We start from the raw sequence: 57,671 nt of genomic DNA, 5'->3' as shown, positions 1-57,671 counted from the left end.
TGCGCCGAGCGCACCGCCGAGAAGGAAGGTCAACAGCGCGGGGAGCAGCGGAATATCAGGCATCGGTCAGGGCTTGGAGGATCGCGCGCTGCCACCACGGCAGCCCGCGCAAAAGTATCGATCATAAAACATGGCGGCAGCGCGCACACGGTGGACGTCAGGGCATTCCCTCGGAATCGCGCGCTGCAAGCTAATCGTCAAGATCTTGAAAGCCGATTGAAATCCGACTTCGCTCCAATGCCGCCGGAGATCGTGCCGGGCCCGCTGATACAGCGCCAACAGCGCCAACAGCGGCGGCCGCACGGTCGCGTCGCGCCGGCGTTACCGGCGCGCTTCGTGTCTGCGTTGCCTGGATCGAGCCTGTCATCGTGCATGTCCGTCGTCATCGCCTTGCCCACCTCCGCCTGCTGCTCGCATCGATTGCCGCATCGATGCTGCTCGGCGCGCCGGCCCGCTTCGCCGCCGCAGCTCCGCCGCCCGCTGCCGTCGCCCAGCAGCCGGATGGCGAATGCCGTGCGCCAACCGCCGGCGCAACGCTGACGCTGTCCGAGGCGCGCTCGCTGGCGCTGCGCTGCAATCCGGACCTGATCGCGGCACGCCGCGCCGTGCAGGCCAGCGAGGCCGATATCCGGATCGCCGGGCAGCGTCCGAACCCGGTGCTCAGTCTCGGTGTGGAGAACATCAACCCGCATGCCGGCGTCGGCGCCGGCAGCTGGCGCAACAAGACCGTCGATTCGACGGTGCGCATCGACCAGGTAATCGAGACCGCCAACAAGGCGGGCCTGCGCGTCAAGACAGCGCAGGCGGCCAACGTGGCGGCGGGCCGGCAGGTGCAGGCGAGCACCGTGCAGCAGATCGCCGCGCTCGAGCAGGCCTTTATCGATGCGGCGGTCAGCCAGCAGCGCGTCGACGTGCTGACGCAGACGCTGGCGCTCTACGAGCGCACCGAGCAGGCCAACCAGACCCGCTACAAGGCCGGCGACCTGTCGCGCGCCGACCTGACGCGGCTCGAACTCGATGCGCTGCGCGCCCGCGCCGACTGGCGCGACGCGCGCGCGGATCATCAGCGCGACCTGGCCGAACTGGCGCAGCGCATCGGCATCCCGGGCACGCTGCAGGACATCGTGCTGTCGCCGCAATGGCCGGGCCTTGCCGAACCGGTGCCGACACCGGACGAGCAGGCCTTGCAGGCACGGCCCGATGTGGCCGCGGCGCAGGCGCGGCTGGAGGCCGCCGCGGCCGCGCGCGAACTGGCGCGTGCCGGACGCGTGCCCGACGTGACCGTCGGCGCGCAGGCCGAGCGCTATCCGGCCTCGGCTACCAATCAGCAGGGCAGCGGCAACAGCTTCGGCGTGTTCGTCAGCATCCCGCTGTATGTCCGCCACAGCTATGGCGGCGAGGCCCAGCGTGCCGAGGTCGATTACTACGCGGCGCTGGACGAGCGCAACCGCGTGCTGCTGGCCGCGGGCAACGAGGTCGGCCGGCTGCGAACGGCGCTCGATGCCGCGCGCGAATCGCTGCGCCAGATGGACGAGGCGGTGCTGCCCGCGGCCGAACGCGTTGCCGCCGATGCCGAGTTCGCCTTCGGCAAGGGCGCCATCGGCGTGCTCGAACTGCTCGATGCCCGCCGCGCGCTGCGGCAGATTCGTCTCGATGCCGCGCAGGCGCGGGGCGCCTATGCCAAGGCACTGTCCGCCTATCTGGCCGCCACGCGCACGGACGATGCCTCGGCGAGCGGTGCGGCGGCGGGCGCTGCCGATCTGCCGCTGCAGGACGTCGCGCCCTACCTTTCCGTCCACTAGCCGGCCGCGTCCGGCTTTCCCGATCTCCTGATCCCTGATCTCCCCGACGCCATGTCCCTCCGTTCCCTGTTGACGATCGTCCTGCTCGGCGCGCTGCTGAGCCTGACTGCATGCGGCCGCAAGGCCGAACCGGAGTCCGCGTCGCCGCGCGTCGAAGGCACGGCCATCGTGTTTCCCGAATCGATCCGGTCGTTGCCCGGCATCAGCACCGAGCCGGTGCGGCGCGGCGCCGAGCGCGTGCTGACGCTGCCCGGGCGGCTGGTCTGGAACGAGGACCGTACCGTGCGCGTGACAAGCCCGTTCGCCGGCCGCGTCGCCGAGATCCTGGTGCAGCCCGGTACCACCGTCGCCGCGGGCCAGCCGCTCGCGCTGCTGTCCTCGCCCGACTTCGGCGCGGCACAGGCCGACGCGCGCAAGGCGGCCGCTGATGCGGCGCTCGCCGCCAAGGGTCTGGCCCGGCAACGCGAGCTGTATGGCGCCGGCATCGTCGCGCAGAAGGATCTGGAACAGGCGCAGGCCGAGGCGGCGCGCGCCAGTGCCGAATTGCAGCGCGCGCAGGCGGCGCTGCGGCAGGTCGGCGGCGAACTCGGCAAGCCGGGCGCGGTGGGCGTTGGTGCGCCGGATCGCTTCGCGCTGCGCGCGCCGATCGCCGGCCTGGTGGTCGAACGCAATCTGAATCCCGGCATGCAGCTGCGGCCGGACCAGCCGCCGGCCGCGCCGCTGTTCCTGCTGACCGATCCCGCCGATCTGTGGGCGCAGCTCGACGCGGCGGAGGCCGACCTGGCGCTGTTCCGCCCGGGCGGCAGCGTGACGCTGACCTCGGCCGCCTATCCGGGCGAGTCCTTCCCGGCCAAGGTCGTCAAGATCGCCGACTATGTCGATCCGGCCGCGCGCAGCATCAAGGTACGTCTGTCGGTGCCGAACCCCGAGCGCAAGCTCAAGGCCGAGATGTTCGTCACCGCGCGGATCGAGGCCGCCGGCTTCGACGGCATCGCGGTGCCCGCCAAGGCGGTGTTTCTGGCCGACAACCATCACTATGTGTTCGTGCGCGTCGACGCGCACCGCTTCGAGCGGCACGAGGTCAAGGTCGGTGCCAGCCTGCCGGGCGTCACCGAAGTGGTGGCCGGGCTGGAATCCGGCATGCAGGTGGTGACCGACGGCAATCTCTATCTGCAGGACATCCTGCGCGACGCGAGCGCGACGCAGGCCGCGCTGCGCCAACAAGCTCAATGAGGCCGGCCGCGTCATGATCTCGCGCATCGTCCATTTCGCGCTGCACCAGAAGCTGTTCGTCTGGATGGGGCTGGCGCTGTTCGTCGCCGGCGGCCTGGCGGCCTTCAAGAACCTGCCGATCGAGGCCTTCCCCGACGTCTCGGACGTGCAGGTCAACGTGATCACGCTGTATCCGGGGCGCGCGGCCGAGGAGGTCGAGCGCCAGGTCACGATTCCGATCGAGACCGCGCTGGCCGGCACGCCGAACTCGGTACGGGTGTTCTCGCACACGCAGTTCGGGCTGTCCTATCTGATGGTGACCTTCAACGACAAGGCCACCGATGTCACCGCGCGCCAGCAGGTGATCGAGCGCCTGCGCGGCGTCGATCTGCCCGATGGCGTGCAGCCGGACCTCGCGCCGCTGTCGACCGCAATCGGCGAGATCTACCGGTTCCGGCTGACCGGCAAGGGCTACACGCCGCAACAGCTGCGCACGCTGCAGGACTGGGTGGTCGAGAAGAATATGCGGCAGGTGCCCGGCGTGGCGGACCTCGTGACGATCGGCGGCACCATCAAGCAGTACGAGGTCAACCCGAATCTGGCGCGGATGCGCGACGCCAATATCTCGCTGGCGCAGCTGTTCGCAGCCCTGCAGCGCGGCAACTCGAACGCCGGCGGCGGCGCGGTCGCGCAGGGGCGGCAGCAGTTTCTGCTGCGCTCGCTGGGGAGCTTTCGCAGCTCGGCCGATATCGCCAACGTGGTGGTGTCCGAGGTCAACGGCACGCCGATCCTGGTCAAGGACATCGCCGAGGTGCGCGTCGGCGCCGCGCCGCGCCAGGGTTTGATGGCGCAGGACGACGAGGAGGACATCGTGTCGGGCATCGTGGTGATGCGCAAGGGCGAGAACCCGTCGGAGGTGCTGACCGCGCTGAAGGCGAAGATCGCGCAGCTGAACGAGCAGATTCTGCCGCGCGGCGTCGAGATCGTGCCGTACTACGACCGCGCCGACCTGATCGACAAGACGCTGCACACGGTGTTCGGCAATCTGGTCGAGGGCGCACTGCTGGTGATGGCGGTGCTGTATCTGTTCCTGGCGAACGTGCGCGCCGCGGCCATCGTCGCGCTGGTGATTCCGCTGGCGCTGCTGTCGACCTTCATCGGCCTGACCTGGGTCGGCATTCCGGCCAATCTGCTATCGCTCGGGGCGATGGACTTCGGCATCATCGTCGACGGTGCCGTGATCGTGGTCGAGAACATCTTCAAGCGGCTCGGCGAACTGAAGGAGCAGAAGATCCGCGACAGCCGCGCGCGGCTGCAGGCGATCGCGCGCGCGGTCACCGAGGTCGGCCGGCCCACGGTGTTCTCGATGGTGATCATCATCGCCGCGCACCTGCCGATCTTCACGCTGCAGCGGCACGAGGGAAAGATCTTCGCGCCGATGGCCTACACGGTGACCGGTGCGCTGGTCGGCTCGCTGATCGTCTCGCTGACGCTGGTGCCGCTGCTGTGCTATCTGCTGCTGAAGAAGGACATCGCGCACCACGACAACACGGTGGTGCGGCTGTGCAAGCGCGCCTACGCGCCGATGCTCGCGTGGGCGCTGGACCACAAGCGCGCAGTCGTGGCCAGCGCGGTCGCGCTGCTGGTCGTCACTGCCGGTGTCGGCAAGCTGCTCGGCAGCGAATTCCTGCCCGAGCTCGACGAGGGCGCGATGTGGGTCAGCTTCGACCTGCCGGCCTCGGTGTCAACCGACGAGGCGCGCGAGCAGGCGGCCCGGCTGCGCCGCACGATCCGGCTGACGCCGGAGGTCAAGTCGACGATCTCCAAGGTCGGCCGGCCGGACGACGGCACCGATCCGAAGCTGATCAATACGGTCGAGATCCTGGTCGACCTGAAGCCCGAGGCGCAGTGGCGGCGCGGCTTCGACAAGCGCCGCATCATCGGCGAGATCAACACCAATCTGCGCAAGCTGCCCGGCATCGAGCCGAACTTCTCGCAGCCGGTGCGCGACAACATCCTCGAGAGCATCTCGCAGATCAAGGGCCAGATCGTCATCAAGGTGCAGAGCGACAGCCTCGAGCAGAACAAGCGCGTCGCCGATCAGATTCTTGCCAACGTGCAGACCGTGCCGGGCGTGATGCGCGCCTTCATCGATCGCGACGGCGAGCTGCCGCAGTATGTGCTGGACTTCGACCGGGCGCAGGCGGCGCGCTACGGCATCAACGTCGCCGACGTGCAGGACCTGATGGAGACCGCGCTGGCGGGCAAGGCCGCCACCGAGCTGTGGGAGGGCGAGAAGCACTTCAGCGTGGTGGTGCGGCTGGCGCCGAACGAGCGCGAGCTGCCCAACCTGCCCAACATCCTGATGCAGACCGCCGAGGGCGCGCAGGTGCCGCTGTCGCAGCTGGTGCATTTCCATGCGGCCTCCGGGGCGATGAACATCAGCCGCGAGAACGGGCAGCGCACCACCTCGATCGGCGTCTTCATCCACGATCGCGACATGGGCAGCGTGGTCAAGGACATGCAGGCGCTGGTGGCGAAGAACGTGCGCGCCGACGACGTCAAGATCGGCTGGTCCGGCGAGTTCGAGAACCAGCAGCGCGCGATGGCGCGGCTGTCGATCGTGGTGCCGCTGTCGGTGCTGCTGATCTTCCTGCTGCTGTTCCAGGCCTTCAAGTCGTTCAAGAGCGCGACGCTGATCCTGTCGAACATCCCGTTCGCACTGGTGGGCGGCGTGTTCGCGCTGTTCCTGACCGGCATTCCGCTGTCGGTGTCGGCGGCGATCGGCTTTATCGCGCTGTTCGGCCAGGCGGTGCTCAATGGGGTGGTGATGGTGACCTACTTCAACCAGCTGCGCGACCAGGGCCTGCCGCTGCGACAGGCGGTACTGGTCGGTTCAATGGATCGGCTGCGCACGGTGCTGATGACCGCGCTGCTGGCGATGCTGGGCTTGTTCCCGATGGCCGTCTCGCGCGCGATCGGTTCGGAGACGCAGCGCCCGCTGGCGATCGTGATCATCGGCGGGCTGATTACCGCCACGGTGCTGACGCTGATCGTGCTGCCGACGCTGTACGAATGGATGGTCAGCCGGAGCTGGCCGGATGAGGCGGCGGAGGAGGATGAGCCCCTGACAGGCGAGGGAGGGGCGCGGCGGGAGGATGAGGCGGTGGTTTGAGGGGGCGTTGGAAGCTAAACCACCTCCCTCTCCCCAACCCTCTCCCCCTGAGGGGGAGAGGGAGAACACCCTGAGCGCGTCCTGCCGCGCGGGCTTTCTCCCCTCTCCCGCTTGCGGGAGAGGGGCGGGGGAGAGGGCAAACAGCGCCCGCTATCCCTCTGCCGCCGTAACGTCCCGCACCACGCCCGCTCCGAGCATCCGGGCAATCTCCGCCTCCCCATACCCGCACTCCGCCAGCAACGCCCGCGTATCCTCCCCCAGCCGCGGCGAAGGCCGTACGTACTGCGCTGGCGTCTCCGACAGCTTGATCGGCAGCCCGATGCTCTTCACCGGCCCGGCCTCGGGATGCTGCTGCTCGACGACCATCTCCCGCGCCAGCGTCTGCGGATGCGACAGCGCCTCGCCGATCGAATGCACCGGGCCGGCCGGCACGCCCGCCGCGTCGAACGCCGCCAGCCACTCGGCCGAGCGCTTCGTGCGCAGGATCTGCGCCATGGCCGGCAGCAGCGTGTCGCGGTGGCGCATGCGGTCCGAATTCCGCCGATAGCGCGGATCGGTCAGCCACTCGGGTTTGCCCAGCACCTGCGCGATCCGTTCCCAGTTCTTTTCGTTGGCGCCGCCGACGATGATGTGCCCGTCCTGCGTCGGAAACGCCTGGTACGGTGTGGCCAACACATGCGCCGAGCCGCTCGGCCCCGGCGATTCGCCGGTAGCGAAATGGATCGCCGCATGCCAGTACAGCTGCTGCAGCCCGGCCTCGATCAGCGAGGTCTCGACGATCTGCCCGCGCCCGGTCTTCTGCTTGTGCTGATAGGCGGCCAGGATGCCGACCGCGGCCAGGATGCCGGCATTGATGTCGGCGATCGAGTTGCCGGTGCGCAGCGGCGGTCCGCCTTCCTCGCCGGTGATGCGCATCAGCCCGGTATAGCCCTGCGCGATCAGATCGAAGCCGCCCTTGTCGGCGGCCGGGCCGGTGCGGCCATAGCCCGAGATCGCGCAATAGATCAGGCCGGGATTGATGTCCGACAGCACGTCGTAGCCGAGCCCCAGCTTCTCCATCGTGCCCTTGCGGAAGTTCTCGATCAGCACGTCGGCATCGCGCACCATCCGCAGCAGCACTTCCCTGCCTTCGGGCGTCTTCAGATCGAGCGCGATGGCGCGCTTGTTGCGGTTCAGAATCAGGAAGGGCGCCGACACGCCGTTGATGCGCGGATCCTGATAGCCGCGCGCATCGTCGCCGCCGTCGGTCTTTTCGATCTTGATCACGTCGGCGCCGAGGTCGGCCAGCATCATGCCGCAGGTTGGGCCGGCCATGATCTGCGCCAGTTCGAGCACGCGCATGCCGGACAGCGCGCCGGCCTGAGGAGAGCGATCGGATTGCATGGGAGATGCCATCACCGTCCTTCGAAAGAATGCCGCTCAGCGGCCGTGGAACTGGGGCGTCTGCTTGGCGAGGAAGGCGCGGTAGCCGGTGCGGAAATCCTCGGTGTCGAAGCAGTCGAAGGCCTCGTCGCGCTCGCGCTCGCCCAGCGGCGTGCCGGCCGCCAGCTGGCGCGCGAACTTCTTGTGCCAGCGCGCGACCAGCGGCGCGCCGCTGGCGATGCGCTGCGCGGTCGCGGCCGCTTCGGCGGCGACCTGATCGTCGGGCACCACGCGCGACACCAGACCGATGCCATGCGCCTCGTCCGCGCCGATGATCCTGCCTTCGAACAGCAGCTCGAGCGTCCGCGATTCGCCGATCAGCCGGATCAGCGGCGCCATCTCGGCATGGGCCATCACCAGCCCCAGATTCTTGATCGGCGCACCGAAACGGCTGCCCTGGCCGCAGATGCGGATATCCGCCATCGCCGCGATCTCGAGTCCGCCGCCGACGCAGATGCCATGGATCTGCGCGACCACCGGATGCCGGCAGTCCTGCAGCGCCTGCGCGGTGTCGTGCATCACCTTGCCGTAGGCGGTGGCCTGCGCCTTGTTCGAGCGCGCCTGCGCGAACTCGCCGATATCGTTGCCGGGCGAGAAGGCGCGCTCGCCGGCGCCGCGCACGATCACGCAACGCACGCTGTCGTCGGCGGAGAGGGTGCGGAAGGTCTCGCCCAGTTGCTGCCACATCGACAGCGTCATGGCATTGAGCTTGGCGGGGCGATTGAGCACGACGGTGGCGATCGAGCCGTCGCGGATCGTCAGCACCGGGCTGTCGTCGACGCTGTCTTGTCGGGGATCGGGGGAGTCGGGGGAAGCGGAGGCGGGCATCACGGTCATCGAAGGCGCTCCTGGCGGGTTGACTGGGGAGTCGGCAAGCCGTTTGTCTTGCCGCATCGTTTATTTGGTATACCATATCCCAAATCAACGCCCGTCACAAAGGACGCATCGCCCATGGTTTACCCGGAACATCCGGCGGAAGAAGCCCCGGCAACGCTGGCACCGGGCCTGCCGCAGGCCCGCGCCGGCGGCGAACGCGGCCGCCGCACCGGTCCCGCAACAGCGGCCGCCGGCCTCTCGACCGAGGGCGCCGATCCGCTCGCCATCGCCCATCCGACGCTGGCCGCGGTGGTCGCCGAGCGGCTGCGGCAATTGATCATCGACGGCACGCTGGTGCCCGGCGTCTGGCTCAACGAGCGCGATCTGTGCGAGCGGTTGCGCGTCTCGCGTACGCCGCTGCGCGAGGCCTATCGCATCCTGGCCGCCGACGGCCTGGTGATGCTGCTGCCCAAGCGCGGCGCGCAGGTGATCGCGATGTCGGAGAAGGACGTGGCCGACCTGTTCGATGTGCTCGCCGTGCTCGAAGGACTGACCGGACGACTGGCCGCGGAGAAGGCCAGCGACGAGGAACTCGCGCAGATCGCCCGCCTGCATCGCGCCATGCTCGACGCCTATGCCGCGCGCGATCTGCACGCCTACTACGAGGCCAGCATGGGCACCCATCTGGCGATCAGCGCGGCGGCCCATAACCCGACGCTGGCCGACACCCATCGCCGCCTCAATTTGCGCGTGCAGAACCTGCGCTTCCGCTCGAATCAGGACCGGGACGAATGGGCCCACGGCGTGGAAGACCACCAGCGCTTCGTCACCGCCTTGCTGGCGCGCGATGGCGCCACGGTCGAGACGCTGATGCGCGAGCATGCGCTGCAGAAGAAGGCGCTGGCGATGCGGGAGGCCCGCGAACGCGAGGCCGCGGCGGTGCGATAAGTCGCAATCAGTTATTTCCGCTGTAACGCCGCATTACGTGACGGACGCGGGCGCGCCGGTGGCCGCGCTGGCGCCGCATGGCGGCAAGGCCGGCACAACGGCCGCTATCCTCGCGCCGGCAAGGGCCTGGGACCTCGCGCACCGTGTGGCGGCGTGGATCGGCGACGTCTTGCGCTTGTGAGATGGCCTTACAACTGCATCCGTCCAGGACCGCGACGCCTCGCTACAGTCGAGCCATGTTCAACGCGCCGCCAAGCCCGGCAGCGCATCAGGAGAAAAACATGACTCGCCAATGGCTGATCGCACTCGGAACCCTTGCCGCCGGCGCGATGTTCGGGCTGGTCTCGCCCGCCCAGGCGCATTCGGACCGCCACGATCATCGGCATGGCTACCATCGCCACGAGCACTACCGTCCGGCCCCGCCGCATGCGCGACATCACTATCGCCATGACGGCTATCGCCACCATGCCCGTCCGCACTATGGCCACGGCCATCACGTATCGCGCCCGGGACACCGCTACGTACCCGAGCGTTGGGTCCGGGACTCGCACGGGCATGTGGTGCGGCGGCCGGGGTATTGGACGCGCTAAGGCGGTCCGCGGCTTCATCGTCCGGCAGGCCGCGGCCAATGGAAAGCGGCCAATAAAAAAACCCTCGCCTCAATTGAGGCGAGGGTTTTTGCATGCCGGCGCGGAATTCGCGCCGAGGCAACTGCAGCGGCCGCTTACAGCGCCGCGTCCTTCAGCTTCTTCAGCGCGCGGACCTTGACCTTGACCGACGCCGGCTTGGCAGCGAACCACTGCTCCTGGCCGGTGAACGGGTTCTTGCCGAAACGCTTCTTGGTGGCGGGCACTTGCACGGCGGTGATCTTCAGCAGGCCGGGCAGCGTGAATTCGCCTGCGCCCTTCTTGTTCAGCGCGCCGATCATGGTGCTTTCCAGCTGGGCCAGCACGGTCTTGACCGTCTTCGGATCGAGCTCGGTCTGCGCGACCAGGTGCGACACCAGGCTGGACTTGTTGAAGGTGTCCTTCAGCGGCTTGGGCGTCGGCGCTGCTGCCGGCGCTGCCTTCTTGGCGGCCTTCACCGGAGCGGCGGCCTTCTTGGCGGGCGCCTTGGCGGCGGTCTTGGTTGCTGCAGTCTTCGCGGTCGGTTTAGCTTTGGTGGCCATATCGATGTCGTGAACAGGTTCAATGTTGGAGCGCGGGACCGTCGGAAACCGCCGGGCAGCGCCGCGCACAGAATAGCAAAATGGGCGAACGGTGCCTATTTTCAAGGGGTTTTCGGCGCGATTTCGCGATTGGGTCGTGCAATCTGTCGCGCGGATGCCACCATCTTCGCGTTCGCCGCCGCGGCCATGCTGGCCAGGACGCGATGCGGTGCGCCGATCAGCGCCGCTGCGAGACCCAGATGCCGGCCACGATCGCGGCCAGTCCGACGCCGTGATACCAGTTCGGCCACTCGCCCAGCAGCAGCGTGGACAGGATCGCGGCGAAGGCCGGCGTCAGCGTGACGAAGAACACCGGCAGCTGCGCGCCAGCTCTTGCCACCGCGCGATCCCAGGCGAAATACGCTAGCAGAGACGGCACCGTGGCGACGTACGCGAGGATGCCGACCGTCTTGCCGCTCCAGACGATGGTCTGGCCCGCGACGCCCAGTTCCCAGGCAACGAACGGCACACTGACGATCACGCCCGCGACGATCTGCGCGTACAGCAGCACGATCAGCGGCAGCGCCGGCCGCTGCTTGCGCAGCAGCCACGTATAGCCGCTCCAGGCCAAGGTGGCCGCCAGCATGAACAGATCGCCGGGCACGAAGTCGAGCTGGGCGAGCCGGCCGAGTTCGCCGCGCACCAGCACGAAGGTCACGCCGACCAGGCAAAGCAGCGCGCCGCCGATATGGCTGCGCGTGGCCGGTTCGCGAAAGAAGGTCACGCCGACCGCCAGCAGGAACAGCGGCATCGAGGCACCGATCAGCGTCACGTTGATCGGCGTCGACGTCGTCAGCGCCAGATATTGCAGCGCGTTATAGCTGGCGATCGACAGCACGCCGAGCGCCAGGATCAGACCCGCATGGCGCCGCAACGCGGCCGCATGTTCACGCACGCCGTTCCAGGCCAGCGGCGTCAGCAGCAGGCCGGCCAGCAGCCAGCGCAGGAAGTTCAGCGTGATCGGCGGCACGGCGCCGGCGGCCAGATGGCCGACGATGGCGTTGCCGGCCCAGCTCAGCGGCGGAAAGGCGAGCAGGAAGAGGGTCAGCCAGCCGGCCCGCGAGCCGGCGATCGGAGAAGAGGGCATGCGTCTGGAGTGCGCGAAGGCACGGTCGTCGGTGTCGGCGGCGCAGGCGCGGAGCGGACATATCGGCCGGTGGCGCAGCGTCGCCGACCGTCGTTGCCGTCGGCGCGGTGGCGTAGCAAGTGGAGCGCGCATTATGCAGTCAACGGCGGCTGCGGATACGCTCGGCCCCGGTTTTGCAGGGGGTATTGCCGACGTCAGGGCCTGCAACCCTACCGGCGTGCTACCCCCGATCGGGGATGGCGTATTCAACCCCGGTTACCGCAGAGTGCAACCGAAATCAGTACGGCGGCGGAGCGTTAGGGCATACCATGTCCGCTTTCCGCCGGTCTGGCAGCTCAAACGGTCCCGCCATGTACGCCATCCTGCCCGCCTTCGTCTCGTCGATCTTTCTCGGTTACGGCCTCTATGTGCTGGTGACGAAGGGCGTCACGCGTCTGACCATCACGTTCTTTCTGATGTGCGCGACCACGTTCGCATGGCAGGGCACCTGGGCCTTCCTGTTCCAGACGACGCATCCCGACGTGGCGCTGCTGCTCGCCAAGGTCGGCTATCTGTTCATCGTCTTCCTGCCGACCACGTTCTATCACTTCATCACCGAGGTCACCGAGCGCCGCAGCGAGCGGCCGTGGCTGCTGATGTCGTACGGCGCGTCGCTGGTGCTGGCGGTGGTGCTGCTGACGTCCGATCGGCTGGTGTCGGACTACTACCTCTACAGCTTCGGCAACTACCCGCGCGCGGGCAGCCTGCATCCGTTGCACGTCGTGCAGACCGTGCTGCTGGCGCTGCGCAGCGGCTGGCTGCTGCTCGATGCGCGCCGCACGGCGGTCGGCGAGAAGCGCAAGCGGCTGACGCTGTGCCTGTGGAGCCTGGGCCTGTATTCGCTGGCGGCGATCGACTATGCGGTCAACTACGGGCAGGACTTCTATCCGCCGGGCGTGGTCTTCATCGCCGTCAGCCTGGGCATCATCGCGCTGTCGATCGTGCGCTACGACCTGATGCATCCGTACTCGCTGGCCGCCACCGTAGCTCACGAGGTGCGCACGCCGCTGGCGACGATCCGCATGCAGACGCAGGAACTGGCGGCGGCCTGGCCCACCGTGCTGGACGGCTATCGCCGCGCGCTCGCGCACGGCCTGATCGAGGACCGGCTGCGCCCGGGGCAGCTCGAACGGCTGCCGATGCTGCTTGGCGCGATCCGCAGCGAGGTCGACGGCACGCAGGCCGTGATCGAGATGGCGCTGGCGTCGATCACGCTGGAGCGGCTCGACCGCGGCAGCTTCGTGCCGCACGGCGTGGCGCAATGCGTCGGCTCCGCGCTGGAACGCTATCCGTTCCGCGCCGGCGAGCGCGAACGCGTGTCGGTGCAGCAGATACCGGCAGGCTGGCGTTTCCGCGGCTCCGATACGCTGCTGGTCTATGTCCTGTTCAATCTGCTGAAGAATGCGCTGCAGGCGATGCGCGCGCAGCAGGGCGGGGGCGAGGGCGGCGGCCGGATCGAGATCTCGGCGCGCGAATCGGGCGGCTTCTATCAGCTGCGCGTGCGCGATACCGGCCCCGGCATCCCGCCGGATGTGCTGCCGCGCATCTTCGATCCCTTCTTCTCCACCAAGCCGCACGGCAGCGGCGCCGGCATGGGCCTGGCGTTCTGCCGGCGCGTGATGGAGGCCTTCGGCGGCCGCATCGAATGCGAATCGGCGCCCGGCCGCCATACCGTTTTCACGCTGCATCTGCCGGCCGCGGTGCTGGCGGACCCGCCGCAGCCGACGAGTCCTGCCGCCAGTATCGGCACGCTGGACGGGCGCGAGCCGATCCAGCCCATCCAGTCGATCCAGTCGATCCAGTCGATCCAGCCGCTCGGCCAGGGCACGGCCGCCTGAAGCGACGTCCGTGCCCGGGTTCGGCCGAGCGGCCGGCCCGATCAGTTGGCCAGCACCGGCGCGGTCACCTCATACTCCTTGACCCGCTCGACGATCTCCTTCGGGAACCGCGCGATCCGCTTTTCCTTGTCGGCGAACACGATCTGCTGGTAGCCCAGCGAGACCGGCCGCTCGTCGACGCAGAAGCGGAACAGCAGATACGCCGAGCACTGCTTGACCTGGAAGGTGTTCAGGTAGCAGTCCACACGCTGGAACGGGAAGGTCTCCTCGACATATTCCTGGTGCGCGCGCTTGGTCACGAAGACGCCGCCCGCGGCCAGCAGATTGCCGTGGATGCATTCGTGGAACCAGCGCTCGCGGCAGATGCCCTGCCACTCGAAATAGCGCGCGAAGTAGGTGTTCATGAAGGCGTTGGAGTCCTTCAGATAGATGTCGATCGTGTGGTGGAACGTCTTGCGGGGAGGGGTCTCGACCCGATCCTGCGCGAGCGGGTTGGTGCCGCGGTTCAGGATGTGGGGGATCACGTCTCGCATCAGCATGGAAATAACTCCTGGATGGGTGGCTGCGAGCGGCAGCCGCGCTTGCCCCGGGGGAGAGGGGGCATGCCGCATTCTGGCCGGAGACCCTGCACGGACGTCACCCAACCTTTGCGGGTGGACGCGGGCCGGCACACGTAAGCAGAACTTGCCATTGCGGCCGGTCGCTGACTGCGGGATGGCGCACCAACCCGCGGTAAACCCTAGTGGTATAGGAAACTAGACCTTATTACAGTGGCAGTTCGCTGCCTCCTCCTTGAACGGGCGTGGCGTCCGTTTGCATCGCGGGCGTGATGCGGCCTCGCACCACGCCCGCACCGGCCCCTTTCGTCTGCCGCCTTCGATGTCTGATTCCCTGTCCTCGACCGAACTGCTGTCGCGCAGCCGCGAACCGGTCTATCTGCAATTGGCGACGATCTTTCGCCGCCGCATCGAGAGCGGCGTCTGGCGTCCGGGCGAACGCATCCCGTCGCTGGAGGATCTGTGCCGCCAATATGGGGTCGCGCGCATGACGATGCATCACGCGCTGTCGGTGCTGGACGACGAAGGGCTGGTCGCGCGCTCGCGCGGGCGCGGCACCTTCGTCAAGGGCGGCGGCAAGCGGCGCCGGCCGGTGTCGCTGCCGGTCACCTGGGGCCAGGCGGTCGAGGTCGGCGAACAGCTCGGCACCGAGGCGCTGGTCGAGTCGACGGGCAGCGTCCCGTTGCCGGACGAACTCGGCATGCCGTGCGAGGCCGAGCGCGCGCCCGCCTACCATTTCCTGCGGCGCCTCCACCGGCTCGACGGCCGGCCCTTTGCGCTCGGCGAGGTCTATATCGAGGAAACGCTGTTCGCGCGCAATCCGCGCGCGTTCCGGCAGAGCGCCTCGATGCCGGTGCTGGACCGCTTTCCCGGGCTGCGGGTATCGAGCGCGCGCCAGCGCCTGTCGATCATCGCCGCCGGCGCGGAATCGGCCGCCGCGCTGGCGCTGCCGGTCGGCGCACCGGTGGCCGAACTGCGGCGCCATGCCTGCGCCGACGGCGTGATCGTCTATTACGCCCGCATCGAATTTCCGACCGAATACGTTTGCCTCGACTTCGATCTGCTCGATCCGGGCGGCGTGGCGGGCTGAGGGCGAACGCATGCAACACCCGATCTCCACCTGATTTCGAATCGACCGACCTGAGAACAAGGAAGCGCGCAATATGGACACCAACCGATCCCAGCAACCCGGGCAGACGCTCAACGGCGCCGAGAGCCTGGTCAAGACCCTGCTCGCCTGCGGCGTCGATACCTGCTTCGCCAACCCGGGCACCAGCGAGATGCATTTCGTCGCGGCGCTCGACCGCATCCCCGGCATGCGCTGCGTGCTGGGTTTGTTCGAGGGCGTGGTGACGGGCGCGGCGGACGGCTATGCCCGCATGGCGGACAAACCGGCGGCGACGCTGCTGCATTGCGGACCGGGCCTGGCCAATGGCCTGGCCAATCTGCACAACGCGCGGCGCGCGCAGACGCCGATCGTCAATATCATCGGCGACCAGGCGACCTACCACCGTCCCCTCGATGCGCCGCTGACCGCGGATACCGAGGGCTGGGCGCGTCCCGTGTCGGTCTGGACCCGTACCGCGCAGCGCGCCGATCAGGTCGGCGCCGATGCCGCGGCCGCGGTGCAGGCGGCCTGTGCCGCGCCCGGCGGCGTGGCCAGCCTGATCCTGCCCTCCGATGTCTGCTGGGACGACGGCGGCCAGGTGGCCGCGCCGCTGCCGCCGCTCGCCGCGCCCAAGGTGTCGCCCGACGCGATCGAACAGGCCGCGCGCTGGCTGCGCTCGGGCCAGCCGACGCTGCTGGTGCTGGCCGGCACGGCGCTGCGCGAGGCGCCATTGGCCGATGCGCATCGCATCGCCGCCGCCACCGACGCGCGCCTGATCACGCCGATGTCGAACGCGCGCGTGTCGCGCGGTCGCGGCCGGTTTGCGGTGGAGCGCGTGCCCTATTCGGGCGACGTGGCCCGCGGGAAGCTGGCCGGCATCCGTCAGGTGATCCTGGTCGGTGCGCCGCCGCCGGTGACGTTCTTCGCCTACCCGGGCAAGTCGCCGCGCCCCTATCCCGAGGACGCGCAGATCCATGTGCTCGCGCGCCCTGAGCAGGACCTGGCCGATGCGCTCGCACGCCTGGCGGACGCACTGGGCGCGCCTGCGGTGCCGGTGCCCGATGCCGCTGCGCCGGCCAGCATCGCGAAGGGTGCGGTGACGTCGGAAGCGGTGGCGCAGACGTTGAGCGCGCTGCTGCCCGAGCAGGCGGTGGTGGTCGAGGAAAGCGTCAGCTTCGGCCGCGCGTTCTATCCCGGCACCGTGCATGCCGCCCCGCACGACTGGCTGCAGCTGACGGGCGGCGCGATCGGCGCGGGCCTGCCGCTGGCGGTCGGTGCCGCGGTGGCGGTGCCCGATCGGCGCGTGGTCGCGCTGCAGGCCGACGGCTCCGGCATGTACACCGTGCAATCGCTGTGGACGATGGCGCGCGAGCAGCTCGATGTCACGGTGGTGGTGCTGGCCAATCGCAAGTACGCGATCCTGCTGGGCGAACTGGCCGGTGTCGGCGCCAATCCCGGCAAGACGGCGCTCGACATGCTCGACATCGGCAATCCCGATCTCGATTGGGTCAAGCTGGCCGCCGGCATGGGCGTCGAGGGCGCGCGCGCGGTCGATATGGAGGGCTTTGCCGATCTGTTCGCGATGGCGAACAAGCGCAAGGGGCCGTTCTTGATCGAGTTGGTGATCTGAGCTCCGTGGGGGCGTGGTCGGTGCGCTGCCCCTCTCCCCGGCCCTCTCCCGCAAGCGGGAGAGGGAGAACACCGTCGGCCTACCCAAATCCCGCCGGTTTGCCCCCCTCTCCCGCTTGCGTGAGAGGGGCTGGGGGAGAGGGCAACCGCGTCCCCATTCGCGATTGAATAATCCACCCTTCCAGACAACCGAATTGCCGAAGCGCCGATGACTGCGGCAAGCTGCCCGCGGAAGGCATCGATCCAGGAGACAGCATGACAACACCAACGAACGCGGCGGAGCCCGATCAGGGGCCGGACCGCGTCTACGCGGCCCTGCTGAACGAAGGGCGCTTTCGCATCCAGCACTGCCGCGACTGCGACCGTCACGTGTTCTACCCGCGCAATATCTGCCCGCACTGCGGCGGCGAGGCGCTCGACTGGACCGATCCGAAGGGCACCGGCACGGTGTACTCGACCAGCGTCGTGCGCCGCAAGCCGGAAGCCGGCGGCGACTACAACGTCGCGCTGATCGATCTGGACGAAGGCGTGCGCATGATGAGCCGAGTCGAAGGCGTGGCGCCGCAGGCGGTACGCATCGGCATGCGCGTCAAGGCGCGCGTGGCGCCCGCTGCCGGCGACGGCGTGCCGGCAATGGTGGTGTTCGATCCGATGGAGGGCTGACGCGATGCCAGCACAATCGTTGCGCGGTGGCGTCGCCATCGTCGGCGTGGGACAGGCCGGACTCGGCGAGGCCCACGGCAAGACCGAAATGGAAATCCTTGTGGAGGCGGCCAAGGCCGCGGTCAAGGATGCCGGCATGTCGATGCGCGAGATCGACGGCATTGCCACCGCCAGCGTCGGCGCCACCATGTGGGTGATGCCGGTTGCCGAGTATCTCGGCATCCGTCCGAAGTTCGTCGATAGCACGATGATCGGCGGCTCCAGCTTCGTCGCCCATATGCTGCCGGCCATGCTGGCGCTGGAGGCTGGCCTGTGCGACGCGGTGCTGGTCTGCTACGGCAGCAACCAGCGCACCTCGACGGTCGGCCGCGCCGGCATCGCCAAGGTGCGCTCGGTGCTGGATCCGCAGCCGTACGAGAACCCCTACCAGCCGATGCAGCCGATCACGTCGTACGCCCTGGCGGCGGCGAGGCATATGCACCAGTACGGCACCACGCGCGAGCATCTGGCCGAGGTCGCGGTGGCCGCGCGCAAATGGGCGCAGATGAATCCCGATGCGTTGATGCGCGATCCTTTGAGCATCGACGACGTGCTGAACGCGCGCATGGTGTCGGACCCGCTGTCGGTGCGCGACTGCTGCCTGGTCACCGACGGCGCCGGCGCCTATGTGATGGTGCGCGCCGAACGCGCGAAGGATCTCGCCAAGCCGCCGGTCTATGTGCTGGGCAACGCCACCGCGACCTGGCACCGGCAGATCTCCAGCATGCCGGACCTGACCGTCAGTGCGGCGAAGGAATCGGGCGAGCGCGCGTTCGCGATGGCGGGCGTCAAGCCGGCCGATGTCGACGTGCTCGAGCTGTACGACGCCTTCACCATCAACACGCTGCTGTTCCTCGAAGACCTCGGCTTCTGTGCCAAAGGGGAGGGCGGGCCGTTCGTCAGCGGCGGTGCCATCGCGCCCGGCGGCCGTCTGCCGGTCAATACCAACGGTGGCGGGCTGTCGTGCGTGCATCCCGGCATGTACGGCATGTTCATCACCATCGAGGCGGTGCGGCAGTTGCGCGGCGAATGCGGCCAGCGCCAGGTCGCCGGTGCGGAGATCGCGCTGGTGCATGGCAACGGCGGCACCTTGTCGAGCCAGTCGACTGCGATCCTGGGGACTGCGGCGGCGCTGTAACCGGGGCGGCATCGAAGGATGCCGGCAAGCAGACACGCCAGGCAATGCGGACGAACGTTTTAACACGTTCGTCCGCATTTTTTGTTTGGCGACATCAAACGGGCCAAGGCCTCGCGAAACCAGCCGCTGCCGTCAACGCCGGCGCCGCGCCATTCGTCTAGAGACCGTGGTGGCGATTCGCGGGCCGGCAAGGCGGTGGTTGTCGGCAGCGGATCGTCCACGCACCCTTGCCTTGCCCTTTGAGTCTGTCCGAACCATGACGCTTGCCGCCTGCGCGACCCCTTCGCTTCTACCCCCAACGCCGCGTATTCACGCGCCACGATCCCGCTCGGGGCAGCCGCCGCTGCGGCCGCGCGACGCCGCGCAGGTGGCGCGCACCGCGACCACGCTGTTTCTCGGCGCGGGCAGCATCGAAGTCCGGTTGGCGGCCGATTCCGGCGGGCGCTTGCGGTCGATCTTTGCCGATCTCGCACGGGAGTACCGGCTCGGCCAACGCCGCTGCGACCGCTCGCCCAATCCCGAGGCAGCACATGCCGCGCTGGAGACCGAGATGGGCATCAAGGTACTGACGCGGTTGAGCGATTGCCTGGGCGCGCTGTTCGGCCTGCATGGCGCGGTGAGCGACGGCGTGCGCAACGGCGATGCCGCCAGGCGCGCCGCGCTGATGGAGTGCGCCGCGGCCATCGCCGACGAGGCGCTGGTTTGCCGCGACGAGCGCGCGGTGAAGGCCGGCGCCCCTCCGGTGCAGCGCTGCCTGACGATTGCCGCGGACGCCGCCGGCAACATCCATCTGCACAAGTTCTCTCGCTGGCAGGCGACTGCCGTTGGGAAGGGCGCCGCGGAGACCGACCTGGCCGAACGTGCGGCCGCCACGGGCGGGCCGGATGGGCAGGATAGTGCGGCGGCACCGGCAACGGAGGTCCGCGCGTCCCTGGCCTTCCGCATCGAGCCCTGGCGCCGGACCGCGCGTCCGCACGGCGTCGAGCCGCAACGCGTGCTGCTCCGTTGCCGGATGCGGCCGGTGCGCGTGGGCGACGCGCGCCGCATGCACGAGGCGGTGCCGTTACCCGGCCCGGGCGTGCGCGACAGGCTCGCGGCCGGCGACTGGCGCGGTGCGCTGCTGGTGCTGCTGATCCGGCTGTTTCGTCCGTCGATGCTGCTTTGCCGCGGCGAGATCGCGGGCCGGGCTCAGTTGAAGGTCTATCCGATGCCGCGCGACGGGCGCGCGCCAGTGATCGTGCGGGTCGGCAATCATTGGCCGCGCCGGGAAGCGCATCGGGCGGCGATCCACGGCCTCGAGACTGTTGCCCGCGAACTGGAAGCCAAGCGGCGTTGCCTGCTGCCGGCTCCGACAGAGGCGCCGGCATGGCCCGACGACGATGGGGTGCGCTGCTATTGAGCGGCGCGGGCAGCCGGTACGAAGGCCGCCGAATTGCCGCACCGCACCCACGGCCAGGCGAAAGGCCGCCTTAGCCAAATGCAAATGGCGAGCGTCCCGGAGCGCCCACACACTGCGGTGATGGCGCAGGCGGGAGCGCCCGGGTGTCCGTCGCCCGCGCGTCCCTCTATATGTATACGGACAACGCGTGCGCAAAGAACAAAAGTGCGCCGGCCGCGCCAGACCGTTGATCACAGGAGGAGACGCATGGCAACGAAGCAAACACGATGGCGGCCCGCCGGCATGCTGGCGACCGTGCTGGGCGCGCTGGTTCCACTGGCCTGCGTGGCCTCGCTGGCGGCGAGCGCGGGCGCCACGGCCGCCGAGCCGTATCCGTCGCGGCCGATCAAGCTGATCGTCGGCTATACGCCGGGCGGCCCGGTCGATACCGCGGCGCGGATCTATGCCGATTACCTCGGACGAGTGCTGAAACAGCCGGTGGTGGTCGACAACCGTGCCGGCGCCAGCGGCGCGATCGCCGCCGAGCTCACCGCCAAGGCGCCGCCCGACGGCTATACGCTGTACTTCGTCGCCAGTCCGACCATGACGATGACGCCGCTGATCCAGAAGGCGGTCAACTTCAATCCGACCCGGGACTTCAGCTACATCGGGCTGATCACCGACTACACCAATGTGCTGCTGATCAACAAGGACTTCCCGGCCAGGACTGTCGGCGAGCTGGTGGAGTACGCCCGCAAGCACCCGCAGGGCGTGGCGTTCGGCTCGGCCGGCGTCGGGGCGTCCAACCATCTGTCGGCTGAACTGCTGGCGCAGATGAGCGGCGTCAAGATGCTGCACGTGCCGTACAAGGGCAATTCGCCGGCGATGACCGACGTGATCAGCGGCAAGATCGCCTTCATGTTCGATATCACCGGCACCGCGATCGGGCATATCCAGGGCGGCAAGGTGCGGCCGCTGGCGGTCACGTCGAAGGAGCGCAACGCCGCGCTGCCGAACGTGCCGACGATGGTCGAGTCGGGACTGAAGGACTATGCGGTGACCGGCTGGTACGCGCTGATCGGGCCGCCGAAGCTGCCGGCCGAGGTGATCGACACGCTGGTCAAGGCGCAGCAGACCGTCGGCGACGATCCGGCCTTCCGCCAGCGGATGACGCAGGGCGGCTACGACCTGAACATCACCGGACCGAAGCCGCTGGGCGAGCGGATCGAGCGGGAGCTGAAGCTGTGGGGCGGGGTGGTGAAGACGGCGAAGATCGAGGTGGAGTGATGGTCGGCCGCCGGCTTGTGCCGGCGGCCTCCGGGCGGTGTCTTGCTCTACGACGCTTTTGCGCTATTGCGCTTTTACGCTTTTACTCCTCGACCACCGCCCAGCCTTCCATCGCCTGCCCGCCAGCATCGTCGCCCGTCCACAGCAGCACGCGTCCGGGCTGCTGCGCGTCGCGGCGGCCGCCGACCGTGACGAGGTCGTGGTCGAACAGCGGCGCCATGCCGCGGAAGCCAAAGCGCCTGACGTTCGCGCGCGGCAGCTCGCGTGCCAGCAGGTCCACCATCAGCACCGCCTGCAGCGGACCGTGGACGACCAGGCCGGGATAGCCTTCGACGTCGCGCACGTAGTCGTGGTCGTAATGGATGCGGTGGCCGTTGAAGGTCAGCGCCGAGAAGCGGAACAGCATCACCGGATCGGCATGCAGCTGGCGCTGCCATTGCGGCTCGTGCGGCAGGCGCGGGCGCGCCGGCTGGGCCTGGCCGGGCTGCGGCATGTCGCGATAGACGATGTCGTGGCGCTCGCTCAGCGCCGTCTCGCCGCCGACGGTCAGCACATGGCGGACCGAGACGAACCACAGCTCGCCGCTGCGACCGGTTTTCTGCTGCACGTCCTCGATGGTCGAGGTGCGCGTCACGGTGTCGCCGACCCGCAGCGGACGCTGAAACTCGAGCTCGCTGCCGGCCCACATCCGGCGCGGCAGCGGTACCGGCGGCAGGAAGCCGCCCAGCACCGCGTGGCCGTCGCGGCCAAGCTTGCGCTGCGGCGCGCGCGGCAGGAAATAGAGCCAGTGCCACAGCGGCGGCAGCGGTCCGCGCGCGATCGCTTCGCCGTCCAGATCCAGCGTGGCGGCGAGCCCGAGCACGGGCTCAGGCGCCAGCGTTTCGGTGCGGCTTTCGCTGCGGCCGATCCACTGGCGCAGCGCTTCGAGGCTGGTGTCGGCCGGATTGGCAGTAGGTTGTTGGGCCACGGTTGGGAAGTCCTTTTGTCTCTTGTGTTGTGGGGAACGGCGAGGCTGGCAGTCGGCAACACCGTCCATGCGAGCGTAGGAGCTCAGGCGGCGCCCGGCAACCAGTCCGCCACGCTGTCCATGTGGTCCAGCGCCCAGACCCGCGCGATGATCGCGCGCATCTCCGTCTCGCTGGCGCCCTGGCGGAAGGCGGCCAGCTGCAGCGCCTTGGCCTCGAGCTCCGGCCGGCTCAGCGTGTTGTCCGGATCGCCCTTGGGCACGTCGACGCGTGCCTCCAGCGACCGGCCATCGGCGGTCGTCACGGTCACGCGGCCGATCCACTGGCGCGGATAGGCGGCGTTGATCTCCGCGTCCAGCGCCATCGCGACCTTGCTGCGGAAGGCCGCCACGCGCGGGTCGCGCAGCGCGTGCTGCTCGAACTCGCCCAGGCCGGCGTGGCCATGCCAGGCGACCAGCCCGAGCACCGTGCCCATCGAGAACTTCGCCTGATGGATCGTGACCGGATCGACCACGGGGCCGAGTACGTCGATCGCGCCCTGGTGCACGTGCGCGGTCACGCTGGCGATCTGCCCGGCGGCCAGGCCCTCGCGCTGCATCAGCGCCTTCAGCGCATCGGCGGCCGGATGGGTGTGCCGGCACGAGGCGAAGAACTTGAACGAGGTCTCGGCGGTGGCCCAGCGCGTGCCCAGGCCGTCGGTCAGCCGCGCCGGATCGGCGTCGCTCGACATGCCGGCCGCCATGCCCTGCGCGCCTTCGAGAATGCGCCGTGCGCCGGTGAAGCCCGCCCGCGCCAGATGGGCCGACATCAGCCCGTCCGCGGCGGCCTTGGCGGTATGCAGTTGCTTCGAATCGGCGGCGTCGCGCAGGAATTCCCACAGCCCGGCGGCCTGGGTGCCCGCCGAGCCCAGCGCCTGGTTGATGCCCTCGGCATCGAGCCCGTACAGCTTGGCCACCGCGGCCGCGGCCGCCAGCGTGCCGACCGTGCCGGTGGTATGGAACACCCGATAGTGGGAGCGGCCCATGAATTCGCCGATGCGGATGCCCGCCTCGTAGCCGGCGATCGCCGCGGTCAGCAGCTGCGCGCCGCTGTTGCCCTCGGCCTGGGCCGCGGCCAGCACGGCGGGAAACACCACCGCGGCCGGATGCAGCACCGAGCCGTTGTGCACGTCGTCCTGCTCGACCACATGCGAGGCGGCGGCATTGACCAGCGCGGCGAACCACGGCGAGGTACGGCGGCGATCGACCAGCACCTCGGCCGGGCCCTGCTGCGGGCCCATCGCCACGGCGAATTCCTGCAGGCGGCGAATCGCCGGGGCGTCCTTGCCGGCGACCGCCGAGGCGATCCAGTCGAGGAACAGGTCCTTGGTGCGCTCGACCACTGGCGGCGGCACGTCGGACAGCGTGAAGCGGGCAAGGAACTCGCAGAGTTCGCGGGTGGGATAGGCGCTTGAGGAGCTTGGCATTGGCTTGGCGTGGATCGGGTTGGCGCGGAAGGCAGTCGCAACGGCGGCGGCAACGGCGGCGGTAACAGCGGCGGTAACAGCGGCGGTGACAGCGGCGATGAGGGCGCTGGCCTAGAACGACCGCGGCAGTCCCAGCACGTGCTCGGCCACATACGACAGGATCAGATTGGTCGAGATCGGGGCCACCTGGTACAGGCGCGTCTCGCGGAACTTGCGCTCGATGTCGTATTCGGCGGCGAAGCCGAAGCCGCCGTGGGTCTGCAGGCAGACGTTGGCCGCTTCCCACGACGCGTCGGCGGCCAGCAGCTTGGCCATGTTGGCCTCCTTGCCGCAGGGCTGGCCGGCGTCGAACAGCTCGGCGGCCTTGTAGCGCATCAGGCTGGCGGCCTCGACATTGACGTAGGAGCGGGCGATCGGGAACTGGATGCCCTGGTTCTGGCCGATCGGCCGGTCGAACACGACGCGCTCGCGCGCGTAGCCGCTGGCGCGCTCGACGAACCAGTAGCCGTCGCCGATACATTCGGCGGCGATCAGGATCCGCTCGGCGTTCAGCCCGTCGAGGATGTACTTCAAACCCTTGCCCTCCTCGCCGATCAGGTTCTCGGCCGGGATTTCCAGGTTGTCGAAGAACAGCTCGTTGGTCTCGTGATTGACCATGTTGCGGATCGGCTGGACCGTCAGGCCGTTGCCGATCGCCTCGCGCAGGTCGACCACGAACACCGACAGGCCCTCTGACTTGCGCTTGACCTGGTCCAGCGGCGTGGTGCGCGCCAGCAGCAGCATCAGGTCCGAATGCTGCACGCGCGAGATCCAGACCTTCTGGCCATTGACGACGTAGCGGTCGCCCTGGCGCACCGCGGTGGTCTTCAGCTTGGTGGTGTCGGTGCCGGTGGTCGGCTCGGTCACCGCCATCGACTGCATGCGCAGCTCGCCGGCGGCGATCCCTGGGAGCCAGCGCTGTTTTTGCGCCTCGGAGCCGTGCCGCAGCAGGCAGCCCATCACGTACATCTGGCCGTGGCAGGCGCCGGAATTGCCGCCGCTGCGGTTGATCTCCTCCATGATCACGGAGGCGGCCGTCAGCGGCAGGCCCGAGCCGCCGTAGCTCTCGGGGATCAGCGCTGACAGCCAGCCGGCCTGCGTCAGCGCCTGGACGAACTGCTCGGGAAAGGCGTTCTGCTCCTCGACGCGCTGCCAGTAGGCGGAATCGAAGCCGGCGCACAGGTCGCGCACGGCCTCGCGGATTTCGGGGTAATGCGCATCGCGCGCTGGATCGATGGTCATCGTCGGGCCCTTCGCAGGGGAATCACGGGAATGGGGCCATTATTCCCGAGCCCGCCGCGCACCGACATTCGCATTTGCCAAAGAGCGGCTTAGGGCGCGCCTTACCTCCGTTACCTGGCCCCGGGCCGTCGCGGTGGCCCCGGACGGCGGCTCAGACCGGCTCGCGCGCCGCGTCGATCAGGTAGTGCACCAGGGTCTCGGCGAATTGCGGCAGCTCGCGGCCGGGCCGGCGCACCAGGCGCAGCTCGCGCTTGGCCCAGTCGTCCTCCAGCGTGATGAAGCGCAGCACCTTGCGGCTGGCGTAGCGGCGCGCGCAGCTGTTGGGCACGATCGCGATGCCCGCGCCGGCCTCGACCATGCGGCAGACCGCGTCGAAGCTGCCGACCTGGATGCGCAGGCTGATGCGCTTGCCCATGCCGCTGGCGATGCGGTCGAGAAAGGACTGGATCGCGCTGAACTGGTTCAGGCCGACGAAGCGGCAGGTATCGAGCAGATCGGCGAAATGCAGCCGCTTGAACTGCGGCAGCGGGTGGTTGACCGGCGCGATCACGATCAGTTCGTCGCTGCACAGCTGCATCACGTCGAGGTCCTCGGTGGCGACCTCGCCGGCGACGATGCCCAGGTCCGCCGCGCCGGCGCCGATGGCCGAGACGATCTCCTGCGACAGGTGTTCCTCCAGCTCGATGTCGACGTCGGGGTTCTCCGACAGGAAGCGCGACAGCGCGCTGGCGAGAAAGGAGTTGGTGGCGGTGGTGTTGGCCAGCAGCCGGACCTTGCCCTTGACGCCCTTGGCGTAGGGGCGCAAATCGGCATGCAGGCATTCGAGCTCGCGAAAGACCTCGCGCGCGTGCCGCAGCAGCGCGTCGCCGGCGGGCGTGAGCCGCACCCCCTTGACCTGCCGGATCAGCAGCTGCGTCTGGAACGCTTCCTCCAGCTGCTTGATGCGGGTGCTGGCCGCCGGCAGCGACAGGAAGCTGCGTTCGGCCGCCCGCGTCAGGTTATGGGTTTCCCCTACGTTCAGGAACAGGCGCAGGTCGGTCAGGTCGTAATGCATCGCGTCGTGATGGGTTTGGCGGGATAGAACGGAGGGTTTCGGCAGGCGGAAGGCGTCTTTTGGGATTGGCGAATTCCCCTTTCGCTGCCGGCAATTTATCGTATATGCCGCTTCAATAGAACCTCGACGGTGGGACAGGAGACCGATGATGACGGCGAAGGTGGAAGGATCCGCGGCAGGCACGATGGCTGGCAAGGTGGCAGTGGTGACCGGCGCGGGAGGCGGCATCGGCCGCGGCATCGCACTGGCGCTGGGCGCCGCGGGCGCGCGCGTGGTGGTCAACGATATCGGCGTGTCGCTGAGCGGCGAGGGCGGCGATCCGGGACCCGCGCAACGCGTGGTCGACGAGATTCAGGCGGCCGGCGGCGAGGCGGTGGCCAACACCGACAGCGTGTCGAGCTGGCAGGGCGCCAACGCGATCGTCCAGTGCGCGCTCGATCGGTTCGGCCGCATCGACGCCGTGATCAACAACGCGGGCAATCTGCGCGACCGCATGTTCTTCAAGATGAACGAGGAGGAATGGCGCGCGGTGATCGACGTGCATCTGCATGGCACCTTCTTCGTCAGCCGCGCCGCCGCGCCCTACTTCAAGGACCAGCAGAGCGGGGCCTATGTCCATATGACCTCCACCTCCGGTCTGATCGGCAATTTCGGCCAGGCCAACTACGCCGCCGCCAAGCTCGGCATCGCGGCGTTGTCCAAATCGATCGCACTGGACATGGCGCGTTTCAACGTTCGGTCGAACTGCATCGCGCCGTTCGCCTGGAGCCGGATGACCAGCTCGATCCCGTCCGAGACGCCCGAGGAGCAGGCGCGCGTGGCCAAGCTGCAGAAGATGGAGGCCGGCAAGGTCGCGCCGATGGCGGTGTTCCTCGCCAGCGATGCGGCGCGCGAGGTCAACGCGCAGATCTTCGCGGTGCGCGCCAACGAGATCATGCTGATGAGCCAGCCGCGGCCGGTGCGATCGGTACATGCCAGCGAAGGATGGACGCCGGAGACGATCGCCGAGATCGCGATCCCGGCGATGCGCAACAGCTTCTATCCGCTCGAGCGCTCGCCCGACGTCATCAACTGGGACCCGATCTGACACTCGCTGCTGCCGGCAGCAAGCTGGCAGCACGTCGCGCCGGGTGCTGACGCCCGGCGCTCCGCTCGCGCAGCGCGTGCTCGCCATCGTTCGGTGGGACACGTTCCGCAGCCTCGCTTTCCTTCCTTCCCCTTCCTGCGCTCCACCTTCGTGCCGTCCGCCGATCGATTTTCGCCGACGCGCATGTCGACGCGCATCGCGGTTTCCCCTCATCGTCGCGAGTCGCTGCTGCCAACTCCCGCTCGTATCGATCCACCGGTCCAATGTGGCCCGCAATTTGCTGGTGTACCGACAACGGTGGCCGCAGCATGCCGCCGCGCGGGCAACCGCGACGGGGAGACAGCGATGCGATCGACGCCGTCGAATGCGAACTGGAACCTGTAGCGGTTTCGGCATTCCAATGGGCACGCACCCGCACGGTGCGCACCACGATTCCAAAGGGGAGACGCGATTGCCTCGACGGTGCATGGAGACAACTGGCGAACGATGCTTCGCCACACCCGGGCCGACAGCAGGCCCACGCCCGGGCCGATGGGTTAACCCTGCTTTTCTGCAGCGCGATGCGCGATGTCGCGGCGCTCCGTTTTCATCCCGTTTCGATCCCCGCTTCGATCCGCGTTTTGCGCATCGCGAACACGACAGCAGCATGTCGTGCGACGTGGCACGCGAGGCCTTCGCAGCGGCAACGATGCAGGATGTGCCAACGTACGACCCCACCCGTTCCAAGGTTTTGCAGTCCCGGTATGTCGTCGATGCTCGTCGGAAGCAATCGTTACAAACGGGGCAGTGCAGCACCAAAGGGAAAGGTGTAAGGTGTGTCCCAGAACATGGTCGCACCGCCCAGTGCGAACCGGTCAGCGTGCCGCTCAGTCGCACGCAGCCAGGACGCAGTTTTCTCGAGCACGACAGCGCCGTTGCGAGTGCGCAATGCGCGTCAACAAGCTCTTCCCCCTGGGCGTTATTTGACTATGATGAAGTAAAGACTTCGCAACATGGTCAGTCTTCCGCCAAGCCGGGGTGGCGGTATTCAAAGGCTGATACGTGGAATGAGGCAGGGTACCTACCTGCAGACGGACTGCGTTCGCCTCGGACGAGACTCTGACGGGAGTGAGGTATGGACATTTTCGGCCACTACGCCACGCGCTTCGAAGCTCGCAAGGAAGAGGAATACAGCATCCAGGAGTATCTGGAGATCTGTAAGAAAGACCCTACTGCCTATGCGACCGCGGCCGAGCGCATGCTCGCCGCGATCGGGCAGCCAGAGCTGGTAGACACGCACCACGACCCGCGACTGTCGCGCCTGTTCTTCAACAAGGTCATCAAGATCTATCCGGCCTTCCGCGAGTTCTACGGCATGGAGGACACGATCGAACAGATCGTCTCGTTCTTCAAGCATGCCGCGCAGGGTCTCGAGGAACGCAAGCAGATCCTCTACCTGCTCGGGCCTCCCGGCGGCGGCAAGTCCTCGCTCGCCGAGAAGCTCAAGTCGTTGATGGAGCAGATCCCCATCTACGCACTGAAGGGCTCGCCCATCCATGAATCGCCGCTCGGACTGTTCTCGCCCGAGGAAGACGGCAAGATTCTGGAGGAGGACTACGGCATCCCGGTCCGCTATCTGAACACCATCGCCTCGCCATGGGCGGTCAAGCGCCTGCACGAGTTCAACGGCGACATCACGCGCTTCCGCGTGGTCAAGCTGCGGCCCTCGGTGCTGTCGCAGATCGCGATCGCGAAGACCGAGCCGGGCGACGAGAACAACCAGGACATCTCCTCGCTGGTCGGCAAGGTCGATATCCGCAAGCTCGAGGACTATCCGCAGGACGACCCGGACGCGTACTCGTACTCCGGCGGGCTGTGCCTGGCCAACCGCGGCCTGCTCGAGTTCGTCGAGATGTTCAAGGCTCCGATCAAGGTCCTGCACCCGTTGCTGACCGCGACACAGGAAGGCAACTACAAGGGGACCGAAGGCTTCGGCGCGATTCCGTTCGACGGCGTGATCCTCGCCCACTCGAACGAGGCGGAATGGCAATCGTTCAAGGCGGACAAGAACAACGAGGCCTTCCTCGACCGGATCTACATCGTCAAGGTGCCGTACTGCCTGCGCGTGTCGGACGAGGTCAAGATCTACGACAAGCTGCTGCGCAGCAGCTCGCTGTCGGCCGCGCCGTGCGCGCCGAACACGCTGAAGATGATGGCGCAGTTCGCGGTGCTGACGCGGATCAAGGAACCGGAGAACTCGAACATCTTCTCCAAGATGCGGGTCTACGACGGCGAAAGCCTGAAGGACGTCGACCCGAAGGCGAAGTCGTACCAGGAGTACCGCGACTACGCCGGCATCGACGAGGGCATGAGCGGGCTGTCGACGCGCTTCGCGTTCAAGGTGCTGTCCAAGGTCTTCAACTTCGACAACACCGAGGTCGCGGCCAATCCGGTGCACCTGCTGTACGTGCTCGAGCAGCAGATCGAGCGCGAACAGTTCCCGCCGGAACAGGAAGCGAAGCTGCTGTCGTACATCAAGGAATACCTGACGACACCCTTCGTCGAGTTCATCGGCAAGGAGATCCAGACCGCTTATCTGGAGTCGTATTCCGAATATGGTCAGAACATCTTCGACCGCTACGTGGTGTTCGCCGACCTGTGGATCCAGGACCAGGAGTACCGCGATCCCAATACCGGCGAGATCCTCGACCGCAACGCGCTGAACGACGAACTGGAGAAAGTGGAAAAGCCCGCGGGTATCTCGAACCCGAAGGATTTCCGCAACGAGATCGTCAACTTCGTGCTGCGGGCACGGGCCAACAACGGCGGCAAGAACCCGAACTGGACCAGCTACGAGAAGCTGCGCATGGTGATCGAAAAGCGGATGTTCTCGACGACCGAGGACCTGTTGCCGGTCATTTCCTTCAACGCCAAGTCCTCGCGCGAGGATCAGGAGAAACACGAGAACTTCGTCAACCGCATGGTCGAGAAGGGCTATACGCCCAAGCAGGTCCGGCTGCTGGTGGAGTGGTACTTGCGCGTTCGAAAATCATCGTAACGGCGCCTGCACGGGGCCTCTGAACGAGGGCAACCAATATGGCCACGGTCATCGATCGGCGGGAGAATGGCGGCAACAAGAGCGCGGTCAACAAGCAACGTTTCATCAAGCGTTACCGCGAGCAGATTCGGCAAGCCGTAGCGAAGGCGGTGTCCGGCCGGAAGATCATGGACATCGAACAGAGCGGGCAGGTGTCCATTCCGGTCAAGGACATCTCCGAGCCGATATTCCACCATGGCCAGGGTGGCAAGCGCGAGTGGATCCACCCCGGCAACAAGAAGTTCGTCCGCGGAGACAGTTTCGACCGCCAGCAGCAGGGGGCGGGCGGAACCGGCTCCCGGGCGAGCGACTCGGGCGAGGGCGAGGACGATTTCGTCTTCACGCTCTCGCGCGAGGATTTCCTCAATTTCTTCTTCGAAGACATGGCGCTGCCCGACATGGCCAAGCGCCATCTGGCCAAGATCGCCGAGGTCCGCAAGGTGCGCGCGGGCTTCTCGATCGACGGCACGCCCTCGAACCTGTCGGTGCTGCGCACCATGCGCAGTTCGCTCGGCCGGCGCATCGCGTTGTCCGGGCCGTATCAGCGGCGCCTGCATGCGCTGGAGCAGGAGTACAGCGAGGTCCTGGAACAGGAAGGCCCCTACACGGCGCGCGCGCAGGAAATGATGAAGGAGATGCGCCATCTTCGCGCCTGCATCGACCGCGTGCCCTTCATCGAGAAGCTGGACCTGCGCTACAACAACCGCGTGCTGAAGAAGCGCCCTCAGGCGCAGGCGGTGATGTTCTGCCTGATGGACGTGTCCGGTTCGATGGACGAAAGCCGCAAGGACCTGGCCAAGCGTTTCTTCATGCTGCTGTACCTGTTCCTGAAGCGGAACTACGAACGCATCGACGTCGTGTTCATTCGCCACCATACGGTCGCCAAGGAAGTCGACGAGGAAGATTTCTTCCACTCGCGCGAATCGGGCGGCACGGTGGTCTCCAGCGCGCTGAAGCTGATGGTCGACGTGATCCACAATCGCTACCCGGCCAGCCAGTGGAACATCTACTGCGCGCAGGCATCGGACGGCGACAACTGGGCCGGCGACTCGGAACTGTGCGGCCGGCTGCTGCGCGATTCGATCCTGCCGCTGGTGCAGTACTACGCCTATGTCGAGGTCGCGTCGGAAGAGCCGCAGAATCTGTGGGAAGAGTACATGACGGTCAAGAGTGCGCACGAGAACTTCGCGATGCAGCGGATCATCGGCGCGGACGAGATTTATCCGGTGCTGCACGACCTGTTTCAGAAGAAGGCGGCCTGGCCGAGCGCGGGGCGCTGACGCGTCGCCGCGCCGATGCGCGGACGTTGCTGCGGTGAGACCGCGCAAGGATGCCGCATCGAAAGACAGGCCTTGGCTAACCGGCGGAGACGCGATGGCGATCCGCCGACATGGGGGTGGGAAATGGCATACCTCTCTACCGGTTCGGAGTGGACCTTCGAGCTGATCCAGCGGTACGACCGGGAGATCGCACGCATCGCGGCGGACTTCGGCCTCGATACCTATCCCAACCAGATCGAGATCATCACCGCCGAGCAGATGCTCGACGCCTATGCGTCCGCCGGTCTGCCGGTCGGCTACAGCCACTGGTCCTACGGCAAGCACTTCCTGGCGTCCGAGCGCAGCTACCAGCGCGGCCATATGGGCCTGGCCTACGAGATCGTGATCAACTCCAATCCCTGCATCGCCTATCTGATGGAGGAGAACACGATGCCGATGCAGGCGCTGACGATCGCGCACGCCTGCTACGGCCACAACGCCTTCTTCAAGGGCAACTACCTGTTCCGCACCTGGACCAACGCGGACGCCATCGTCGACTATCTGCTGTTCGCCAAGAACTACATCGCCGAATGCGAGCAGCGCTATGGCGAGCAGGAAGTCGAACTGCTGCTCGACTCCTGCCATGCGCTGCAGAACTACGGCGTGGACCGCTACAAGCGGCCCAAGAAGCTGTCCATCACCGAGGAACAGGCGCGCCAGGCCGAGCGCGAAAACTATCTGCAGATGCAGGTCAACGATCTGTGGCGCACCTTGCCGAAGCACCGCTCGCACGCGCTGGTGACCGAGGACGAACCGCCCGAGACCGAGGCCACCTTCCCGCCGGAGCCGCAGGAAAACCTGCTGTACTTCATCGAGAAGAACGCGCCCAAGCTGCAGCCGTGGCAGCGCGAGATCGTCCGCATCGTGCGCAAGATCGCGCAGTACTTCTACCCGCAGCGGCAGACCAAGGTGATGAACGAGGGCTGGGCCACGTTCTGGCACTACACCATCCTGCACGAGCTGTACGAGCAGGGGCTGGTCAACGACGCCTTCATGATGGAGCTGCTGCAGGCGCATACCAACGTCATCTACCAGCCGCCCTACCATAGCCCTTACTACAGCGGGCTCAATCCTTACACGCTTGGCTTCCTGATGTTCCAGGACCTGCGCCGCATGTGCGAGCGCCCGGACGAGGAGGATTATCGGTGGGCGCCGGAGATCGCCGGCACCGACTGGCGCAAGACGCTGGACTTCGCCATGCGCAACTTCAAGGACGAGAGCTTCCTGCTGCAGTTCCTGTCGCCGCGCGTGATTCGCGAGCTCAAGCTGTTCTCGGTGCTCGACGACGACCGCGAAAGCAAGCTGCGCGTGACCGCGATCCACGACGACGAGGGCTATCGCCGCATCCGGCAATTGCTGGCCAGCCAGTACGATCTGTCCAATATCGAGCCGAATATCCAGGTGACCAACGTCGATGTCGGCGGCGACCGCTCGCTGACGCTGCGCCATCTGCAGAGCGACCGCCGGCCGCTGGCGCAGAACTTCGAAGAGGTGATCCGCCATGTCACGCGGCTATGGGGTTTCACCGTGCGGCTCGAGGTGGTCTACGAGGACGGCCGGCACGAGATCAAGTACGAATGCCGGCCGGAGCGCAAGCACCACCACCGCAAGGCGGCGTGAGCCGACGGCAACGGCGCGATAGCGGCCGGACGGTCTAAGTGAGGCAAGAGGGCCAGAGCGGGGATTTCAGCGCTGAAATCCCCGCTCGTCTTGTCTGGAGCCCGCGCCCGACGCGGGCGCTTACGCCGTCCCCGCGCTCCCCTCGATCAGCGGCTTGACCTCCGCCGCGCCGCCGCCATCGAGCTGCAGCGTCATATACGGCGAGGCCATGCGGATGCCCGCCGCGTCGAACTTCTGCTTCAGCGTCGCGTTGAACGCCCGCGTGACCTCGAATTGCGCCAGCGGCAGCGTCTTGAACTGGGCCAGCACCACCGGCCCGGAAGGATCGAAGCGGTCCAGCCCGAGGATGTCCAGCCCCGACAGCAGCCGATGCGTGAAACGGATGTCCTGCGCGATCTCGTCGCCGGCCTCGCGGATCAGCGCCAGCGCGCGATCCAGGTCGCTGTCGTAACGCAGGCCGATATTGAACACCGCGAACGCATGGCCGCGCGACAGGTTCTTGATCGCCTTGATCTGGCTGTACGGCAGCACATGCAGCGCACCCTTGCCGTCGCGCAGCTTGATGGTGCGGATCGTCATGCCTTCGACCGTGCCGCTGTGGTCGGGCAGCTCGACCACGTCGCCGATCGCGATCGAGTCCTCGAGCACGATGAACAGCCCGGTGATCAGGTCCTGCACCAGCGTCTGGGCGCCGAAGCCGATGGCCAGGCCCACCACGCCGGCGCCGGCGATCAGCGGCGTCACGTTGACGCCGAGGTTGGCCAGCACCGCGATCAGCGCCATCACCAGCAGGGCGACGAAGACGGCGTTGCGCAGCAGCGGCAGGATGGTTCGGGCCCGCATGCTGGGCGGCTGCCCGCGCCCGTGTCCCGGCGACAGGGCCTGGGTGATGGCGGTATCGATGACCAGCCAGAACAGCCACGACAGCAGCACCGCGGCCAGCGCGCCGAACACGGCGTCGGCGAAGCGGCGGCCCAGCGCGGTCGAATGCATCAGATGCAGCAGCGAATTGCCCCAGACGCGGCTGGTCAGTTCGAAGAAGCCCAGCCAGATCACCAGGCGCACCAGCGTGACCGCGAAGCGGCCGAAGCGCGCCAGATAGGCCGAGCGCCGCTGCCAGCGCTGTGGATGGCCGCGCTGGTGGGCCTGCGGCGAGCGCCCGGTCACCACGGTCAACGCCAGCGCGGCGACCAGCAGCGCGACCGTCAGGATGGTGCGGCCCAGATAGTCGTCGGCGTGGCCGGCCGCCAGCAGCGTACCGATCACCGAGGCGAGCACCACCGCCAGCACCGGCAAATGCCAGGTGCCGCCGGCCAGCCGCAGCACATCGGTGATGGCCGGATGGGCCTGGCGGATCGCCAGCGGCCGGTTGGCGATCAAATGCGCGATCGGGCGGCGAAAACGCAGGCAGAACCACGCCATCAGCAGCGCCGCGCCGATGTTGGACAGGTTGGCGGTCACCGCGGACAGGTTGATGCCGAGCGCGGCGATCACGCGGGCATTGGTCGCGGCGTCGCCGAGCGCCGCCAGCGAGCCGATCGCGAACAGCACTTGGCGCGAGTGCTGGTGCAGGTCGTGGACGGCGCGCCGCCGGTGGGCGGTATTGAAGACCGCAAACAGCGTCTGCGATATCGCCGACAGCACCGCGCCGGCGATCAGCGCATAGGCCACCGCCAGCGCGGCGACACCGGCCGGCACCAGATGCAGCGACAGGCTGCGCACGATCCAGATCGCCACGCCGAAGGCGACGGCCCACGGACCGACCCGGCGCAGCATGAAGATGCCGACGTCGGTCCACGAGGGCACGGTGGGCAGCTGGACACGATCGACGGGCCGCATCAGCCGTCCGCGCACGCGCCGCGCCAGTTCGTGCAGCAGCCAGCCGCCGATGGCCCAGCCGATCAGCACCGCGGCGAACAGCTGCGCCGATCGCAGTGCGCTGCCGCGGCCGCGATCGGTCAGTGCCTGCTGCCATTCCTCGCCGGCAAAGCGCAGACGCCAGCTCCAATAGCGCCAGGGTCCCTGATCCTTGCCGAGCCGGTCGTCGACCTGCTCGACCGCCTCGGCCAGCGCCCCGACCAGTCCGCCGGCCTCGGCCTCCGAGGCTGGCGCGACGGCCACGGCCGACGCACCGAGGCCGTCGCGGACGGCCTGCAGCTGACCGACGAGCGCGGCACGCTGCTGGTCGTTCTGCAGCGTCTCGATGACCTGGTCCAGCGATTGCGCCAGCGGCACGCTGGCCGCGGCCTCCGACGCCGGCGCGGACGCGCCGGTAGAGGAGCCGGCGGCAGGCTTGCCCAAGGGCGCCGCCGCGCCCGCGACCGGCATCGCGCCGATCGCGCATAGCCAGATCAGCGCCAGCCAGAGCAGATGACATCGCCGTTTCATCGTCGCAGGAGCCTCGTCGAAAGCGGTCATCGGCCCCGGGGCCGGGGCCGCCATGGGCGCACTGTAACCGATGGCCAGGCCGGGCACGACCCGTCTCCGTCTGACGCCGCGGGGCGCCGCCGTCGCCGATACCACGACCACAAGCGCCACCAAAAGCGGCGCCATACGCAACTTCGCCGATAGTGCTACTCTAACTCCCCTCTTTTCTCCGACCCCTTTCTTCAGGTTCTTGTACAGGCCCCTAACTCAGGAGATTGTCGTGGCCCGCAAAACTCCCATCGAGCGCTATCGCAACATCGGCATCAGTGCGCATATCGACGCCGGCAAGACGACCACGACCGAACGCATCCTGTTCTACACGGGGGTCAGCCACAAGCTGGGCGAGGTGCACGAAGGCGCCGCGACCATGGACTGGATGGAACAGGAGCAGGAGCGCGGCATCACGATCACGTCGGCCGCGACCACGGTGTTCTGGAAGGGCATGGCCGGCAAGTATCCCGAGCACCGGATCAACATCATCGACACCCCCGGGCACGTCGACTTCACCATCGAGGTCGAGCGCTCGATGCGCGTGCTCGACGGCGCCGTGATGGTCTACGACGCGGTCGGCGGCGTGCAGCCGCAATCGGAGACGGTCTGGCGTCAGGCCAACAAGTACGGCGTGCCGCGCCTGGCCTTCGTCAACAAGATGGACCGCGTCGGCGCCGACTTCTTCCGCGTGCGCGAGCAGATTGCCGAGCGGCTCAAGGGCGTGGCGGTGCCGGTGCAGATTCCGATCGGCGCCGAGGACCATTTCCAGGGCGTGGTCGACCTGGTGCGCATGCAGGCCATCGTCTGGGACGAGGCCAGCCAGGGCGTGCGCTTCGAATACCGCGAGATTCCGGCCGAGCTGGCCGACACCGCGCAGCTGTGGCGCGAGCGAATGGTCGAGGCCGCAGCCGAGGCCAACGAGTCGCTGCTGGAGAAATACCTGGGCGGCGAGGCGCTCAGCGAGGACGAGATCAAGGCCGGCCTGCGCCAGCGCACCATCGCCAACGAGATCGTGCCGATGCTGTGCGGCAGCGCGTTCAAGAACAAGGGCGTGCAGGCAATGCTCGACGCGGTGGTCGACTATCTGCCATCGCCCGCCGACGTGCCGGCGATTCGCGGCCATACCGAGGACGATCGCGACGCCGAGCGCCACCCGAGCGACGACGAGCCGTTCTCCGCGCTCGCCTTCAAGATCATGACCGACCCGTTCGTCGGCCAGCTGATCTTCTTCCGCGTGTACTCGGGCGTCGTGAATTCGGGCGACACCGTCTACAACCCGGTCAAGGGCAAGCGCGAGCGCCTCGGTCGGATCCTGCAGATGCACGCCAACACCCGCAACGAGATCAAGGAAGTGCGGGCCGGCGATATCGCCGCGGCGGTCGGCCTGAAGGAGGCGACCACCGGCGACACGCTGTGCGATCCGGCCAACGTGATCATCCTCGAGCGGATGACCTTCCCCGATCCGGTGATCTCGCAGGCGGTCGAGCCCAAGACCAAGGCCGACCAGGAGAAGATGGGCGTCGCGCTGAACCGCCTCGCGCAGGAAGACCCGTCGTTCCGCGTCAGGACCGACGAGGAGTCGGGCCAGACCATCATCTCCGGCATGGGCGAGCTGCATCTCGAAATCCTGGTCGACCGGATGAAGCGCGAGTTCGGCGTCGAGGCGACCGTCGGCAAGCCGCAGGTCGCGTATCGCGAAACCATCCGCCAGGCGATCAAGGGCGTCGAGGGCAAGTTCGTCAAGCAATCGGGCGGCCGCGGCCAGTACGGCCATGTGGTGATCGACCTGGAGCCGCAGCCGCAAGGCAAGGGCTACGAATTCGTCGATGCGATCAAGGGCGGCGTGATCCCGCGCGAATTCATCCCCGCGGTCGACAAGGGCATTCAGGAAACGCTGAACGCCGGGGTGCTGGCCGGCTTCCCGGTGGTGGACGTCAAGGTCACGCTGGTGTTCGGCTCGTACCACGAGGTCGACTCGAACGAGAACGCTTACCGGATGGCCGGCTCGATGGCCTTCAAGGACGGCATGCGGCGCGCCCGTCCGGTGCTGCTCGAGCCGATGATGGCGGTGGAAGTCGAGACGCCGGAGGAGTTCACCGGCAACGTGATGGGCGATCTGTCGTCGCGGCGCGGCATCGTGCACGGCATGGACGAGATCGCCGGCGGCGGCGGCAAGCTGGTGCGCGCCGAGGTGCCGCTGGCCGAGATGTTCGGCTACTCGACCTCGCTGCGTTCGCTGACCCAGGGCCGCGCGACCTACACGATGGAGTTCAAGCACTACGCCGAGGCGCCGGCCAACGTCGCCGACGGTGTCGTCAACGCGCGCCGGCAGTAAGTCCGCCAGTCAGCTCTCCAACAAGGCCTCACACGAAGGGCGGCTCGCCCTGCCAGTCGAAGAAGTCCGGCATGTCGCGCGACACGGTCTGCGGGAACGCGGCCGGCCGCTTCTGCAGGAAGGCCTCGACGCCTTCCTTCGCATCGGGCGAACGGCCGCGCGACTGGATCGCGCGGCTGTCGAGCTTGTGCGCCTCCATCGGATGGGCGGCGCCGGCCATGCGCCAGATCATCTGCCGCGAGATCGCGACCGACACCGGCGCGGCGTTGTCCGCGATTTCTCGTGCCAGCGCATAGGCCGCCGGCAGCAGCTCGTCCGGCGCATGCAGCGAACGCACCAGGCCCCGGTCCAGCGCCTCCTGGGCCGGGAACACCCGCCCGGTATAGCACCACTCGAGCGCGGTCGAGATGCCGACCACGCGCGACAGGAACCAGGATGACGCGGCTTCCGGCGTGATGCCGCGGCGCGAGAACACGAAACCGAACTTGGCCCCGGTCGAGGCCAGCCGGATATCCATCGGCAGCTGCATCGTCACGCCGATACCCACCGCGGCGCCGTTGATCGCACCGATCACCGGCTTCAGGCTGCGGAAGATCCGCAGTGCGACACGTCCGCCGCCGTCGCGGTGCGGCGCGTCGGCCGGCGCCCCATAGCGCTTCTCGAAATCGAAGGTCGAGCCGCCCGAGGACAGATCGGCGCCGGCGCAGAACGCGCGTCCCGCGCCGGTGACCACCACGGCCCGTACCGCGTCATCGGCGTCGGTGGCATCGAAGGCCGCGATCAGCTCCTGCATCATCTGCGCATTGAACGTATTCATCTGTTCCGGCCGATGCAGCGTGATGGTGGCGATGCCGTCGGCGACGGCGTAGCGCAGCGTTTCGAACTGGGATGGGTGCATGGGGGCTCCGTGGTTGCCGGTCAATGCGGGGAAGGTCGATCGCGCCGTTCCGCTCAGGCGAAGGTGATCGCGCCGCGCCGGTCCGCGCGTTCCAGATGCGGCACGTTGTTGAAGCTGAGCAGACGCTGCGTATTGCGCCCGCAGATGATTTCGCAGAAGGCGGTATTGCGGAACTGCAGGTTCAGTTCGATCGCGGTCTGCGCCGGCGCGTTCAGCATGTCGGCCACCGCCCGGCCGATCGCGCCGCCCGAGCTGACCACCAGGATCGCATCCTCGCGCGTCGCGCCCTCGGCGCCGTGCGCCAGCCCGGCCGCGATGCGCTTGCCGAATTCCTCCCAGCTCTCGGGCATGCCGGTCAGCGTGCCGGCGGTCCAGGCGGCGAAGGCCGCGCGGAACGTGCGCCAGTAGTCCGCGTAATCGCCGTTCTGATGCGCGCGGTGATCGGCGCCGCCGGTGTGGGCGCAATACAGCGCCTCGCCGTCGTACTCGTTGAAGCCGGGATGGGTTTCGATGGCCAGTCCGGCACCGGCTTCCCCCATGGCGGCCAGGATCTCGCTGGCGGTGTCCTGCTGGCGCACCAGCGAGCCGGCGATGACACGCCGAAAGCGCACGCCGCGCTCGACGAAATACTCGCCGAGCCAGCGCGATTGCTGGCGGCCCTGCGCCGACAGGCAGTCGTAATTGGCCGCGCCGAAGGAGGCCTGGCCGTGGCGCACGAGAAATAGCGTTGCCATAGAGGGGTACGGATGGTTGGGAGAAAGCCGGCCCGCAGGTCTGGCCGTCCGGCCGACGGTGGGTCGTCGCGCTCGATTGTAGGGCGCGCTCCGAGTGCCGGCCAGCAAGGGTGACACGCTGCATACCGGTCATGGCCGCGCTGCATTCTCCATGCGTGCGCGCCTCCCGAGGCTCAGATTTCAAAAGGCGGCAACACGTTACGCAAATGGCGCCGCCCTACGCGGTTACCGTGGCGGGCGGCCCGGAGGAGGGCGTTTCCATTGCGTGAAAAGGGGAGGTCGAGACGATGCGTACGTATCACAGACTGGTTTTTCGCGATTGCACCGCCTTCAGCGCGGCGCTCGAATCGTCGCATTGCGGCGCGGGGGTGCGCGCGGCGCTGACGCGCGGCGAGGTCATCGAAGTGCAGGGGCATCGGTTCCGACTGTGCCGGTCGGAGTCCGGCTGGAAGATCAGGACCGCGCCGTTCTGGCAGATGACCCACGGCCAGCGTTTCGCGCGGTTGATGCGGTATCTGTGCCTGGGCGGCGACGAAGTGCTGTGGGAAGGGAGGGTACGCCGCTTCGTCAAGCGCTGCGCGATACGCGTGGAGACCGAAGGCAGCGGCGAGGGCGCGCGGCCGCGTGTACTGCCTCTCTATCTGAAGGTTTGGCTGCCGCCGCCGGTGGAGCAAGGCGGCACGTCCGCCACCGGCCGCGAGACCGATCTCCAGCGGCGCGCCCAGCTGCTGCGATACGGCACGCCGCCGGCAGCCAGACGCGACCGCGCGTCCGAAGAGGCAGGCCCGGTGTCGCCGCCCCACCGGCCCGTCATCCCGGCCGGCATCGACCTGCGCCGCCTGTGCCCCGACGTCGCGGCCAGCTTGTTCGGCCCGGGCGCAGACTTGCAAGGGCGCAATCTGCGCGACAGCGATCTAGGCCCGCTCGATCTGAAGGGAGCCAATCTTCGCGACGCGGTGCTGCTCAGGTGCCAGGCTCGCGAGGCGGTGCTGAGCGGGGCGGACCTGCAGGGGGCCGACCTTCGCTTTGCCGATCTGCGCGGCGCCAGGCTTGACGGAGCCAACCTGCAGCGTGCGCAGCTGGCGGGCGCCCAGTTGCAGAACGCCACACTAGACGGTGCCGATCTTCGCGGGCAGCGCCTCGATGCCGCGGCGCTGGCCGGTGCGACGCTGCGCGATGCCATGCTCGACGGCGCCGAGCTGGTGCTGGCCGAAGACGTGTTCTGCAGCAGCGCACGCACCACCTTGCTCAAACCGCTGGATCAGCCCGAGGGCAACCTGTTGTGGACGCTGTCTTCCCTGCCGACGCAGGCACAACGGCGCAACCTGATGATCCGCATCGTTCAGGCACTGTTCGAGGCCATGAGGCTGAACCATAACGTCGCGGATACCCATGCCGCGGTCGCCCAGGTACTGCTGCGCCATGCACCTGACTATTGGAGCGATCTGCGCGACCCCAATGCGAAGCTGTCCATCAACGTCTGGATGCAGGCCATCGCCAAGCACCAGTGCATGCAACTGGTCGGCGCGGTAGCCGATCCGTGCGTCAGCGCGGTGGCCGACCTGGCGGAGCGATATCGCGCGATGTTCAGCGCGTTGAGCGGTGGACAGTGCCGATGGAGCTTTGAGCCCCCGGAGCGCTTGTTGGACCATCTGTCCGAATCCCGATCGCGCTCCCAGCCGCAGCCGCAGCCCCAGCCGCAGCCTCAGCCTCAGCCGCAGCCGCAGCCTCAATCAAGCCTGACGCCGGTGTCTTCGGTCAATTCGAGCACCACCGGCAGATAGGCCCGATAGGCGCGGTTCGCCTCGGCCGGCAGATTGCCGACCGGCTCGGCGCCCATTTCGTCGATCCGGCGTGCCAGCGGGCCGCTGCGGACCCTGATGGTGGTGGCGAGGATGGCGATGATGATGGCGATGGCGATCGCTTGTCGCGATATTCAGCCGGACGTCAGATAGCACTCGATCAGGCGCGCCATCTGCACAGGCAGTTCGTCGTCGTCCAGCCGCAACGGAGACGGGTCGTGCCACAGCGCATTGACCAGCATGCCGAACGCGGCCTGCATGGCGAAGCGCACCTTCGGCTCGGCCCGCGTGCCATCGTGCAGGCGCGGTACCAGCAGCGCCACCATCCGGTCCGCGAAGGCCGTTGCACAGTCCCGATGCGGCTGCCAGACCTGCGGCCGTGCCACGGCCTGCTGCAGCGCCGCGCGCAGCAGGCCGCGCTGGGCGCGGCATCCGCGCACCAGCAGGCGCATCGCCTTGTCGAGCAGCACCGGGGTTGGCACCGCCGCGCAGCGATGCGGGGCGAGATGGCGCTGCAACGCTTGCTCCGCCTCGCGCACCGCCGCCGCCTGCAGCGCTTCGAAAAAGGCCGCCTTGTCGCGAAAGCGCCCGTAGAAGGCGCCGACCGACAGCTCGCACGCCCCGACGATCTGCGCCACCGAGATCGCTTCGAAGTCCCGCGTTGCCAGCAGCGCGCGGCCCGCCGCCAGCAACGATTGCTCGGTATCGCGGGCGCGCTGGCGCTTGGGCGCATGCAGCAGCGATCGGACCTCGAGCGCTGGGAAGGCGGTGCGCGCGGTGCCGGATAGCGGGAACGGAGAGGCAGGGGTCATGGCGGCTCCCGAGGTTGGTAATGCGGAGTGGTCGACTTTGACTGACAACGATGCGCGATGCGCGCTCGGACCAGCGCGGCGCCGATGCGCCCGGTGATCGATTGGTCAGTGTCCGGTCACGTTAGGGGCCCCATCGGACAGCGTCAACGACAGGCCGCGGATTTCCAATATCTGGAAATTCGTTCCATCGTTTGACGGTTATCGTCACGGCCAACCACACTGGATTTCAGGAGACAACATGAACACGCCGGTCGAACAATTCATCGCCGAGCGCCGCCGCGACGATCCGTCGTTCGGCGGACTGCTGGCCAAGGGCTTTGCCTTGCTGCGCTGCTTCATCGACGAGCCGCAGCCGATGGGCAACGGCGAGCTGTCGCGCCGGCTGCAACTGCCGCGGGCGACCGTGTCGCGCATCTGCAAGACCTTGTACGAGCTCGGCTATCTGGACTGGGACCCGAAGCTCGACAAGTACTTTGTCAGCGCGCAGGTGCTAGCGCTCGGCTATCCCTACCTGACCGGCCTGCCGATGCGGCATACCGCGCGGCCCCTGATGCAGGCGCTGGCGGACCGCATCGACGGCGCGGTGTCGATGGGCGTCGCCCACCGGCTGGACGTGACCTATCTGCTCACCTGCACGCACAACGAGGGCACGCCGGCGCGGCCCGGCGTCGGCGCGGTACGGTCGGTGCTGACCACCGGCATGGGGCGCGCTTTCCTCTGCACGCTGTCGAAGATCGAGTTCCAGAAGCTGATGGACGCCGCGCGGCTCGAACGTCCCGACGAATACGCCGCCAGCTACGACCGCATCTGCCACAACGTCGCCCACTATCCCAAGCGCGGCTACGCGATCAACGAGGGCGAGGCCGGCATCGGCGTGCATGGTGTCGGCATCTACTCGCGCATCGTCTATCTGAACCGCCCGCTGCTGTTCAACTGTGCGATCGCCGGCAGCAAGCTGCGCCGCGGCATGCTGGAAAAGCGCGTGGCGCCGATGCTGGCCGAGATGGTGCGCAGCATCGAGCAGGCGGCCGGCGTCGGGCGGTAGGTCCGCCCAGCACGCCGCACCGCACGGCGCCGCACCGCAGGGCCTGACAAACGAGACACCACGATGCCGCCCCAACGGCGCCATCGACTGACGACAACAACGGAGACATCGATGCCAGACCCGACCCCTGACCTGTCCGCCTTGCTGCGCCCCCGCTCGATCGCCGTGATCGGCGCCTCGTCCCAACCGGAGAAGGTCGGCGGCATGCCGATTCGCCTGCTGCGCGAGCTCGGGTATCGCGGCCGCGTGCATCCGGTCAATACGGCGGCGGCCGAGATCCAGGGCCTGCCCGCGACGCCGTCGCTCGACGCGCTCGGCGAGCCGGTCGATCTTGCGATCGTCGCCGTGCCGGCGCTGGCCGGCGCCGACGTGATGGCCCAGCTGGCGGCCAATGGCACGCGGGCGGCGGTGTTCTTCACGTCCGGCTTCGCCGAGGTCGGCGAGGCGGGCACCCGGATGCAGCAGGCGCTGGCCGAACAGGCGCGGCATCACGGCATCACGCTGCTGGGGCCCAATTGCCTCGGCGCGATGAATCTGCGCGAGCGCATGTTCGCGACCTTCTCGCCGATTCCGTTGAGCGGCCTGCCGCCGCTGGGCGATGTGGGGCTGGTCAGCCAGAGCGGGGCCTTCGGCGCCTATGCGTTTGCGCTGGCACGCGAGGCCGGTCTGGGCCTGAGCCACTGGGTCACCACCGGCAACGAGGCCGGGCTGCAGGTCGCCGACGTGATCGAATGGCTGGCGCACGACGACGATACGCGCGTGATCCTCACCTATATGGAAGGCTGCCGCGATGGCGGCCGTTTGCGCCGCGCGCTGGCCGCCGCGCGCGCGGCGGGCAAGCCGGTGGTGGTGGCCAAGGTCGGTGTCACCGAGGCCGGCGCGCGTTCGGCGCAGTCGCATACCGCCAGCCTGGCGGGCGAGGACGCGGTCTACCAGGCGGTGTTCGACGAATACGGCGTGCATCGCGCCGAATCGCTGGAAGCGTTCTTCCGGCTCGGCTATGTGCTGTCGCGCGGCCGCCGGCCGTCACGTTGGCACAGCGGCAGCGGCCTGGCCGCCGATGCGGTGGCGCCGGTGGCGATCGTCACGGTGTCCGGCGGCGTCGGCATCATGATGGCCGATCGCGCCGAGCAGCTGGGTTTGCCGATGCCGCCGATGCCGGCCGCCCCCGCCGAGGCGCTGCGCAAAGCGATTCCGTTTGCCAGCACCGCCAATCCGATCGACGTCACCGGCCAGATCGTGGCGCAGCCGCGCGTGCTGCTGGACGCGCTGCGCGATGTCGCCGCATGCGGGGAATACGGCAGCGTGGTGACCTTTCTCGCGGCCGGCGCCAATGCGCCCGCGCTGTGGCCCGAGCTGCAGCGCACCGTGGCGTGGCTGCACGACAACGCGGACAGCGCGCCGCTGCTGCTGTGCGGGCTGGTTGCCGACGATCGCCGCGCCTGGCTGGAGCAGCACGGTTGCCTGGTGTTCCGCGAGCCGGCGCATGCGATCGAAGCGGTGGCGGCACTGGCCCGGGCGGCGGCGCAGTGCGCGCGCCGCAATGGATGCGACGAAGCTTTGCCGGAGCGCCTGCCGGCACTGCCACGAATCGCAGCGGACGCCAACGCGCTGTCCGAACACGAGGCGATGCAACTGCTGGCCGAAGCCGGCGTACCGGTGGCCCCGCACGGCCTGGCGCGCGACGCAGGGGAGGCGGTGCGCATCGCCGATCGGCTCGGCTATCCGGTCGCGGTCAAGCTGTGCTCGCGCGAGATCCTGCACAAGAGCGATGTCGGCGGCGTGGCGTTGAACCTGCACGATGCCGACGCGGTGCGTGCGGCGTTTGCGCACGTGCGCGATGCGGTCGGCCGTCATGCGGCTGACCATGGCGGCGCGCCGGTGCCGTTCGAGGGCGTGGTGGTCGCACGCATGCTGCGGGGCTGGGGCGAGCTGATGGTCGGCGTCCGGCGCGATCCCGTGTTCGGCCTCGTCGCGCTGGCAGGCATCGGCGGCACCGCGGTCGAGGTGTTTCGGCAGATGGCATTCGGCCTGGCGCCGCTGTCGATGCCGCGCGCGCTGGCGATGCTGCGCGACAGCCGGGCCGAGGCGCTGTTTGCCGGCCATCGCGGCAATCCCGCCGTGCCGCTGGAACAGGTGGCCCAGGTGCTGGTGCGCGTGTCGCAGGCCGCCGCCGCGATCGGGCCGCGGCTCGACACGCTGGAGATCAATCCCTTCATCGTCACGGCCGAGGGGCCGGTGGCGGCCGATGCCGTGATCACGCTGCGGCAGGACGCGCATTGAAACCCGAGCGAGCACACGACATGAACCATCCCGCCAGCCCCATCTTTTCCGCCCCTGTCTACGACAATCCCCAACAGGCCCTGACCGCCGCCGCCGCGCTGCCACTGGTGATCTACGGCTACCCGCTGATCGAAACGCTGCGCACCTGCCGCCTGCAGACCTCGGTCGAGGCTGCCACCGGCTACGGCCGGGCCCCGGTCAACGTGTTGTCGGCCAGCACGCGCCAATGGACGCACGAGGACCGCGACATCGTCACGCCGGCCAACGACCTGCTGTACTTCTGCGGCTGGGTCGATCTGACCGACGGCCCCGTGACGCTGCACGTGCCACCGCTGACCGAGCCGGATCGCTACTACGTGGTCGAGCTGCTCGACGCGCATACCAACAACTTCGAGAACCTCGGGCCGCGGATCGTGCCCGCGGACGGCGCGGCGGTGCAGCTCGTCGGCCCGGGCCAGCGGGCCAGCGCTGCCTACGCCGTGGCCTGTCCGACCTCGCTGGTCTGGCTGCTCGGCCGCGTGCTGGTGCAGGGCGAGCGGGACCTGCCGGCGGCGCATGCGTTCGAGCGGGGCTTCCGGCTCGATGCGCCGGCGATCGGCCGGCAGCCGCAATGCGTACGGCTGTGGCGCGACACCGGGGACGCCGCGCTCGACTTCTTCCACAACCTGTTCCAGGCGCTGCGCGAATTTCCGCCGTCGGCCGAGGAACGGGGCCTGCTGACGCTGCTGCGGCGCCTCGGCATCCGGCTCGAGGACGACGTCGAGATCGCCGCGCTGCGCCCGGCGGTGCAGGCCGGGCTTGTCAGCGCGTATCGCCAGGGCATGCAGCTGATCGAGGCGCATACGCGCAGCCAGGGGCGCAAGAGCTGGGGCTACAGCCTGAAGCTGGGGCTGTACGGCGACGACTGGCTGCTGCGGGCCACCACTGCGATGAAGGGGCTCGGTGCGCTGCGCGCCGACGAGGCCGTCTACGCGATGGCCGATTTCGATGCCGACGGGCAGCCGCTGTCCGGTGCCGGCACCTACGAGCTGCGCTTCCCTGCCGGCCATTTGCCGCCGGCGCAGGCATTCTGGTCGGTGTCGCTGTATGGCGAGGACCGCTTCTTCACCGCCAACGCGATCGGCCGCCATGCGATCGGCGACCGCACGCCGGGCCTGCGCTACGAGGCCGACGGCAGCCTGGCGATCACCCTCTCGCACGCACGTCCCGCTTCGATCGACAACTGGCTGCCGGCGCCGGCCGGACCGTTCTACCTGATCCTGCGGCTCTATCATCCGAGCCCCGCCTTCATGGCGGGCCAGTATGTCATTCCGCCCGTGCGGCGGATCTCCTGAGGAGGCCGCCATGATGCGCTCCACCTTCTTTCGCGGCGGCCGGCTCGCCAGGCACTGGCTGATGTGGGTGCTGGTCGGCGTCGGCCTGGCCGTCGGCCCGCTGGCCCATGCGGACAGCTACCCCTCGCGTCCCGTCAAGCTGATCTCGCCCTATGGCGCCGGCGGTTCCAACGACACCTCGGCGCGTGTGCTGGCCGACGCGCTGAGCCACAAGTACGGCCAGCAGTTCGTGGTCGAGAACCGGCCCGGCGCCGGCACGCGCGTCGCCAACGAGCTGGTCGCGCATGCCGCGCCCGACGGCTACACGCTGCTGTGGGCGGCCGCGCCGTTTGCCATCAATACGGCGGCGGGCCTGAAGCAGCGCTACGACGTCGCGAAGGATTTCAAGCCGGTCGGCCCGCGCGTGGTCGGGCCGATCTTCCTGATCGTCAATGCATCGTCGCCGGCGCGCACGCTGGCGGACTTCGTCAAGCTCGCGCGCGAGAAGAAGGACGGCATCACCCTGGCCTCGCCCGGCATCGGCTCCGGCCCGCATCTGACCGGCGAGCTGTTCGCCGCGCAGGCCGGCTTCAAGGCGCTGACCGTGCATTACAAGGGCGACGCCACCGCCTATACCGAGCTGCTGGCGGGACGGGTCGATGCCACCCTCACTGCCATTACCTCGGCGCTGCCGTTCATCAAGGCTGGCAAGCTGCGCGTGCTGGCGGTCGCGTCGGAGCAGCGCAGCCCGGTGTATCCGGACGCGCCGACCTTCGCCGAGCAAGGCCATGCCGGCGTGGTCGGCTACGGCTGGTTCGGCCTGGTGGCGCCGGCCGGCACGCCGGACGCGATCGTGCGCCAGCTCAATCGCGATGCCAGCGCGGTGTTTGCCGATCCGGCCGTTCGCGCGAAGCTGCACGGGCTCGGCCTGCAGCCGGAGCCGATGGGCAGCGCGGCCTTCGGCCAGTTCATCGACGGCGAGGTCCGCAAATGGGGCGAGCTGATCCGGCGGACCGGATTGGTGCTGGAGTAGCGGGGTCTTCGGAAGACTCGGGCGGATACCGCTACGGAAAGCGCGGCGCCAGGTCGGCCTTGATCCAGTCGATCAGCGCGCGCGTGCGTGCCGGCAGCATCCGCGCGTGCGGATAGATGATCGACAGCGGCCACGCCGGCAGCTCGTAGTCCTCCAGCACGATGCGCAGCGTCTTGTCCGCAACCAGCGGCGCGACCTGGTAGGACAGGAAGTGGCCGAAGCCGGCGCCCGCCGCGCAGGCCGCCACCGCCGGGGCGACCTGGTTGAATTCCAGATTGCCGCTGACCGGTACCTGGAACACCCGCTCGCCTTGCCGGAACGTCCACCAGTGCGAGCTCCCGCCGCTGAAGCGCAGGCAGCGCGCCTGCGCCAGACCCTCGGGATGGCGCGGCACGCCATGCTTGCGCAGGAATGCCGGCGTGGCGACCACCACGCGGCGGATCCGCCCGACCGGCTGGGCGATCAGCGTCGAGTCGCGCAGCGGCCCGATCCGCACGCCGACATCGACGCCTTCCTCGAGCAGATCGACCACGCGGTCGACGAAATTCAGCGTGCAATGGACGGCCGGATAGTGCTGCACGAAGCGGGTGACCGCCGGCGCCACATACATCTGGCCGAACAGCACCGGCGCGGTCACCGTCAGGTTGCCGGCGAGCTCGACCTGGCGCGTGGTCAGTCCGGCCTCGACCTCGTCGATGGTGGCCAGGATGCGGCGGCAGCTGTCGAGATAGCTGCCGCCGTCCTCGGTCAGCGCCAGCCGGCGCGTGGTGCGGTTCAGCAGCCGTACCTGCAGATGCGCCTCCAGCGCGGCCAGCGTGCGCACCACCGCCGGCAGCGAGGTGCCGAGCGACGCCGCTGCGGCGGTCAGGCTGCCCTTGTCGACGATCCGGACGAAGGTTTGCATCGCGCGAAGTTTGTCCATCGCGCGACATTACTCCATTTATTGGAGTAGTCAAATACCTTCGGCGATCTTTATTGCGGACCGGTCGCGGACCACAATGCGGGCATTCGCAACCCCTTCTGCAATGAAACGGAGCCGACCATGTCCGCTGCATCTTCCCGTCCCGCCGCCCCGCTGGTGCTGTATCACACGCCGATGTCGGGCCATTGCCATCGTGTGGAGCTGATGCTGTCGCTGCTCGATCTGCCCTACCGCTGCGAGCTGGTCAACGTCCGCGGCGGCGAGCACAAGCGCGAGCCGTTCCTGCGCCTGAACCCGTTCGGGCAGATTCCGGTGCTCGACGACAACGGCACCGTGATCGCCGACTCCAACGCGATCCTGGTGTATCTGGCGCTGCGCTACGACGAAGCGGGCCGGTGGCTGCCGCGCGATCCGGTCAAGGCCGCCGCGGTGCAGCGCTGGCTGTCGGTCGCCGCCGGCGAGATCGCCTTCGGCCCGGCCCGGGCGCGGCTCGCGGGCCTGTTCGGCATGGACGTGCCCGTCGACGATGCCCGCCGGCAGGCCGAACGGCTGTTCACGGCGATGGAACCGCTGCTGGCCGCATCGGCCTTCCTGGTGGGCCCGGATGCCACGCTGGCCGATGTCGCCGCCTATGCCTACATCGCCCGAGCCGAAGAGGGCGGCATCAGCCTGGCCCCGTATCCGGCGATCCGCGCCTGGCTGGCCCGCGTCGAAGCGCTGCCGCGCTTCGTGCCGATGCCGGTCGCCAAGGCTGCGGCCTGATTCCTTTCATCGGATTGACCACACCATCCCGGAGCGCTCATGGAACTGCCGACCTGGCCTCACGAAGGCTCGCCCTTCCACCGCGGTGAACAGCTCGCGCAAGAGCGAGCAGGCAAGCGCGAGAAGATGGAGGCGGTGGGCCGTCGCATCGTACGCGGTGAAATGCCGGAGCAGCATCGGCTGTTCTTCGCGCAATTGCCGTTTCTGCTGGCCGGCGCCCGCACCGGCGATGGCGGCGTCTGGGCGACGATGCTGGTCGGCTCGCCGGGATTCGCCTATGCGCCCGATCCGTTCGCGCTGCGCGTCGATGCGCTGCCGCTGCCAGGCGATCCGCTGGACAATGCCCTGCGCGATGGCGCCGACCTGGGTCTGCTCGGCATCGAATTGCCGACCCGTCGGCGCAACCGCCTCAATGGCGTGGTCGCCCAGCGCGACGCGGACGGCTTCACGCTGGAGGTGCGGCAGAGCTTCGGCAATTGCCCACGCTATATCCAGCAGCGCGAATTGCAGCCTGCCGGGCCGTCATCGATCGCTGCGGACGAAGCTCTGCCTGCACCGGAGGTATTGGACCGGCTCGACGACGACGCGATCGAGCTGGTGCGGCGCGCCGATACGCTCTTCATCGCCACCCATCACAGCGAACCGGACGCGCCGCACAGCGGCGGCGCCGATGTCTCGCATCGCGGCGGCAAGCCGGGCTTCGTGCGGGTGGACGGCGATCGCACGCTGGTGATGCCGGACTTCAACGGCAACGCCTACTTCAACACGATCGGCAACCTGGTCGCCAATCCGCGCGGGGGCCTGCTGTTCGTCGATTGGGAGACGGGCACGCTGCTGCATGTGGCGGTGCGCGCGGAGATCGTCTGGGAGGGTCCCGAAGTCGAGGCGTACGCCGGTGCCGAGCGGCTGGTGCGGATGCAGGTGGAGCAGGCGATCCGGCGGCCGGGCGTACTGCCGCTGCGCGCGCGGCTCGTCAGCGTGTCGCCGGTGCTGGCCGAGACCGGCGAGTGGCCGGCCTCGACCGGCGATCAGCATTGATTGGTGGGCGTCGCCATCACGTTGTGCGCGTTGCCGTAGTAGCAGGTCATCCTTCCACGACGGGTGGGCGCTGGCTTTCCCCTCTCCCGCTTGCGGGAGAGGGGCAGGGGAGAGGGCAACGGCGTTTTCCATGCGATCGCCGCTGGACATCGCCCCCCTCTCCCCAACCCTCTCCCCCTTTACAGGGGGAGAGGGAGAACACCATGGGCCCCGTCCGATCTACTCCCGACGGAAGGCAGGTTCAGTGTCATGCCAGCTCGCTTTCGTGCCAATGCGACAGCGCCAGCCGCGACAGCATCACCATCGCGCCGAACAGCAGCACGCCGGTCACCGTGATCAGCACCAGCGCGGCGAACAGGCGGGGGATATTGAGCGCGAAGCCGGCCTGCAGGATCTGATAGGCAAGCCCTGCGCCGGTACCGCCGGTGCCGGCGACGAACTCGGCCACCACTGCGCCGATCAACGCCAGGCCGCAGCTGATGCGCAGTCCGCCGAAGAAATACGGCAGTGCGCTGGGCACGCGCAGTCGGCGCAGCGTGTCCCAGCGCGTGGCGCGGTTGATGCGGAACAGGTTCAGCAGGCCGGGATTGACGCTGCGCAGCCCGAGCACCGTGTTCGAGATGATCGGAAAGATGGCGACCATGGTGGCGCAGATGACCAGCGCCATCGTGGGTTCCTTGACCCAGATGATGATCAGCGGCGCGATGGCGACCACCGGCGTGACCTGCAGCAGGATCGCGTAGGGAAACAGGCTGGCTTCGAGCAGCCGGCTCTGCACGAACACGAAGGCCGCTGCGGTGCCCAGCACGACGGCCAGCGCGAACGCCAGCATCGTGATGCGCAGCGTCACCCAGAGCGAGCCGGACAGCAGCGACCAGTCCTCGACCAGAGTGCGGGCGATCGCCGACGGCGTCGGCACCAGATACGGCGGCACGTCGAGCCAGACGCAGACGGCCTGCCAGGCCAGCAACATCAGCGCGCCGACGGCCAGCGGCGCGGCAATGCGCTGTACGGCGGGACGCGACAGCAGGGGGGATGCCATGATCGGACTCCTTCGATACGCCTGGATTTCGGTTACGCGGGATCGGCCGGTGCGACGCCGGTGTTGGCCTGCGTCAGCAGCGCCGACAGCCGCGCGCAGTGCTGCATGAACTCCGCGGAAACGCGGTAGGCCTCGTCGCGTACCGTGGGACCGTCGATCGCCACGTCGGCGATCACGCGGCCCGGCCGCGCCGCCATCACGACCACGCGGCTCGACAGATAGACCGCCTCGTAGATGCTGTGCGTGACGAACACCACGGTCAGGCGGCGCTCGGCCCACAGCGCCCGCAGATCGGCGTCGAGCCGGTTGCGCGTAAATTCGTCGAGCGCGCCGAAGGGCTCGTCCATCAGCAGCAGATCCGGGTCGGTCGCCAGCGCCCGCGCGATCGACACGCGCATCTGCATGCCGCCCGACAGCTCGCGCGGATAGACCTGGCCGAACTGGGACAGCCCGACCAGCGCCAGCGCACGTGTCACGCGCTCGTCGGCCTGATCGCGCGGCATGCGCGCCAGATCGAGCGGCAGCCGCACGTTGTCGGCGACCTTCGCCCACGGCATCAGCGTCGCTTCCTGGAACACCATCGCCAGCGTGCGGCGCGCGCCGGCGTCGGCCGCGGCAGCGGGCTTTGCGCCCGGCAGCGCGCCTTCGCCCCACCAGCGCAGATGGCCGGCCGACGGCGCTTCCAGCCGGGCAAACAGCTTCAGCAGCGTGCTCTTGCCGCAGCCGGACGGGCCCAGCAGCGAGACGAATTCGCCGGGCCGGATCGACAGCCTGACACGCTCAAGCGCCACGGTGCCGTTGGGGTAGGTCTTCTCGACCTGGTTGGCGAACAGGATCGGCGCGTCGGCGGCGTGGGTGTCGATCGGCCCCGCCGTTGCGGGACCGATCGGCATGGCGATGCCGGCATGCGCCGACGATGGGGTGCCGGGACGAACGCGAAACAGGGCGGACATGGGGGTCTCCGGTTGTCTGCGGTAGGGCGTGGCCGCGTGCCGAGGCGTTCAGCCGCTGACGACGGGCACGCGGAACACTTCCTTCTCGCCGTGCCGGTCCAGCAGGTCCAGCAGCATCCTGCGCATCAGCAGGCCCGGCTTGTCGGACTCCATGTGGAACTCGACGCGGCGTCGCGTATCGATGCAGGCGTCGTAGTCCGTGGCCTCGAGAATCTCGCGATCCTCGGCGACGATGGGCGCGTCCCAGGCGATCAGCTCCTCGGTCGAGCAGTCTTCCTCGCGGTCGTTGCGATAAAGCCATTGCGACAGCATCACGGTCTTGTCGTCGATCGGCGTCGCGCAGTTGTAGATGATGTGATGGCGTCCGCTGGCCGGATAGATGCAGCCGAAGCGGCGCGTGAACGGCATGTCCCAGCGGTTGAACATATGCCGGTAGGTGGTCGGCTCGGTGGTGCCCGTCACGCGATGGCCCGCTTCGATATTGCGGATCGGCACCAGCGTCTCGGCCTCGAAGCCCCATTCGCGCTGCTTCAGCTCGTATTTCTCCGGCCTGGGCTGGTCGGCGATACCGAAGTTGGCGCGATGCACGAAGCTGAAGTGCGAGTTGTCGAACGCGTTCTCCATCACGCGCAGCGGACTGGTGTTCCATTGCTCGTAGTACTGCAGGATGCGGCGATAGGCCGGGTCGCCCTCTTCCGGGAAATCGGGAATCGGCTGCAGCGGATCGTCCAGCGCCACCCACACGTAGCCGTATTTCTGCTCGGCGCGATAGGCCGGCACGCGGGCGCCCGCCGGCACCCGGCTGTCGGGCGCCTGCGGAATCCGCACGCAGGCGCCGGAGCAGTCGTACTCCCAGCCGTGATAGCCGCAGACGATGTCGCCGCGCTCATTGACCCAGCCCTTGGAGAGCTTCGCGGTGCGGTGGCAGCAGCGGTCCTGCAACGCGGCCACGGAACCGTCGGGGCGTTTCCACAGCACCAGGTTCTCGCCGAGCAGCGTGAAGGGCCTGGGGCCGTCGTCAAGCATCGAGACCGGCATCAGCGCGTACCAGAAGCGGCGCAACACGGGTTGTCGGGTGACCAGCATGGTGAATCCTCGGAATGCGAAAGGCGCGCGATGGCGCCGGGGTTCGGGTTGAACGGTGGTGGCGAAGGCGTTCGATGGCGTGGGGACGCGGCTCAGGGCATGACCTTCAGATCCCTGACGAACTGCGTGGTGTAGGCCGGCTTCCAGTCGGTGTCGGCCTTCAGCAGGCCGGCGCCGACCATGAAGTCGCGCGTCTTCTGCCAGCGCGCGTCGGTCATCACGCCGATCCCGTGGCGCGCCGCGTCGCCGCCGTCGACCAGCCGGTATTCCTTCAGTTTGGCCAGACCCCAGGCCAGCTGGTCGTCCTTCATGTTGGGGTTGTCCCGCTTGATCAGCGCGTTGGCCGGGGCAGGATTGGCCAGATAGCTCTTCCAGCCTTCCATCGATGCCCGCACGAAGCGCGCGACCAGATCGGGCTTGTCCTTGACGGTCTTCTGCATCGTCACGATGGTGGTGCCGTAGGGTGGATAGCCATCGTTGGCGAACAGGAAGAAGCGCGTCCTGACGCCGGCCTTCTCCGCGGCGAACACCTCCGACGAGGCGTAGGCCTGCTGCGCGGTGTTGCGGTCGGCGAAGAACGGCTGCAGGTTGAAGGTGTAGACGCGCGACTGCGTCTCGTCGAGCTGGTACTTCGCCTTCAGCCACGGCCACCAGGTGGTACGCCCCGAGGTCGAGACCAGCACGGTACGGGTCTTCAGATCGGCGAGACCATTGACGTCGTCGTGCGTCATCATCCCTTGCAGATCGCTCTGGAACGAGGCGCCGACCGTGGTCACCGGCACGCCCTGCTCGATGCTCTTGAGCACCTGCAGGTCGTAGCCCATCAGGAAGTCGGCCTGGCCGCTGGTCAGGATCTGCATGCCGTTGACCTGCGGTCCGCCCATGCGGATGGTCACGTCGAGGCCATGCTTCTTGTAGATGCCCTCGGCCACCGCCTGATAGAAGCCGCCGTGCTCGGCCTGCGCATACCAGGACGTCAGGAAGGTGACCTTGTCGGCGGCAAAGGCGGCCGCCGGGGCGATGGTCAGTGCGGCGGCTGCCAGTGCGCCTGCCAGCAGGCGTCGGCGTGAACGGTGCGGAGCGGTGGCCGATGCGTTCTCGGCCGCCAGCGCGGGAGCAGAGTGCGACGTGTTCATGGGGTCGGTGGTGTCGTCGTCAAAGGGGGAGGGGCGAACGTGGGCGGCACCGGCGCTCAGGGCGGGCGCGGCATGGCGTGGCGATGGGACGGGAAGGCGTGGCAGGGACGGGACATCGTGTGCGCTCTCTCTCGTTCGCGGCCGTGGCGGCCGGGTTCAACACGCGGCGCGCGCATGGCGCTGCCGGTGACGACCGGTGGTCGTGAGAGCAATGTCCCGCGCCGGGGGCATCGGCCTGCGATGGCGATGCGTCGGCGCTAACCGCTTCTACTCGGAGGGGAATCTCGCAAGAGGCATGCCACGCGAGATCGGCGTGCGAGGTGGCCTGGATCAGGTCCGGTGCGCCAACTGTGGGCGCCGGGGTTTGCATCGGATCGCGGCTTTGGTGCAGCGTGATGCGATCCGGTGCGGGTCAACGTCTGGGGCGCGATCCTGTGAGGTTCAACGCTTGGGCTGGCGATTGAGCAGCGCCGCGCATCGGCCGAAGGCAGTGGTCAGGCAGCAGCTGTCGCCGCTCCAGTCGCCGCCCTGGACGATGCCATCGGCGCCGGCAATCAAGCGGCGCTGGCAGCGGCCTACCGTGGCGGGCGCGGGGTCGGTCGGCGCGCGCGCTTCGCGCGGTCCGCTGCCGGGCGCTTGCGCACGCGGGAATTCGTCGGTCCATACGTAGGCGGTACCGTTGGCCAGCGGCTGCACGGCAGTCGGCGGGCCCCATTGCGTCCTGGCGCGATCGATCGGTGTCGCACGCCACGAGTCGATGATCGACTGCATCGCGCCGGTCTGCGGGCTGGCGCAGCCGAACGGCGCGGTGACGGCAACCGCCGCGGTGGCGAGCCAGGCGGCGTGCGAGCGCCAGCGCGAGGCCGGTGCATGCGGCCGGGATGAGGCACGAATCGAAGGCATGGCGGCTCCCGCTGCGGCTGTTCCGTTACGACGCAGGCTATGCGACCGGCCACGCATTGCCAAGGCGGCAGTGTGCGCTGGCGTACAGACTAGCGCGGCCGGCGCGGATCCATGGCCGCGGTTCAGAACTCGAACAGCGGCAGCGGTGTCTGCGCGGCAGGGACGCGTCTGGGCCGTGCCGGCCCGGCCGCGCTGTCCCGCCGCGCGCCGAAGACCGGCTCGCACGGACGCAGCGCGAAGGTCGACGGACGAGGCAGCACGATGGCCTCGGCAAGCAGCCGCTCATGATGCGGCGCCAGGATCTGATAGCTGTCCAGATCGAAGCGGGCCGGCTCGCCCAGCAGCGTCGCGGCCTCTGCCAGCGAGGCAACGGAACCGAGATAGCACCAGTTGTCGATGACATGCCATTGGGCGCGCGCGTGGTTCTGCTCGCGCCAGGCGATCGGGCCGGCGAACGGCCACGGTGCGATCGCCAGCGGACGCAGCGCGTCGGCCAGCCGCTCCCGATGCGCGCGCAGCGGCTCGGCGCCCACGCAGGCGCCGGCGCATCGATGAAGCTGCCGCGCAAAACACGGGGTTCCGATCCGGCCGCGCTGTTCCAGCGTCAGCGTGGCCTGACAGAGGCCGTGCTGCTCGGCAAGCTCGCGCAGGCGGCTGTACGCGCCGGCGCGGCTGGCGGCGACGGCGAACAGGCCGCGATGCCGGCTGAAATCGGTATCGCGGTCCGAACGCAAGCGCGGCGCCATCAGGCCGTCCGGCAGTTCCCACGCGAACAGCGGCCCCTTGCGCCGCAGCAGCGTGTTGTGCACCGGCTCCAGCTGCTTGACCAGCAGCGCCTCCTGCAGCAGCGCGCCGATCTCGCCGCCGGTCTCGCGCCATTCGACCCGCCGCACCGCACGCGATAGCCGCAGGTCCTTCGCATAGCGATAGTCGCCGGAGAAATGCGCGCCGATTCGCTGGCGCAGGTTGACGCTCTTGCCGACATAGAGCGGCGCGTCGTTGTCGCCATGGAACAGATAGACGCCGGGCGCCTGCGGGACATCGTCGAGCGCGGTCTCCTCGAGTCCTGCCGGCAGACTGGCGCGCTTGACCAGCGAGGCGATGGTCGACTCGACCAGCTCCACCGAATAGAGTCCGTGCACCTGCTGCCAGAACTGCCACAGCAGTTCGGCGTCGGCGAGCGCGCGGTGCCGGCCTTTCGGTTGCAGGCCGAAGCGCGCGATCAAGGCATCGAGCCCGTGGCGCTCCACCGAGGGGAACAGCGCGCGCGACAGCCGCACGGTGCAGAGCACGTCCGCGCGGAACGTAATGCCGGCGCGGCTGAACGACTGCTTCAGGAAGCCGTAGTCGAAGCGGGCGTTGTGGGCGACGAACAGCTTGCCTTGCAGCCGCTCCGCCAGGCTTTCCGCCAACGTCTCGAAAGTCGGCTGCCCGCGCACCATCTGTTCGGTGATGCCGGTCATGCGCTGGATGAACGGCGGGATCGCGCAACCGGGGTCCAGCAGCGTGTCCCACTCGGTCACGCCGTCCGGGCCGACCTCGACCACGCCGATCTCGGTGATGCGGTCGCGCTGGGCGTCCGTGCCGGTGGTCTCGAGGTCGACGAAGACGATGGGCCGGGCCAGCGCGGATGCCAGCGTGGCGGCGTCGAGCTGGCCCGGCGCGTCCGCGGGCAGGCGCTCGGCTAGATAAGTGGGCTGGTCTTGAGGGCTGGGCAGATCGGGCATCCAGCGATTCTAAGCGCCACCGAGACCGGGGCGCCGGGTTGGCAGGTAAGTGATCGATGCGCTGCCGCGAGCCGGTTCGTCGGGTCTGCAAAAAAGCGCTTGCATTGGCTGTCACGCTCCCTTAATATTCGCCCCCTCGCAGCCGAACGGCGGCGGGGTTGGCAGGGAAGGCAAAGGCGCTGCGGTGCTGGCGCCGCGGCAGAAAGTGCTGACAAAC

Annotated in this window: 45 protein-coding genes and 1 pseudogene (1 of these 46 running past the window's edge); 24 read left to right on the top strand and 22 right to left on the bottom strand. The window is 68.3% G+C overall.

Going from position 1 to position 57,671, the window contains the following annotated elements:
• On the bottom strand, window positions 1-63 hold the 5' portion of the coding sequence (locus J5T34_RS23440; RefSeq protein ID WP_208583293.1) for a sulfite exporter TauE/SafE family protein. 702 nt of this gene lie to the left of the window's left edge; 63 of the gene's 765 nt are visible here — the first part of the coding sequence; it begins with the start codon at window positions 61-63; its stop codon lies off the left edge, out of view.
• A gap of 368 nt (window positions 64-431) precedes the next feature.
• Here J5T34_RS23440 and J5T34_RS23435 point away from each other — a divergent pair, with 368 nt between their 5' ends.
• From J5T34_RS23435 to J5T34_RS23425, 3 genes are read left to right on the top strand one after another with little or no spacing between them, the layout of a single operon-like run.
• The gene (locus J5T34_RS23435; RefSeq protein ID WP_208583356.1) at window positions 432-1,802 is read left to right on the top strand and encodes a TolC family protein; all 1,371 of its coding nucleotides are present in this window, start codon (window positions 432-434) and stop codon (window positions 1,800-1,802) included.
• A 51-nt stretch (window positions 1,803-1,853) separates the two neighbouring features.
• Window positions 1,854-3,035 (top strand): efflux RND transporter periplasmic adaptor subunit, encoded by a 1,182-nt coding sequence (locus tag J5T34_RS23430; RefSeq protein WP_208583292.1) that lies wholly within the window; start codon window positions 1,854-1,856, stop codon window positions 3,033-3,035.
• 13 nt (window positions 3,036-3,048) lie between these two features.
• Entirely contained in the window at window positions 3,049-6,189 is a 3,141-nt protein-coding gene (locus tag J5T34_RS23425; protein WP_208583291.1) for an efflux RND transporter permease subunit, read from the top strand.
• A gap of 150 nt (window positions 6,190-6,339) precedes the next feature.
• On the opposite strand, the gene J5T34_RS23420 is transcribed toward J5T34_RS23425, so the two are convergent.
• Both J5T34_RS23420 and J5T34_RS23415 read right to left on the bottom strand, forming a co-directional pair.
• The gene (locus J5T34_RS23420; protein ID WP_208583290.1) at window positions 6,340-7,572 is read right to left on the bottom strand and encodes a CaiB/BaiF CoA transferase family protein; all 1,233 of its coding nucleotides are present in this window, start codon (window positions 7,570-7,572) and stop codon (window positions 6,340-6,342) included.
• 36 nt (window positions 7,573-7,608) lie between these two features.
• Window positions 7,609-8,448 (bottom strand): enoyl-CoA hydratase/isomerase family protein, encoded by an 840-nt coding sequence (locus tag J5T34_RS23415; protein WP_244259208.1) that lies wholly within the window; start codon window positions 8,446-8,448, stop codon window positions 7,609-7,611.
• 114 nt (window positions 8,449-8,562) lie between these two features.
• On the opposite strand from J5T34_RS23415, the gene J5T34_RS23410 reads away from it, so the two are divergent.
• Window positions 8,563-9,375: a GntR family transcriptional regulator gene (locus J5T34_RS23410; protein ID WP_208583289.1), complete on the top strand. Its 813-nt coding sequence runs from the start codon at window positions 8,563-8,565 to the stop codon at window positions 9,373-9,375.
• Between the two features lie 281 nt (window positions 9,376-9,656).
• On the top strand, window positions 9,657-9,965 hold the full coding sequence (locus tag J5T34_RS23405) for a hypothetical protein (protein ID WP_208583288.1): 309 nt from the start codon (window positions 9,657-9,659) through the stop codon (window positions 9,963-9,965).
• A 134-nt stretch (window positions 9,966-10,099) separates the two neighbouring features.
• On the opposite strand, the gene J5T34_RS23400 is transcribed toward J5T34_RS23405, so the two are convergent.
• Complete coding sequence (locus J5T34_RS23400; protein WP_208583287.1) at window positions 10,100-10,543, bottom strand: HU family DNA-binding protein; 444 nt, start codon at window positions 10,541-10,543, stop codon at window positions 10,100-10,102.
• 217 nt (window positions 10,544-10,760) lie between these two features.
• Window positions 10,761-11,669 (bottom strand): DMT family transporter, encoded by a 909-nt coding sequence (locus J5T34_RS23395; protein WP_208583286.1) that lies wholly within the window; start codon window positions 11,667-11,669, stop codon window positions 10,761-10,763.
• A gap of 350 nt (window positions 11,670-12,019) precedes the next feature.
• Here J5T34_RS23395 and J5T34_RS23390 point away from each other — a divergent pair, with 350 nt between their 5' ends.
• Complete coding sequence (locus J5T34_RS23390) at window positions 12,020-13,546, top strand: sensor histidine kinase (protein ID WP_208583285.1); 1,527 nt, start codon at window positions 12,020-12,022, stop codon at window positions 13,544-13,546.
• A gap of 41 nt (window positions 13,547-13,587) precedes the next feature.
• Here the strand turns inward: J5T34_RS23390 and J5T34_RS23385 are convergent, their stop codons facing one another.
• Window positions 13,588-14,085: an acyl-CoA thioesterase gene (locus J5T34_RS23385; RefSeq protein WP_174108691.1), complete on the bottom strand. Its 498-nt coding sequence runs from the start codon at window positions 14,083-14,085 to the stop codon at window positions 13,588-13,590.
• Window positions 14,086-14,425: 340 nt separating this feature from the next.
• Between J5T34_RS23385 and J5T34_RS23380 the strand changes: the two genes are divergently transcribed.
• From J5T34_RS23380 to J5T34_RS23355, 6 genes are all read left to right on the top strand, one after another.
• Window positions 14,426-15,193: a GntR family transcriptional regulator gene (locus J5T34_RS23380; RefSeq protein ID WP_208583284.1), complete on the top strand. Its 768-nt coding sequence runs from the start codon at window positions 14,426-14,428 to the stop codon at window positions 15,191-15,193.
• A gap of 73 nt (window positions 15,194-15,266) precedes the next feature.
• Window positions 15,267-16,841, top strand: a complete 1,575-nt coding sequence (locus J5T34_RS23375; RefSeq protein ID WP_208583283.1) for an acetolactate synthase large subunit — start codon at window positions 15,267-15,269, stop codon at window positions 16,839-16,841.
• 254 nt (window positions 16,842-17,095) lie between these two features.
• A complete protein-coding gene (locus tag J5T34_RS23370; RefSeq protein ID WP_208583282.1) occupies window positions 17,096-17,503 on the top strand; it encodes a Zn-ribbon domain-containing OB-fold protein in 408 nt (135 codons plus the stop codon).
• Window positions 17,504-17,507: 4 nt separating this feature from the next.
• The gene (locus J5T34_RS23365) at window positions 17,508-18,680 is read left to right on the top strand and encodes a thiolase (protein WP_208583281.1); all 1,173 of its coding nucleotides are present in this window, start codon (window positions 17,508-17,510) and stop codon (window positions 18,678-18,680) included.
• A gap of 256 nt (window positions 18,681-18,936) precedes the next feature.
• The gene (locus J5T34_RS23360) at window positions 18,937-20,079 is read left to right on the top strand and encodes a hypothetical protein (protein WP_208583280.1); all 1,143 of its coding nucleotides are present in this window, start codon (window positions 18,937-18,939) and stop codon (window positions 20,077-20,079) included.
• A 282-nt stretch (window positions 20,080-20,361) separates the two neighbouring features.
• Window positions 20,362-21,345, top strand: a complete 984-nt coding sequence (locus J5T34_RS23355; protein WP_432207701.1) for a Bug family tripartite tricarboxylate transporter substrate binding protein — start codon at window positions 20,362-20,364, stop codon at window positions 21,343-21,345.
• Window positions 21,346-21,427: 82 nt separating this feature from the next.
• On the opposite strand, the gene J5T34_RS23350 is transcribed toward J5T34_RS23355, so the two are convergent.
• The 4 genes from J5T34_RS23350 to J5T34_RS23335 form a co-directional block, all read right to left on the bottom strand.
• Window positions 21,428-22,312, bottom strand: a complete 885-nt coding sequence (locus J5T34_RS23350) for an FAS1-like dehydratase domain-containing protein (RefSeq protein ID WP_208583279.1) — start codon at window positions 22,310-22,312, stop codon at window positions 21,428-21,430.
• 83 nt (window positions 22,313-22,395) lie between these two features.
• Window positions 22,396-23,775 carry an MmgE/PrpD family protein gene (locus J5T34_RS23345; RefSeq protein ID WP_208583278.1) on the bottom strand — a complete coding sequence of 460 codons (1,380 nt, stop codon included), beginning with the start codon at window positions 23,773-23,775 and terminating at the stop codon, window positions 22,396-22,398.
• Between the two features lie 111 nt (window positions 23,776-23,886).
• Window positions 23,887-25,056, bottom strand: coding sequence for an acyl-CoA dehydrogenase family protein (locus J5T34_RS23340; RefSeq protein WP_208583277.1), 1,170 nt, complete (start codon window positions 25,054-25,056; stop codon window positions 23,887-23,889).
• 151 nt (window positions 25,057-25,207) lie between these two features.
• On the bottom strand, window positions 25,208-26,110 hold the full coding sequence (locus tag J5T34_RS23335; protein ID WP_174108705.1) for a LysR family transcriptional regulator: 903 nt from the start codon (window positions 26,108-26,110) through the stop codon (window positions 25,208-25,210).
• A gap of 148 nt (window positions 26,111-26,258) precedes the next feature.
• On the opposite strand from J5T34_RS23335, the gene J5T34_RS23330 reads away from it, so the two are divergent.
• From J5T34_RS23330 to J5T34_RS23315, 4 genes are all read left to right on the top strand, one after another.
• Window positions 26,259-27,197 (top strand): SDR family NAD(P)-dependent oxidoreductase, encoded by a 939-nt coding sequence (locus J5T34_RS23330; protein WP_208583353.1) that lies wholly within the window; start codon window positions 26,259-26,261, stop codon window positions 27,195-27,197.
• A gap of 1,114 nt (window positions 27,198-28,311) precedes the next feature.
• The gene (locus J5T34_RS23325; protein ID WP_006576790.1) at window positions 28,312-30,234 is read left to right on the top strand and encodes a PrkA family serine protein kinase; all 1,923 of its coding nucleotides are present in this window, start codon (window positions 28,312-28,314) and stop codon (window positions 30,232-30,234) included.
• Window positions 30,235-30,272: 38 nt separating this feature from the next.
• A complete protein-coding gene (locus J5T34_RS23320) occupies window positions 30,273-31,553 on the top strand; it encodes a YeaH/YhbH family protein (protein ID WP_174108707.1) in 1,281 nt (426 codons plus the stop codon).
• Window positions 31,554-31,676: 123 nt separating this feature from the next.
• Complete coding sequence (locus J5T34_RS23315; protein ID WP_208583276.1) at window positions 31,677-33,212, top strand: SpoVR family protein; 1,536 nt, start codon at window positions 31,677-31,679, stop codon at window positions 33,210-33,212.
• Window positions 33,213-33,332: 120 nt separating this feature from the next.
• Here J5T34_RS23315 and J5T34_RS23310 read toward each other — a convergent pair whose 3' ends face one another.
• The gene (locus J5T34_RS23310; RefSeq protein WP_208583275.1) at window positions 33,333-35,600 is read right to left on the bottom strand and encodes a mechanosensitive ion channel family protein; all 2,268 of its coding nucleotides are present in this window, start codon (window positions 35,598-35,600) and stop codon (window positions 33,333-33,335) included.
• Between the two features lie 259 nt (window positions 35,601-35,859).
• Here J5T34_RS23310 and fusA point away from each other — a divergent pair, with 259 nt between their 5' ends.
• Window positions 35,860-37,965: an elongation factor G gene (fusA, locus tag J5T34_RS23305; protein ID WP_208583274.1), complete on the top strand. Its 2,106-nt coding sequence runs from the start codon at window positions 35,860-35,862 to the stop codon at window positions 37,963-37,965.
• Window positions 37,966-37,993: 28 nt separating this feature from the next.
• Here the strand turns inward: fusA and J5T34_RS23300 are convergent, their stop codons facing one another.
• A complete protein-coding gene (locus J5T34_RS23300; RefSeq protein ID WP_208583273.1) occupies window positions 37,994-38,863 on the bottom strand; it encodes a crotonase/enoyl-CoA hydratase family protein in 870 nt (289 codons plus the stop codon).
• Window positions 38,864-38,916: 53 nt separating this feature from the next.
• Window positions 38,917-39,597: a histidine phosphatase family protein gene (locus tag J5T34_RS23295; RefSeq protein WP_208583272.1), complete on the bottom strand. Its 681-nt coding sequence runs from the start codon at window positions 39,595-39,597 to the stop codon at window positions 38,917-38,919.
• Window positions 39,598-39,965: 368 nt separating this feature from the next.
• Between J5T34_RS23295 and J5T34_RS23290 the strand changes: the two genes are divergently transcribed.
• Complete coding sequence (locus J5T34_RS23290) at window positions 39,966-41,381, top strand: pentapeptide repeat-containing protein (RefSeq protein WP_208583271.1); 1,416 nt, start codon at window positions 39,966-39,968, stop codon at window positions 41,379-41,381.
• Here the strand turns inward: J5T34_RS23290 and J5T34_RS24010 are convergent.
• Window positions 41,327-41,455 (bottom strand): annotated as a pseudogene (locus J5T34_RS24010) (tripartite tricarboxylate transporter substrate binding protein); the annotation flags it as partial. The gene J5T34_RS23290 and the pseudogene J5T34_RS24010 sit on opposite strands and share 55 nt — an antisense overlap.
• A 78-nt stretch (window positions 41,456-41,533) precedes the next feature.
• Window positions 41,534-42,211 carry a TetR/AcrR family transcriptional regulator gene (locus J5T34_RS23285; protein ID WP_208583270.1) on the bottom strand — a complete coding sequence of 226 codons (678 nt, stop codon included), beginning with the start codon at window positions 42,209-42,211 and terminating at the stop codon, window positions 41,534-41,536.
• Window positions 42,212-42,449: 238 nt separating this feature from the next.
• On the opposite strand from J5T34_RS23285, the gene J5T34_RS23280 reads away from it, so the two are divergent.
• From J5T34_RS23280 to J5T34_RS23265, 4 genes are all read left to right on the top strand, one after another.
• Window positions 42,450-43,256 carry an IclR family transcriptional regulator gene (locus J5T34_RS23280; protein ID WP_208583269.1) on the top strand — a complete coding sequence of 269 codons (807 nt, stop codon included), beginning with the start codon at window positions 42,450-42,452 and terminating at the stop codon, window positions 43,254-43,256.
• A 111-nt stretch (window positions 43,257-43,367) separates the two neighbouring features.
• Window positions 43,368-45,539: an acetate--CoA ligase family protein gene (locus J5T34_RS23275; RefSeq protein ID WP_208583268.1), complete on the top strand. Its 2,172-nt coding sequence runs from the start codon at window positions 43,368-43,370 to the stop codon at window positions 45,537-45,539.
• A gap of 20 nt (window positions 45,540-45,559) precedes the next feature.
• A complete protein-coding gene (locus tag J5T34_RS23270; protein WP_208583267.1) occupies window positions 45,560-46,873 on the top strand; it encodes a DUF1254 domain-containing protein in 1,314 nt (437 codons plus the stop codon).
• A 61-nt stretch (window positions 46,874-46,934) separates the two neighbouring features.
• Window positions 46,935-47,885 carry a Bug family tripartite tricarboxylate transporter substrate binding protein gene (locus tag J5T34_RS23265; RefSeq protein WP_244259214.1) on the top strand — a complete coding sequence of 317 codons (951 nt, stop codon included), beginning with the start codon at window positions 46,935-46,937 and terminating at the stop codon, window positions 47,883-47,885.
• Window positions 47,886-47,916: 31 nt separating this feature from the next.
• Here the strand turns inward: J5T34_RS23265 and J5T34_RS23260 are convergent, their stop codons facing one another.
• Window positions 47,917-48,807, bottom strand: a complete 891-nt coding sequence (locus tag J5T34_RS23260; protein ID WP_208583265.1) for a LysR family transcriptional regulator — start codon at window positions 48,805-48,807, stop codon at window positions 47,917-47,919.
• Between the two features lie 120 nt (window positions 48,808-48,927).
• Here J5T34_RS23260 and J5T34_RS23255 point away from each other — a divergent pair, with 120 nt between their 5' ends.
• Entirely contained in the window at window positions 48,928-49,569 is a 642-nt protein-coding gene (locus tag J5T34_RS23255) for a glutathione S-transferase family protein (RefSeq protein WP_208583264.1), read from the top strand.
• Between the two features lie 39 nt (window positions 49,570-49,608).
• On the top strand, window positions 49,609-50,607 hold the full coding sequence (locus J5T34_RS23250) for a pyridoxamine 5'-phosphate oxidase family protein (protein ID WP_208583263.1): 999 nt from the start codon (window positions 49,609-49,611) through the stop codon (window positions 50,605-50,607).
• A gap of 247 nt (window positions 50,608-50,854) precedes the next feature.
• On the opposite strand, the gene J5T34_RS23245 is transcribed toward J5T34_RS23250, so the two are convergent.
• The 6 genes from J5T34_RS23245 to J5T34_RS23220 form a co-directional block, all read right to left on the bottom strand.
• Entirely contained in the window at window positions 50,855-51,649 is a 795-nt protein-coding gene (locus tag J5T34_RS23245) for an ABC transporter permease (protein ID WP_208583262.1), read from the bottom strand.
• Between the two features lie 32 nt (window positions 51,650-51,681).
• Window positions 51,682-52,542 (bottom strand): ABC transporter ATP-binding protein, encoded by an 861-nt coding sequence (locus J5T34_RS23240; protein ID WP_208583352.1) that lies wholly within the window; start codon window positions 52,540-52,542, stop codon window positions 51,682-51,684.
• Window positions 52,543-52,650: 108 nt separating this feature from the next.
• Complete coding sequence (locus tag J5T34_RS23235) at window positions 52,651-53,688, bottom strand: aromatic ring-hydroxylating oxygenase subunit alpha (protein ID WP_208583261.1); 1,038 nt, start codon at window positions 53,686-53,688, stop codon at window positions 52,651-52,653.
• Between the two features lie 92 nt (window positions 53,689-53,780).
• Complete coding sequence (locus J5T34_RS23230; RefSeq protein ID WP_244259205.1) at window positions 53,781-54,824, bottom strand: ABC transporter substrate-binding protein; 1,044 nt, start codon at window positions 54,822-54,824, stop codon at window positions 53,781-53,783.
• Between the two features lie 441 nt (window positions 54,825-55,265).
• The gene (locus J5T34_RS23225; RefSeq protein WP_244259204.1) at window positions 55,266-55,727 is read right to left on the bottom strand and encodes a hypothetical protein; all 462 of its coding nucleotides are present in this window, start codon (window positions 55,725-55,727) and stop codon (window positions 55,266-55,268) included.
• Window positions 55,728-55,849: 122 nt separating this feature from the next.
• The gene (locus J5T34_RS23220; protein ID WP_208583260.1) at window positions 55,850-57,454 is read right to left on the bottom strand and encodes a 3'-5' exonuclease family protein; all 1,605 of its coding nucleotides are present in this window, start codon (window positions 57,452-57,454) and stop codon (window positions 55,850-55,852) included.
• Window positions 57,455-57,671 lie beyond the last annotated feature (217 nt).

The sequence above is a fragment of the Cupriavidus gilardii genome, assembly GCF_017598945.1.
Taxonomy (GTDB): domain Bacteria; phylum Pseudomonadota; class Gammaproteobacteria; order Burkholderiales; family Burkholderiaceae; genus Cupriavidus; species Cupriavidus gilardii_E.
This window is presented reverse-complemented; position numbering and strand designations above follow the sequence as displayed.

Coding starts and splice junctions, on each gene's coding strand:
- J5T34_RS23435 (WP_208583356.1), top strand. CDS start 432: ATGCTGCTCGGCGCGCCGGCCCGCTTCGCCGCCGCAGCTCCGCCGCCC.
- J5T34_RS23430 (WP_208583292.1), top strand. CDS start 1,854: ATGTCCCTCCGTTCCCTGTTGACGATCGTCCTGCTCGGCGCGCTGCTG.
- J5T34_RS23425 (WP_208583291.1), top strand. CDS start 3,049: ATGATCTCGCGCATCGTCCATTTCGCGCTGCACCAGAAGCTGTTCGTC.
- J5T34_RS23420 (WP_208583290.1), bottom strand. CDS start 7,572: ATGCAATCCGATCGCTCTCCTCAGGCCGGCGCGCTGTCCGGCATGCGC.
- J5T34_RS23415 (WP_244259208.1), bottom strand. CDS start 8,448: ATGACCGTGATGCCCGCCTCCGCTTCCCCCGACTCCCCCGATCCCCGA.
- J5T34_RS23410 (WP_208583289.1), top strand. CDS start 8,563: ATGGTTTACCCGGAACATCCGGCGGAAGAAGCCCCGGCAACGCTGGCA.
- J5T34_RS23405 (WP_208583288.1), top strand. CDS start 9,657: ATGACTCGCCAATGGCTGATCGCACTCGGAACCCTTGCCGCCGGCGCG.
- J5T34_RS23400 (WP_208583287.1), bottom strand. CDS start 10,543: ATGGCCACCAAAGCTAAACCGACCGCGAAGACTGCAGCAACCAAGACC.
- J5T34_RS23395 (WP_208583286.1), bottom strand. CDS start 11,669: ATGCCCTCTTCTCCGATCGCCGGCTCGCGGGCCGGCTGGCTGACCCTC.
- J5T34_RS23390 (WP_208583285.1), top strand. CDS start 12,020: ATGTACGCCATCCTGCCCGCCTTCGTCTCGTCGATCTTTCTCGGTTAC.
- J5T34_RS23385 (WP_174108691.1), bottom strand. CDS start 14,085: ATGCTGATGCGAGACGTGATCCCCCACATCCTGAACCGCGGCACCAAC.
- J5T34_RS23380 (WP_208583284.1), top strand. CDS start 14,426: ATGTCTGATTCCCTGTCCTCGACCGAACTGCTGTCGCGCAGCCGCGAA.
- J5T34_RS23375 (WP_208583283.1), top strand. CDS start 15,267: ATGGACACCAACCGATCCCAGCAACCCGGGCAGACGCTCAACGGCGCC.
- J5T34_RS23370 (WP_208583282.1), top strand. CDS start 17,096: ATGACAACACCAACGAACGCGGCGGAGCCCGATCAGGGGCCGGACCGC.
- J5T34_RS23365 (WP_208583281.1), top strand. CDS start 17,508: ATGCCAGCACAATCGTTGCGCGGTGGCGTCGCCATCGTCGGCGTGGGA.
- J5T34_RS23360 (WP_208583280.1), top strand. CDS start 18,937: ATGACGCTTGCCGCCTGCGCGACCCCTTCGCTTCTACCCCCAACGCCG.
- J5T34_RS23355 (WP_432207701.1), top strand. CDS start 20,362: ATGCTGGCGACCGTGCTGGGCGCGCTGGTTCCACTGGCCTGCGTGGCC.
- J5T34_RS23345 (WP_208583278.1), bottom strand. CDS start 23,775: ATGCCAAGCTCCTCAAGCGCCTATCCCACCCGCGAACTCTGCGAGTTC.
- J5T34_RS23340 (WP_208583277.1), bottom strand. CDS start 25,056: ATGACCATCGATCCAGCGCGCGATGCGCATTACCCCGAAATCCGCGAG.
- J5T34_RS23335 (WP_174108705.1), bottom strand. CDS start 26,110: ATGCATTACGACCTGACCGACCTGCGCCTGTTCCTGAACGTAGGGGAA.
- J5T34_RS23330 (WP_208583353.1), top strand. CDS start 26,259: ATGACGGCGAAGGTGGAAGGATCCGCGGCAGGCACGATGGCTGGCAAG.
- J5T34_RS23325 (WP_006576790.1), top strand. CDS start 28,312: ATGGACATTTTCGGCCACTACGCCACGCGCTTCGAAGCTCGCAAGGAA.
- J5T34_RS23320 (WP_174108707.1), top strand. CDS start 30,273: ATGGCCACGGTCATCGATCGGCGGGAGAATGGCGGCAACAAGAGCGCG.
- J5T34_RS23315 (WP_208583276.1), top strand. CDS start 31,677: ATGGCATACCTCTCTACCGGTTCGGAGTGGACCTTCGAGCTGATCCAG.
- J5T34_RS23310 (WP_208583275.1), bottom strand. CDS start 35,600: ATGAAACGGCGATGTCATCTGCTCTGGCTGGCGCTGATCTGGCTATGC.
- J5T34_RS23300 (WP_208583273.1), bottom strand. CDS start 38,863: ATGCACCCATCCCAGTTCGAAACGCTGCGCTACGCCGTCGCCGACGGC.
- J5T34_RS23295 (WP_208583272.1), bottom strand. CDS start 39,597: ATGGCAACGCTATTTCTCGTGCGCCACGGCCAGGCCTCCTTCGGCGCG.
- J5T34_RS23285 (WP_208583270.1), bottom strand. CDS start 42,211: ATGACCCCTGCCTCTCCGTTCCCGCTATCCGGCACCGCGCGCACCGCC.
- J5T34_RS23280 (WP_208583269.1), top strand. CDS start 42,450: ATGAACACGCCGGTCGAACAATTCATCGCCGAGCGCCGCCGCGACGAT.
- J5T34_RS23275 (WP_208583268.1), top strand. CDS start 43,368: ATGCCAGACCCGACCCCTGACCTGTCCGCCTTGCTGCGCCCCCGCTCG.
- J5T34_RS23270 (WP_208583267.1), top strand. CDS start 45,560: ATGAACCATCCCGCCAGCCCCATCTTTTCCGCCCCTGTCTACGACAAT.
- J5T34_RS23265 (WP_244259214.1), top strand. CDS start 46,935: ATGTGGGTGCTGGTCGGCGTCGGCCTGGCCGTCGGCCCGCTGGCCCAT.
- J5T34_RS23260 (WP_208583265.1), bottom strand. CDS start 48,807: ATGGACAAACTTCGCGCGATGCAAACCTTCGTCCGGATCGTCGACAAG.
- J5T34_RS23255 (WP_208583264.1), top strand. CDS start 48,928: ATGTCCGCTGCATCTTCCCGTCCCGCCGCCCCGCTGGTGCTGTATCAC.
- J5T34_RS23250 (WP_208583263.1), top strand. CDS start 49,609: ATGGAACTGCCGACCTGGCCTCACGAAGGCTCGCCCTTCCACCGCGGT.
- J5T34_RS23245 (WP_208583262.1), bottom strand. CDS start 51,649: ATGGCATCCCCCCTGCTGTCGCGTCCCGCCGTACAGCGCATTGCCGCG.
- J5T34_RS23240 (WP_208583352.1), bottom strand. CDS start 52,542: ATGCCGATCGGTCCCGCAACGGCGGGGCCGATCGACACCCACGCCGCC.
- J5T34_RS23235 (WP_208583261.1), bottom strand. CDS start 53,688: ATGCTGGTCACCCGACAACCCGTGTTGCGCCGCTTCTGGTACGCGCTG.
- J5T34_RS23230 (WP_244259205.1), bottom strand. CDS start 54,824: ATGAACACGTCGCACTCTGCTCCCGCGCTGGCGGCCGAGAACGCATCG.
- J5T34_RS23225 (WP_244259204.1), bottom strand. CDS start 55,727: ATGCCTTCGATTCGTGCCTCATCCCGGCCGCATGCACCGGCCTCGCGC.
- J5T34_RS23220 (WP_208583260.1), bottom strand. CDS start 57,454: ATGCCCGATCTGCCCAGCCCTCAAGACCAGCCCACTTATCTAGCCGAG.